This window comes from Marinobacter sediminicola, assembly GCF_031157525.1.
Classification (GTDB): domain Bacteria; phylum Pseudomonadota; class Gammaproteobacteria; order Pseudomonadales; family Oleiphilaceae; genus Marinobacter; species Marinobacter sediminicola.
In genome coordinates this window covers 1-57,671 of record NZ_JAVIXR010000004.1, presented here as the reverse complement: position 1 = coordinate 57,671, position 57,671 = coordinate 1, and the positions used below count along the sequence as shown (strand labels likewise).

The 57,671-nt window shown below is 54.2% G+C and carries 47 protein-coding genes and 4 tRNA genes (1 of these 51 running past the window's edge); 18 read left to right on the top strand and 33 right to left on the bottom strand.

The annotated features are described in order from the left end of the window. Positions 1-624, top strand: the 3' portion of a protein-coding gene (locus tag RG807_RS07085; protein ID WP_309044276.1) for a pyridoxal phosphate-dependent aminotransferase. It extends 561 nt beyond the left edge of the window; 624 of the gene's 1,185 nt are visible here — the last part of the coding sequence; the start codon falls outside the window, past its left edge; it ends in the stop codon at positions 622-624. Between the two features lie 69 nt (positions 625-693). Beyond that, positions 694-769 (top strand) — tRNA-Asn (locus RG807_RS07080). 53 nt (positions 770-822) lie between these two features. On the opposite strand, the gene pyrF is transcribed toward RG807_RS07080, so the two are convergent. The 12 genes from pyrF to purU form a co-directional block, all read right to left on the bottom strand. Continuing rightward, on the bottom strand, positions 823-1,533 hold the full coding sequence (pyrF, locus tag RG807_RS07075; protein ID WP_309044275.1) for an orotidine-5'-phosphate decarboxylase: 711 nt from the start codon (positions 1,531-1,533) through the stop codon (positions 823-825). Between the two features lie 69 nt (positions 1,534-1,602). Beyond that, complete coding sequence (lapB, locus tag RG807_RS07070; protein WP_309044274.1) at positions 1,603-2,772, bottom strand: lipopolysaccharide assembly protein LapB; 1,170 nt, start codon at positions 2,770-2,772, stop codon at positions 1,603-1,605. Further along, positions 2,772-3,074: a LapA family protein gene (locus tag RG807_RS07065; protein WP_309044273.1), complete on the bottom strand. Its 303-nt coding sequence runs from the start codon at positions 3,072-3,074 to the stop codon at positions 2,772-2,774. Before RG807_RS07065 ends, lapB begins: the two co-directional genes overlap by 1 nt. A gap of 67 nt (positions 3,075-3,141) precedes the next feature. Beyond that, entirely contained in the window at positions 3,142-3,438 is a 297-nt protein-coding gene (locus RG807_RS07060; RefSeq protein WP_100640373.1) for an integration host factor subunit beta, read from the bottom strand. A gap of 132 nt (positions 3,439-3,570) precedes the next feature. Beyond that, entirely contained in the window at positions 3,571-5,265 is a 1,695-nt protein-coding gene (gene rpsA, locus RG807_RS07055) for a 30S ribosomal protein S1 (RefSeq protein WP_200204364.1), read from the bottom strand. A gap of 130 nt (positions 5,266-5,395) precedes the next feature. After that, the gene (gene cmk / locus RG807_RS07050; protein WP_298449463.1) at positions 5,396-6,073 is read right to left on the bottom strand and encodes a (d)CMP kinase; all 678 of its coding nucleotides are present in this window, start codon (positions 6,071-6,073) and stop codon (positions 5,396-5,398) included. A gap of 2 nt (positions 6,074-6,075) precedes the next feature. After that, on the bottom strand, positions 6,076-8,334 hold the full coding sequence (locus RG807_RS07045) for a bifunctional prephenate dehydrogenase/3-phosphoshikimate 1-carboxyvinyltransferase (protein WP_309044272.1): 2,259 nt from the start codon (positions 8,332-8,334) through the stop codon (positions 6,076-6,078). Position 8,335: 1 nt separating this feature from the next. After that, the gene (gene hisC, locus RG807_RS07040; protein ID WP_309044271.1) at positions 8,336-9,460 is read right to left on the bottom strand and encodes a histidinol-phosphate transaminase; all 1,125 of its coding nucleotides are present in this window, start codon (positions 9,458-9,460) and stop codon (positions 8,336-8,338) included. A gap of 22 nt (positions 9,461-9,482) precedes the next feature. Further along, a complete protein-coding gene (pheA, locus tag RG807_RS07035) occupies positions 9,483-10,580 on the bottom strand; it encodes a prephenate dehydratase (protein ID WP_309044270.1) in 1,098 nt (365 codons plus the stop codon). A gap of 2 nt (positions 10,581-10,582) precedes the next feature. Then, the gene (gene serC / locus RG807_RS07030) at positions 10,583-11,665 is read right to left on the bottom strand and encodes a 3-phosphoserine/phosphohydroxythreonine transaminase (protein ID WP_309044269.1); all 1,083 of its coding nucleotides are present in this window, start codon (positions 11,663-11,665) and stop codon (positions 10,583-10,585) included. Between the two features lie 50 nt (positions 11,666-11,715). Then, positions 11,716-14,364, bottom strand: coding sequence for a DNA gyrase subunit A (gene gyrA / locus RG807_RS07025; RefSeq protein ID WP_298446829.1), 2,649 nt, complete (start codon positions 14,362-14,364; stop codon positions 11,716-11,718). Positions 14,365-14,493: 129 nt separating this feature from the next. Then, a complete protein-coding gene (purU, locus tag RG807_RS07020) occupies positions 14,494-15,348 on the bottom strand; it encodes a formyltetrahydrofolate deformylase (protein WP_298446828.1) in 855 nt (284 codons plus the stop codon). 169 nt (positions 15,349-15,517) lie between these two features. Between purU and ggt the strand changes: the two genes are divergently transcribed. Beyond that, positions 15,518-17,296: a gamma-glutamyltransferase gene (gene ggt, locus RG807_RS07015; protein ID WP_309044268.1), complete on the top strand. Its 1,779-nt coding sequence runs from the start codon at positions 15,518-15,520 to the stop codon at positions 17,294-17,296. Positions 17,297-17,347: 51 nt separating this feature from the next. Next, positions 17,348-17,596, top strand: coding sequence for a YkoF family thiamine/hydroxymethylpyrimidine-binding protein (locus RG807_RS07010; RefSeq protein WP_298446826.1), 249 nt, complete (start codon positions 17,348-17,350; stop codon positions 17,594-17,596). 1 nt (position 17,597) lies between these two features. On the opposite strand, the gene RG807_RS07005 is transcribed toward RG807_RS07010, so the two are convergent. From RG807_RS07005 to RG807_RS06995, 3 genes are read right to left on the bottom strand one after another with little or no spacing between them, the layout of a single operon-like run. Beyond that, entirely contained in the window at positions 17,598-18,323 is a 726-nt protein-coding gene (locus tag RG807_RS07005) for a ZIP family metal transporter (protein ID WP_309044267.1), read from the bottom strand. A 42-nt stretch (positions 18,324-18,365) separates the two neighbouring features. After that, the gene (gene yghU / locus RG807_RS07000) at positions 18,366-19,253 is read right to left on the bottom strand and encodes a glutathione-dependent disulfide-bond oxidoreductase (protein ID WP_309044266.1); all 888 of its coding nucleotides are present in this window, start codon (positions 19,251-19,253) and stop codon (positions 18,366-18,368) included. Positions 19,254-19,311: 58 nt separating this feature from the next. Continuing rightward, entirely contained in the window at positions 19,312-19,614 is a 303-nt protein-coding gene (locus RG807_RS06995; protein WP_309044265.1) for a monooxygenase, read from the bottom strand. A gap of 139 nt (positions 19,615-19,753) precedes the next feature. On the opposite strand from RG807_RS06995, the gene RG807_RS06990 reads away from it, so the two are divergent. Continuing rightward, a complete protein-coding gene (locus tag RG807_RS06990; RefSeq protein WP_309044264.1) occupies positions 19,754-19,927 on the top strand; it encodes a DUF2897 family protein in 174 nt (57 codons plus the stop codon). On the opposite strand, the gene RG807_RS06985 is transcribed toward RG807_RS06990, so the two are convergent. Further along, the gene (locus tag RG807_RS06985; RefSeq protein WP_309044263.1) at positions 19,918-20,256 is read right to left on the bottom strand and encodes a 4a-hydroxytetrahydrobiopterin dehydratase; all 339 of its coding nucleotides are present in this window, start codon (positions 20,254-20,256) and stop codon (positions 19,918-19,920) included. The two genes, RG807_RS06990 and RG807_RS06985, sit on opposite strands and share 10 nt — an antisense overlap. Positions 20,257-20,400: 144 nt before the next feature. Between RG807_RS06985 and imuA the strand changes: the two genes are divergently transcribed. The 4 genes from imuA (at position 20,401) to RG807_RS06965 (ending at position 27,953) form a co-directional block, all read left to right on the top strand. Further along, positions 20,401-21,090, top strand: coding sequence for a translesion DNA synthesis-associated protein ImuA (imuA, locus tag RG807_RS06980; RefSeq protein WP_309044262.1), 690 nt, complete (start codon positions 20,401-20,403; stop codon positions 21,088-21,090). 5 nt (positions 21,091-21,095) lie between these two features. Next, positions 21,096-22,514, top strand: a complete 1,419-nt coding sequence (locus RG807_RS06975) for a Y-family DNA polymerase (RefSeq protein WP_309044261.1) — start codon at positions 21,096-21,098, stop codon at positions 22,512-22,514. Then, positions 22,514-25,636 carry an error-prone DNA polymerase gene (locus tag RG807_RS06970; RefSeq protein ID WP_309044260.1) on the top strand — a complete coding sequence of 1,041 codons (3,123 nt, stop codon included), beginning with the start codon at positions 22,514-22,516 and terminating at the stop codon, positions 25,634-25,636. The genes RG807_RS06975 and RG807_RS06970 overlap by 1 nt, the downstream gene beginning before the upstream one ends. Before the next feature lie 190 nt (positions 25,637-25,826). Further along, positions 25,827-27,953: a methyl-accepting chemotaxis protein gene (locus tag RG807_RS06965; RefSeq protein ID WP_309044259.1), complete on the top strand. Its 2,127-nt coding sequence runs from the start codon at positions 25,827-25,829 to the stop codon at positions 27,951-27,953. Positions 27,954-28,020: 67 nt separating this feature from the next. Here RG807_RS06965 and RG807_RS06960 read toward each other — a convergent pair whose 3' ends face one another. The 4 genes from RG807_RS06960 to dbpA all read right to left on the bottom strand — a co-directional run bounded on the left by RG807_RS06960 (position 28,021) and on the right by dbpA (position 33,048). Beyond that, on the bottom strand, positions 28,021-29,355 hold the full coding sequence (locus RG807_RS06960; protein WP_309044258.1) for a sodium ion-translocating decarboxylase subunit beta: 1,335 nt from the start codon (positions 29,353-29,355) through the stop codon (positions 28,021-28,023). Positions 29,356-29,369: 14 nt separating this feature from the next. Then, a complete protein-coding gene (gene oadA / locus RG807_RS06955; RefSeq protein ID WP_309044257.1) occupies positions 29,370-31,157 on the bottom strand; it encodes a sodium-extruding oxaloacetate decarboxylase subunit alpha in 1,788 nt (595 codons plus the stop codon). Between the two features lie 49 nt (positions 31,158-31,206). Further along, the gene (locus tag RG807_RS06950; RefSeq protein WP_298446814.1) at positions 31,207-31,455 is read right to left on the bottom strand and encodes an OadG family protein; all 249 of its coding nucleotides are present in this window, start codon (positions 31,453-31,455) and stop codon (positions 31,207-31,209) included. Between the two features lie 219 nt (positions 31,456-31,674). Then, entirely contained in the window at positions 31,675-33,048 is a 1,374-nt protein-coding gene (dbpA, locus tag RG807_RS06945; protein WP_309044256.1) for an ATP-dependent RNA helicase DbpA, read from the bottom strand. A gap of 107 nt (positions 33,049-33,155) precedes the next feature. Between dbpA and RG807_RS06940 the strand changes: the two genes are divergently transcribed. Further along, positions 33,156-33,692: a DUF2058 domain-containing protein gene (locus RG807_RS06940; RefSeq protein ID WP_309044255.1), complete on the top strand. Its 537-nt coding sequence runs from the start codon at positions 33,156-33,158 to the stop codon at positions 33,690-33,692. Here RG807_RS06940 and RG807_RS06935 read toward each other — a convergent pair. Next, a complete protein-coding gene (locus tag RG807_RS06935) occupies positions 33,682-34,413 on the bottom strand; it encodes a 5-oxoprolinase subunit PxpA (protein WP_309044254.1) in 732 nt (243 codons plus the stop codon). The genes RG807_RS06940 and RG807_RS06935 overlap by 11 nt on opposite strands. Before the next feature lie 123 nt (positions 34,414-34,536). Here RG807_RS06935 and RG807_RS06930 point away from each other — a divergent pair, with 123 nt between their 5' ends. Together RG807_RS06930 and dsbG are read left to right on the top strand one after the other, a co-directional pair. Then, positions 34,537-35,349 (top strand): prolipoprotein diacylglyceryl transferase family protein, encoded by an 813-nt coding sequence (locus RG807_RS06930; RefSeq protein WP_309044253.1) that lies wholly within the window; start codon positions 34,537-34,539, stop codon positions 35,347-35,349. A 20-nt stretch (positions 35,350-35,369) separates the two neighbouring features. Continuing rightward, entirely contained in the window at positions 35,370-36,161 is a 792-nt protein-coding gene (dsbG, locus tag RG807_RS06925) for a thiol:disulfide interchange protein DsbG (RefSeq protein WP_309044252.1), read from the top strand. A 51-nt stretch (positions 36,162-36,212) separates the two neighbouring features. Here the strand turns inward: dsbG and RG807_RS06920 are convergent, their stop codons facing one another. The 9 genes from RG807_RS06920 to alaS form a co-directional block, all read right to left on the bottom strand. Beyond that, positions 36,213-39,314 (bottom strand): molybdopterin dinucleotide binding domain-containing protein, encoded by a 3,102-nt coding sequence (locus RG807_RS06920; RefSeq protein ID WP_309044251.1) that lies wholly within the window; start codon positions 39,312-39,314, stop codon positions 36,213-36,215. A 22-nt stretch (positions 39,315-39,336) separates the two neighbouring features. Further along, positions 39,337-40,446: an NrfD/PsrC family molybdoenzyme membrane anchor subunit gene (gene nrfD / locus RG807_RS06915; protein ID WP_309044250.1), complete on the bottom strand. Its 1,110-nt coding sequence runs from the start codon at positions 40,444-40,446 to the stop codon at positions 39,337-39,339. Next, on the bottom strand, positions 40,427-41,206 hold the full coding sequence (gene dsrO, locus RG807_RS06910) for a sulfate reduction electron transfer complex DsrMKJOP subunit DsrO (protein ID WP_309044249.1): 780 nt from the start codon (positions 41,204-41,206) through the stop codon (positions 40,427-40,429). Before dsrO ends, nrfD begins: the two co-directional genes overlap by 20 nt. A 351-nt stretch (positions 41,207-41,557) precedes the next feature. After that, positions 41,558-41,634, bottom strand: a tRNA-Arg gene (locus tag RG807_RS06905). A 210-nt stretch (positions 41,635-41,844) separates the two neighbouring features. Continuing rightward, positions 41,845-41,921: transfer RNA gene (locus tag RG807_RS06900), tRNA-Arg, on the bottom strand. A 65-nt stretch (positions 41,922-41,986) separates the two neighbouring features. Next, a tRNA-Ser gene (locus RG807_RS06895) sits at positions 41,987-42,076 on the bottom strand. A gap of 128 nt (positions 42,077-42,204) precedes the next feature. Continuing rightward, entirely contained in the window at positions 42,205-42,402 is a 198-nt protein-coding gene (gene csrA / locus RG807_RS06890; protein ID WP_100640407.1) for a carbon storage regulator CsrA, read from the bottom strand. A 148-nt stretch (positions 42,403-42,550) separates the two neighbouring features. Continuing rightward, positions 42,551-43,789 carry an aspartate kinase gene (locus RG807_RS06885; RefSeq protein WP_309044248.1) on the bottom strand — a complete coding sequence of 413 codons (1,239 nt, stop codon included), beginning with the start codon at positions 43,787-43,789 and terminating at the stop codon, positions 42,551-42,553. A gap of 108 nt (positions 43,790-43,897) precedes the next feature. Next, complete coding sequence (gene alaS, locus RG807_RS06880) at positions 43,898-46,528, bottom strand: alanine--tRNA ligase (protein WP_309044247.1); 2,631 nt, start codon at positions 46,526-46,528, stop codon at positions 43,898-43,900. Between the two features lie 141 nt (positions 46,529-46,669). Between alaS and RG807_RS06875 the strand changes: the two genes are divergently transcribed. Beyond that, positions 46,670-47,209, top strand: a complete 540-nt coding sequence (locus tag RG807_RS06875; RefSeq protein WP_309044246.1) for an RDD family protein — start codon at positions 46,670-46,672, stop codon at positions 47,207-47,209. Positions 47,210-47,226: 17 nt separating this feature from the next. On the opposite strand, the gene lptG is transcribed toward RG807_RS06875, so the two are convergent. Both lptG and lptF read right to left on the bottom strand, forming a co-directional pair. Continuing rightward, entirely contained in the window at positions 47,227-48,288 is a 1,062-nt protein-coding gene (gene lptG / locus RG807_RS06870) for an LPS export ABC transporter permease LptG (RefSeq protein ID WP_309044245.1), read from the bottom strand. After that, positions 48,281-49,384: an LPS export ABC transporter permease LptF gene (gene lptF, locus RG807_RS06865; protein ID WP_309044244.1), complete on the bottom strand. Its 1,104-nt coding sequence runs from the start codon at positions 49,382-49,384 to the stop codon at positions 48,281-48,283. The genes lptG and lptF overlap by 8 nt, the downstream gene beginning before the upstream one ends. A gap of 200 nt (positions 49,385-49,584) precedes the next feature. Here lptF and RG807_RS06860 point away from each other — a divergent pair, with 200 nt between their 5' ends. Together RG807_RS06860 and RG807_RS06855 are read left to right on the top strand one after the other, a co-directional pair. Further along, complete coding sequence (locus RG807_RS06860) at positions 49,585-51,078, top strand: leucyl aminopeptidase (protein WP_309044243.1); 1,494 nt, start codon at positions 49,585-49,587, stop codon at positions 51,076-51,078. 9 nt (positions 51,079-51,087) lie between these two features. Next, positions 51,088-51,606 carry a DNA polymerase III subunit chi gene (locus tag RG807_RS06855; protein WP_309044242.1) on the top strand — a complete coding sequence of 173 codons (519 nt, stop codon included), beginning with the start codon at positions 51,088-51,090 and terminating at the stop codon, positions 51,604-51,606. Positions 51,607-51,669: 63 nt separating this feature from the next. Here RG807_RS06855 and RG807_RS06850 read toward each other — a convergent pair whose 3' ends face one another. Next, positions 51,670-52,881, bottom strand: coding sequence for a pilin (locus RG807_RS06850; RefSeq protein ID WP_309044241.1), 1,212 nt, complete (start codon positions 52,879-52,881; stop codon positions 51,670-51,672). A 211-nt stretch (positions 52,882-53,092) separates the two neighbouring features. Between RG807_RS06850 and RG807_RS06845 the strand changes: the two genes are divergently transcribed. From RG807_RS06845 to RG807_RS06835, 3 genes are read left to right on the top strand one after another with little or no spacing between them, the layout of a single operon-like run. Then, positions 53,093-55,945 carry a valine--tRNA ligase gene (locus tag RG807_RS06845; RefSeq protein ID WP_309044240.1) on the top strand — a complete coding sequence of 951 codons (2,853 nt, stop codon included), beginning with the start codon at positions 53,093-53,095 and terminating at the stop codon, positions 55,943-55,945. A gap of 2 nt (positions 55,946-55,947) precedes the next feature. Further along, a complete protein-coding gene (locus RG807_RS06840) occupies positions 55,948-56,970 on the top strand; it encodes a ketopantoate reductase family protein (protein WP_309044239.1) in 1,023 nt (340 codons plus the stop codon). Between the two features lie 40 nt (positions 56,971-57,010). Then, positions 57,011-57,568 carry a cob(I)yrinic acid a,c-diamide adenosyltransferase gene (locus RG807_RS06835; RefSeq protein ID WP_309044238.1) on the top strand — a complete coding sequence of 186 codons (558 nt, stop codon included), beginning with the start codon at positions 57,011-57,013 and terminating at the stop codon, positions 57,566-57,568. Positions 57,569-57,671: the final 103 nt, after the last annotated feature.

Below are 57,671 nucleotides of genomic sequence, written 5' to 3'. Positions count from 1 at the left end.
AAGGCGATTGCCAAGGTGCTGAAGAAGCACCCGAACATCATGATTGCCACAGATGATATGTACGAGCCGATCCTCTGGACAGGTCAGCCGTTCTGCAACATTCTCAACGCTTGCCCAGAGCTTTACGAGCGCACCTTTGTACTCAATGGTGTATCCAAAGCTTACTCAATGACGGGCTGGCGTATCGGTTACGCGGCTGGCCCCGCGAAAATCATTGGGGCCATGAAGAAGATTCAGTCTCAAAGCACCTCTAACCCCTGCTCCATCTCCCAGGCCGCTGCTACTGCCGCTCTGGATGGAGATCAGGCCTGCGTAGGTGAAATGGTCAAGGCTTTCAAAGAGCGCCACGACTGGCTGGTAGACGCCTTGAACAAGCTGCCAGGTGTTGAATGCCTGAAAGGCGACGGCACCTTCTACGTGTTCCCGAGCTTCCAGGCAGCAATTGATGCCACCCCGGATGTCAGCAACGATGTGGAGTTCGCAGAGAAGCTATTGAGCGAAGCGGGCGTTGCGCTGGTTCCAGGTTCTGCGTTCGGTTGCCCTGGCCATATGCGCCTGAGTTTTGCGACGAGCATGGATAATCTGGAAAAGGCCATTGAGCGTTTGCAGAAGGCTTTGAGCTAAAAACTTCGGTAAGGGGTTGACGAGGCCGTGGTGTAATCTTAATATACGCGCCTCGTCACATGATGACGTTCCCCGATAGCTCAGTTGGTAGAGCAACGGACTGTTAATCCGTTTGTCGCTGGTTCGAGCCCAGCTCGGGGAGCCACTATTTAAAAACCCGCTAATTCTTTGAGTTAGCGGGTTTTTTCGTTTTACACCCTAAAGACCCATCACTTCAGCATAAATAGCCTCCAACGCTGCCAGAGGATCCATAGCCTGTGTAATCGGACGACCTATAACAAGGTAGTCGGAACCGGCTTTGAGGGCATCACTGGGGGTCATGATGCGCTGCTGGTCGCCTTTATCGGCAGTTAAGGGCCGAATGCCCGGGGTGATCAACTTGAAGTCTATGCCCTGCTCTGTTTTGAGCTTAGGGGCCTCCTGCGCGGAGCAGACTACTCCATCCAGGCCGCAGTTTCGGGTCAGCGTCGCCAACCGGGACACCTGTACTTCGGGGGAGTCAGTTATACCGATTCCGGCGAGGTCTTCCGCACCCATGCTGGTGAGTACCGTAACCGCGATCAACAGTGGTTTATCTTTACCAAAGGTCTCCAGCCGCTCGCGGCAAGCCAGCATCATCTTCTCGCCGCCAGATGCATGCACATTCACCATCCACACACCCAGATCTGCCGCGGCAGCCACAGCCGATGAAGCAGTGTTGGGAATATCGTGGAATTTCAGATCCAGAAACACATCAAAACCGCGCTTCTGCAAGCTTTCAACCAGTTGAGGCCCGGATCGGGTAAAAAGCTCTTTGCCAACCTTCAGGCGGCATTTTTTCGGGTCCAGCTTATCTGCCAGTTCCAGTGCCGGGTTTGCAGAGGGGAAGTCCAGAGCAACGATGATATTGGGGTCGTTCGAAGTTTGCACGTTGGTATGTCCTGCGGGGTTTTGATAAAGAATGTTGGTAAATATTAATAACTGAAAACAAGGACAAAACTATTCAGCCTCAACGCCTTGTATTGGGCGAACCGTTTCCCATTGTTTACAGCTAGGGCACAACCAGTGCAGCTGCTGACCGGAGAAGCCGCAACTTACACAGCGGTAAACCGGCCTGTTGGCAAGAATCATAAGACCGATGCGGCTAACGAGGCGCCCTTCGTCAGTGGTTATACCCTTTTCATAGCCTGCCATTTCAACAAGCCGTAACAGGCCTCTCATACTGGGGCGGGTTTCCAGCTCAAGACGCAACAACTCTATAGCCGCGGGGCGGCCTGAAACTCGCTCAACCGACTCTACCAGAGCCAATAGTAAGCTGGTACTCGGGTAGGTCTCGTATAACTTACGTAGTTTTTTGGCCAGCCTGCCAATATCTCCGTGCTCGTGCTCAAGCTTCATGAGGCGGTCAATGGCTTCCGGCCCAAAATTCGGGTTCTGGTCAAATACTTTCAGTCCCTGGTTACCCGCGTCCCGATAGCTGCCCTGTCTGACCAGTATTTTCATCAGAATCAATGTGGCGCGAACACAAGAGTGGTCGTAATCCAGCGCCTCTTTGGCAAGCTTCTGAGCGTTCCAACGGTCATCCTGCACAAGGGCCTTTTCCGCCAACTCACAAGTAAGATAAGCCAGATCCTTAAACATGGCAGGGTCTGCATCATTTTTGGTCAGGGTTCGGGCGACATCTGCAGCCTTGCCCCATTCCTTCTCTTGTTGATAAAGCTCGATGAGTTGCTGCGCCGCTTTTCGACCGTACTCGCGATCCCCCATCAACTGCTGCAGTAGCGCTTCAGCGCGGTCCAACAAGCCTGCATTGAGGAAGTCCATTGCGAGCTCTAGCGTTACCTGAGGGGAAAACCGAGGAGGCAGCTCAGGCCTTGCAAGCAAATTCTGGTGCACGAGAATGGCCCGGTCCGTTTCGCCTTTGTTGCGAAAGTGTCTGCCAATGGAGAGATGGAGACTTACGGTATCTTTATTAACAGCCAGCGATTGCACAAAATTATCGACGGCCTGGTCCGAATAATTCGTAAAAAGAAACTGCAGTCGATCTTTAACCGAGTCTTCGTCGGCAATCTTTGTTCGAGTTCGGCTACGACCATTACCCAGCCGGCCGACAAACCAGCCCACGGCAACTGCAACGGTCAACAGTAGCCACTGAAAGACTATGTCCATTAAATAGCCTGATCGTTCTGAGCCTTGGATTTCTCCAATGCCTGCTCGGCGCGACCTAGTCGTTTCTGGAGAGTTCGACGGGAAACCGACGTGCGGAAGGTGGCGAGGATGGTTATTAAAATTCCAACCAATGCGCCAATAACAAAAGACATGATAATCCAGACGGCGACGCCATGGGGCTTGGTCTCAAACACCAAAAAGTTGAGAGCCACCGCCATCTGATTATTCAGGGAGAACACAAGGGCCAGCAATACCAGGACCAGTACCAACAGAATCAAAAGGATCTTCTGTAATCCTGCCATAGCTTTAGCTCTCCTAAACGCTGTTAAGTGCCCGAATTATAGGTGTTTCGATTCAGGGATGAAAAGCCTAAAAGCCCTGCTTCAAACTGTCATTCACCTGTTCACGCAGTTCCTTGCCGGGCTTGAAGTGAGGAACATACTTTGCCGGTAGCTGCACAGCCTCTCCGGTTTTCGGGTTCCGGCCTGTGCGGGCGGCTCGATGGTGAAGGGAGAAACTGCCAAATCCCCGGATCTCGATTCTTTGTCCATTAGCAAGCGACTGGGACATATGCTCAATAATTGTTTTCACCGCCAACTCAACGTCTTTAACTGAGAGCTGCGTTTGTTTCGAGGCAATTAATTCGACCAGTTCTGACTTCGTCATGAGGCACTTCCCTCTTTTCTTATTTATTCGGCCGATGATCGCCGAATTCCCACCCCTTCAGTTTAGCTAAATCAGAAAAAAACACAAAAAAAACGGGCTCTTAGAGCCCGTTTTTTTATTACCAACCGGATATTAGTCCTTGTTGGCGTTCTGCTGCTGCATCTGTTCCTTGATGAGATCACCAATGGTGGTCGCACCGGAGGAAGTTTCTGCAGTTTTGCTGCGAACTGTATCAATCGCCTGCTTGTCGTCTTCAACGTCCTTGGACTTGACCGACAGGTTGATGATGCGGTTCTTGCGATCGATGCTGATGATCTTAGCTTCGACTTCTTCGCCTTCTTTCAGAGCGTTACGCGCATCTTCAACGCGATCACGGCTGATTTCAGAGGCTTTCAGAATCGCTTCAACTTCGTCGTTCAGAGCGATAGTAGCTTGCTTGGCGTCAATGGCGGAAACAGTGCCTTTAACGATAGAGCCTTTATCGTTCAACTGAACAAACTCAGCGAATGGATCGCTTTCGAGCTGCTTGATACCCAAGGAGATACGCTCGCGCTCGGGATCTACAGAAAGGATAACGGTGTCAACATCGTCGCCCTTCTTGTATTCACGAACGGCTTCTTCGCCTGTTTCGTTCCAGCTGATGTCTGACAGGTGAACCAGACCATCGATGCCACCGTCCAGACCAATGAAGATACCAAAGTCAGTGATTGACTTGATCTTACCGGAGATGCGGTCGCCCTTGTTGAAGTTGCCGGAGAAATCTTCCCATGGGTTGGATACGCACTGCTTGATACCCAGGGAGATACGACGACGCTCTTCATCGATGTCCAGAATCATCACGCCCACTTCGTCGCCAACATTAACGACTTTGGATGGGTGGATGTTCTTGTTGGTCCAATCCATTTCAGATACGTGAACCAGACCTTCAACACCTTCTTCCAGCTCAGCAAAGCAGCCGTAATCAGTCAGGTTGGTTACACGTGCAGTAACCTTGGTACCTTCAGGGTAACGGCCTTTGATATCAACCCAGGGATCTTCGCCCAGCTGCTTCAGACCCAGAGATACACGGTTACGCTCACGATCGAACTTCAGTACTTTAACGTTGATCTCGTCACCAACGTTTACGATTTCGCTCGGGTGCTTGATGCGCTTCCAAGCCATATCGGTAATGTGCAACAGACCATCAACACCGCCCAGATCTACGAACGCGCCGTAGTCGGTCAGGTTCTTGACGATACCCTGAATTGACAGACCTTCTGTCAGGGTTTCGAGCAGAGCTTCACGCTCGGCACTGTTTTCAGCTTCCAGAACGGCGCGGCGAGAAACAACCACGTTGTTACGCTTCTGGTCCAGCTTGATAACTTTGAATTCGAGTTCTTTGTTCTCCAGGTGCGCGGTATCGCGAACCGGACGAACGTCTACCAGGGAGCCTGGCAGGAACGCACGAATACCAGCCAGATCAACGGTGAAACCACCCTTAACCTTGCCGTTAATAATACCTTTGACCACTTCTTCCGCTTCGAAGGACTTCTCGAGTACCTTCCAGGATTCAGCACGCTTGGCCTTTTCACGGGAAAGACGGGTTTCACCGAAACCATCTTCCACTGCATCCAGTGCTACGTCGACTACGTCGCCAATAGCTACTTCCAACTCGCCTTTTTCATTCAGGAACTGGGAGGCGGGGATAACACCTTCGGACTTCAGCCCGGCGTTAACTGTGACCCAGTCGCTATCAACATCAACTACGGTTCCCTGGACGATGGAACCTGGTTTCATGTCAATTTCTTTTAGGCTTTCTTCAAAAAGATCCGCAAAGCTCTCGCTCATTATGAGTCCTATAGGTTCAATGCAAGTATGCTCCGTGTCACCAGCAACACGGTCTGTTAATAAATTCCGGAATCAGCCAGCGGCTGGCAGATTACGCTGTTCCCGGACTTTCAACGACAAAAAGGTGTAGTCAGGTCTGACCTACTGCGGCCACACACCTGTCTAGCACCTCCTGTATACTCAAACCTGTAGAATCAATGACTTGCGCATCGTCTGCTGGTTTGAGAGGGGCTGCGGAACGGTTCATATCCCGTTCATCACGAACCCGTATCTCCTCTAAAAGGGCGTCAATACTAACATCGACACCCGCTGCCTTCAACTGGCTGAAACGCCGCTGGGCTCGCTCTTCTGCACTGGCTGTCAGGAAAATTTTGACGGGTGCATCCGGGAACACCACGGTACCCATATCACGGCCATCAGCTACCAACCCAGGTTTTTGCTGGAAGTCACGCTGACGCTGCAAAAGCGCATCACGAACCGGCTGCATAACGGCAATCTTTGAAGCGTTGTTGCCACAAGTTTCTGTACGTATATCTGCAGTGACATCTACTCCGGCTAATATCACTTTTACCGGCTCACCTTCGGGCGTGGGTTCGAAAGCCACATCCAGAGACGCTGCCACACTTACCAACGCGGCCTCATCCTCCAGCGATACGTTTTGACGCTCTGCCGCAAGAGCCGTCAGCCGATAGAGCGCGCCGCTGTCGAGTAAGTGCCAGCCCAGCTTTTTGGCCAACATTTGAGTAATTGTGCCCTTGCCTGATCCGCCTGGGCCATCAACGGCAATAACCGGTGCGCTACCTTCCAGCATTAATGGGCTCCCTTTTCAGCGCCCGGCTCGGAAACCTCAGCGACAATATTGATACCTGTCTCCTTCGCAAGCTCTACAAAGCCCGGGAAGGATGTTGCCACAACCGCGCAGCCGTTAATTTCAATCTCTTCGGTGGCGCGCAACGAGGCCACTGCAAAAGACATAGCAATGCGATGGTCGTCATGGCTGTAAACAGAGCCGCCTTTAATGGTCTGCCCGCCCTCGATAATAATGCCATCTTCCGTAACCGTGGTTTCGACACCCAGTGTTGCAAGGCCGTCTGCCATCACCTGAATACGGTCACTTTCTTTTACCCGCAGCTCCTCAGCGCCGGTTAAAACGGTACGCCCCGTAGCGCAAGCGGCAGCAATAAATAGCACCGGGAACTCATCGATAGCCAGCGGCACTTGGTCTTCCGGGATAATAATACCTTTGAGCTCAGCGGAGCGAACGCGAAGATCGGCAACTGGCTCGCCGCCAATTTCACGTTCGGCCATAACCTCAATGTTTCCGCCCATTTGCTGCAGGATGTTAATCACACCTACCCGTGTCGGGTTCATACCCACATGGCGCAGCGTCAGGTCAGACCCCGGAGCAATACTGGCGGCAACCATAAAAAAAGCGGCCGATGATATATCTGCGGGAATATCAATAGCATTAGCCATTAGCTTACCACCACCTGTAAGGCTGGCAGTTGGGCCATCACGCTCTACTTTATAGCCAAACCCAGTCAGCATGCGCTCAGTATGGTCGCGAGTTGGCGCTGGTTCAGTAACAGAGGTGGTGCCGTCGGCGTACAAGCCGGCAAGCAACAGGCAAGACTTCACCTGGGCACTGGCAACCGGCATATCGTAGTGGATACCGGTGAGCTTCTTGTTCTGGCTACCCCGGATTTTCAAAGGCGGACGACCACCCTCTGCTGTGTCGATCACTGCACCCATAGACCTAAGTGGGTCAGCAACTCGATTCATAGGCCTAACGGATAGGCTGGCGTCGCCGGTGAGCTCAGACTCAAAAGGCTGCGCGGCCAGCAGCCCGGTAAACAAGCGCATACCAGTGCCAGAGTTGCCGAGATATATTGGCCCACGCGGCGCCTGCAAACCATGCATTCCAACACCGTGAATGCGCACAAAGCCGTTATCCGGCCCTTCAATGGCAACACCCATATCACGGAAAGCCTGCAGTGTTGCGAGACTGTCTTCTCCTTCGAGGAAACCTTTTACCTCGGTTACCCCCTCTGCCAGCGCCCCAAGCATAATCGAGCGATGAGAAATGGATTTATCGCCGGGCACCCGAATGTCACCATTAACTGAGCCGCCGGGCTGAAGACGAAACGTCACTTGATTTTCACTGTTATTTGTCACGTAAGCCTGTCCTGAAAGCATTTTTGAAAAGTGTTCGCGTGCTGCTTTGGCGCGGCCGAACACACGCAAAAGTGTGGCGCCGTCCTGATCTGCGATTGCTGTGCGCAGCTGGTCCAGATCCTGGGTAAAGTGGTCAATCACCCGGAGAACGGCATCGCGGTTTGAAAGAAAAATGTCGTGCCACATAACCGGGTCACTCGCGGCTATCCGGGTAAAATCACGGAAACCCCCTGCAGCATACCGAAAAATATCCATGTTCTGGTCTTCGCCGGCCAGTGTATCCACCAGGGAGAACGCAATCAGGTGGGGCAAGTGGCTGGTCGCCGCCAACACTTCATCATGATATGCCACCGACATGGTGAGCACTGTGGCACCGCAGGCTTCCCACAAGGCCTGGAGCTTTGCCAGATGAGGGGCGCTAACCTTATCAGGAGGGGTCAGTATCACCTTGTGGTTGCTGAACAGATCGGGGTTGGCCGCACGAATGCCACTTCGCTCCGATCCCGCAATCGGGTGTCCGGGAATAACGCGAGGCGAAAACTCACCAAACACCGCCTCTACGTCCTTTACGAAACCGGATTTCGTACTACCCACATCCGTAAGAATGGCGTCTTCTGCAAGATGCGGGCGTACGTCTTCTAATACCTTACGGGTCGCCTGCACTGGCACAGCCAGCACGACGAGGTCAGCCCCCTGCACTGCTTCTGCAGTGGTTTCCGCAACTGTATCAATCACACCCAGAGACTGGCCAAACAGGAGATCTTCTTTACTCTGATCTGCGCCAACCACTTCCCGTGCAAGGTTGTTGTTGCGGATGGCGCTCGCCAACGAACCACCTATCAGGCCCAACCCAATAATGGCCACACGCTGAAATAGCGGTTCGCGCAATCGCACCTCAGGCTCCCTGCCCTGATGCCGCCAGCGCTTTTGCGAGGGCGTTGATAAATTGTTCGTTTTGTTCAGGTAAACCCACGGACACCCGAAGATGATTGGGCATGCCGTAGCCTGTTACAGGGCGCACAATAACTCCCTGGCTCAACAGGGCCTGGTACACACCCATAGCTTGCGGCCCCACTTCAACGGCCACAAAGTTACCCGATGACGGAATATACCGAAGCCCCATCTGATCGAAGGCTTCTTGCAACTGTTTCAGACCAGCAGTGTTGGCAGCACGGGAGCGCTGCAGATAGTCCTTGTCGTCCAGCACCGCGGTGGCGGCTGCTAGAGCAGTGGAGTTCACATTGAAAGGCTGGCGCACGCGGTTCAGGATATCGGCAATCGCCGGTGAGCTGATACTGTAACCAACACGCAGGGCAGCAAGACCCCAAGCTTTGGAAAAGGTACGGCACACAATCAAATTGGGGAAACGACTTAGCAGCGCAACACCGTCCGGGTCTTTCACTCCAGTCATGTATTCGTAGTAGGCCTCATCGAGGACTACCAGCACATCGCCCGGAATTTTGCCCAAAAATGCTTCAATTGCGTCCGAATCGTGCACGGTGCCCGTTGGGTTGTTCGGGTTAGCCACAAATACCAGCCGGGTGCGTTCTGTGACTGCGGCAGCCATGGCATCCAGGTCGTGACCCCAGTCTTTAGCCGGTACAGCAACCGCTTTAGCGCCAATGGCTTGGGTAACAATCGGGTAAACGGCAAATGCATACTGGGAAAATACAATTTCGGAATCCGCGCCTGCAAAACAACGGGCAATCACTTCAAGCACGTCATTTGAGCCGTTTCCAAGCGTGATCTGATCCGAGCCAACACCAAGATAGGTAGACAGTTTCTGCTTCAGATCAAATCCATTGCCGTCGGGATACAGGCAAAGTTCCTTCAGCGCGCCTTCAGCCGCTGCAATCGCTTTATCGCTGGGGCCCAAAGGGTTTTCATTGCTGGCAAGCTTGATAATGTCAGCTGGGTGCAGCCCAAGCTCACGGGCCAGCTCACTGATCGGCTTGCCCGGCTGGTAAGGAGACAAAGCCTGAACGCCTTTTACAGCAAGGCTCTGATAATCGATGGCCATATACCTTCCTTAAAACTATCTGCTAAAGAACACCGATGGGATAGGAACCCAGGCGCTTGAGCTCGACCGCCTCTTCATCCACCTCAGCAAGCACTTTGCGAGCCTGCTCATCGTTCATATGCCCTTCAAAATCGATATAGAACACATAAGCCCATGTGCCGCTAGGCGACGGCCGGGTTTCAATACGTGTAAGGCTGATACCGTGACTGTGAAACGGCTCAAGCAGCTGATACAAAGCGCCCGGCTTATTTCTCATGGAGACAAGAATGGATGATTTGTCGTGTCCGCTGGCTGGCACTTCTTCACGGCCAATAATCAGGAACCGGGTGGTGTTGTCTGGTCGATCTTCGATGCTGTTCGCCAGCTTTTCCAAGCCATAGAGCTCTGCGGCCATATCGCCAGCAATCGCTGCGGTACCGGGCTCTTTAGCTGCACGGCGTGCCGCCTCGGCGTTACTGGAAACGGTTACTCGCTCAATACCATAGCGGTGGGTATCCAACCACTGGCGGCATTGGGCAAATGATTGCTGGTGGGAATAAATGCGGGTTATTTCCTGATCCCGAAACTCCGGCGACACCAAAAGATGGTGGTGAATTCTAAGCTGCACTTCACCGCAAATTTTGAGCGGAGATGACATGAACATATCAAGGGTGTGGTTGATCATGCCTTCCGTGGAGTTCTCGACCGGCACAACACCATAATGAGCTGCGCCGGATTCGACCTCGCGGAACACCGCATCAATTGCCGGCAGAGGTACACTTACGACCGAATGCCCGAAATGCTTGAGCGCAGCGGCCTGGGTGAAAGTGCCAACAGGGCCCAAAAAGGCAATGTGCATGGGCTTTTCCAGCGCCAGGCAAGCCGACATGATTTCACGAAACAGCCGAGCCATTTCTTCATCAGGCAAAGGACCCGGGTTGGCCTCTTTGATACGGCGTAGTACCTGAGCTTCCCGCTCCGGACGATAGAAAAACACGTCCTGCCCGGGGTTTGCAGCCGTCTTTACGTGGGCGACTTCCTGAGCGCATTTTGCGCGGGCACTGATCAGCTCCATGATCTGTTGATCGAGGCTGTCTATCTCTACCCGTAGTTCTGCTAAGCGAGTCTGCTCATCACTCATGATCAGCCCCGCTCCTTTGCAAATTCAGTCATGTATTGGATCAAGGCATCCACGCCAGCTTCAGGCATAGCGTTATAGATGCTGGCACGCATACCTCCCACTGAGCGGTGTCCTGCCAGGTTCAACAATCCCCGCGCATCGGCCCCTTTAAGGAAAGCACCGTTGAGGGCATCGTCCTGAAGGGTAAAGGGAATGTTCATCCAGGAACGGAAGCGTGGATCAATAGGGTTGGCGTAAAACGTATTGGCATCAATAAAGCCGTACAGCTTTTCTGCTTTTCTGCGGTTTGTCTCGCCCATGGCAGTTACACCACCCTGAGCTTTCAACCACTTGAAAACCAGTCCGGCAAGGTACCAGGAGTATGTTGCGGGCGTGTTGTACATAGAGCCGTTATCCGCAATTACCTGATAGTTCATCATGGTCGGAGTGTCCTTGCGGGCTTTGCCCAGAAGGTCTTTCCGGATGATGACCACAACCAAACCGGAAGGACCAATATTCTTCTGGGCGCCTGCGTAAATCATCCCGAATTTTGAGACATCCACAGGGCGCGAAAGCATGGTAGAAGACATATCTGCCACCAGTGGCACGTCGCCACTTTCGGGAACAAAATCGAATTCCAGACCACCGATGGTTTCATTAGGCGTGTAATGCAGGTAAGCAGCATCGGCACTGGTCTGCCATGACGTTTGATCTGGAATGCTGACGAAGCCGCCCTCTTCCGAGCTCGCAACTACGTTCACATTGGCGTAGCGCCTGGCTTCATCAATGGCCTTTTTCGACCAGATTCCGGTGTTTACATAATCCGCAGACGTTTTGTCGCCAAGCAGGTTCAGAGGAATTGTGGAGAACTGGCTTGAAGCTCCACCTTGCATGAAAAGTACGGCGTAATCATCTGATACACCGGCCAATTCACGCAAGTCTCGCTCAGCAGTTTCGGCGATCTCAACGAACGCATCACTACGGTGGCTCATCTCCATTACGGACATGCCTGTGCCACGCCAGTCCAGCATTTCATCCCGTGCCTGTGCCAGCACACTTTCCGGCAAGGTTGCCGGACCTGCACAAAAGTTATACGCCCTGCTCATGTTCCTGTGGTCTCTCACGTCTTGCGGATTCGGTGTTCGGCAGTGCCGGCTTATTCCTCGCCAGCATCCTGTTCCGGACTGTTAGTATCGCTTTCGTTTGTTGAAGCGTCTTCGCCTTCGATATCTGTACCTTCAACGTCTACATCTGCATCTTCGATGTCTTCATCGTCGGTTTCCGCTATCCGCTCCACACCAACCAGGCGCTCGTCTTCCTGGCTCAATCTGATCAAACGCACACCTTGAGTGTTCCGGCTAAGAACCGATACTTCATCCGTGCGGGTACGAACCAGCGTGCCCTTATCGGAGATCAGCATCATCTCGTCACCCTCGAACAGCTGCAGAGCTGTGACCAGGTTGCCGTTACGATCGGAGCATTGCATGGCGATAACGCCCTGACTACCACGACCGTAGGTCGGGAACTCTTCAAGCGCGGTGCGCTTACCGTAACCATTCTCACTGGCGGTCAGAATGACGCCGCCTTCCTGCGGAATGATCAGGGATACCACCTGGTGGCCTTCCGGCATTCTGATACCGCGCACACCGCGGGCTGTTCTGCTCAACGGTCGAACGGCTTCTTCATTAAAGCGAACCGCTTTGCCTGCTGTAGAGAACAGCATGATTTCCGCATCACCTTCAGTAATCGCAGCACCAATCAATGTATCGCCTTCGTCCAGAGACAAAGCAATCAAACCACTGCTACGCGGGCGTGAGAAGTTCGGCAGAGCCGTTTTCTTGACGACACCGGCAGACGTTGCCATCAGAACGAACTGGTTTTCAGGGTAATCACGCACCGGCAGGAATGTGGTGATACGCTCACCTTCATCCAGCGGCAGGATATTTACCATCGGCCGACCACGGGACGCACGGCTGGCACGGGGAATCTCAAACACACGCAACCAGTAGACCTTGCCCCGGTTAGAGAAGCACAGAATGGTGTCGTGGGAGTTGGCAACCAGCAGCTTCTCAACGAAGTCTTCGTCTTTCATGGAGGTCGCGGCCTTACCACGGCCACCACGGCGCTGGGCCTGATAGTCTTCTACCGCCTGGGTCTTCGCATAACCGCTGTGGGAAATGGTGACAACCAGCTCTTCTTCATCAATCAGGTCGGCAATCGTAAGATCGCGCTGGGAGCTGGTAATTTCCGTACGACGCTCATCACCAAACTCTTCAACTACGGCTTCCAGCTCTTCACGGATAACCTGCATCAAACGATCAGGGTCAGCCAGAATCTCAAGTAAGCCAGCAATTTTTTCCAGGATTTCCTTGTACTCGTTCTGGAGCTTTTCAGTTTCCAGACCGGTCAGACGGTGCAGACGCATATCCAGGATAGCCTGGGTCTGTTCCGGAGACATAAAGTACAGGCCATCGCGCAGGCCATAAATTTCTGGCAGATCGTCCGGGCGGCAGGCATCTTCGCCAGCACGCTCAAGCATTGCCATCACATTACCGGGCGCCCAGCCTTGAGCCATCAGCTTTTCTTTGGCTTCCAAAGAACTTGGGGAAGCTTTGATCAGCTCGATCATCTCATCGATGTTGGCCAGTGCAACGGTCAGGCCTTCAAGAATATGGCCACGCTCGCGGGCTTTACGCAGCTCAAAGATGGTACGACGGGTCACCACTTCACGGCGGTGACGCACGAACGCATCCAGCATCTCTTTAAGATTAAGTATTCTTGGTTCGCCGTTGATCAGCGCAACCATGTTGATACCGAATACAGTTTGTAGCTGGGTGTGCTTGAACAGGTTGTTGACCACAACCTCCGGGTTTTCACCGCGGCGCAGCTCTATAAAGATCCGAATACCTTCCTTGTTGGACTCATCCCGAAGCTCGGTGATGCCTTCCAGACGCTTTTCCTTCACCAGCTCAGCGATCTTTTCGATCAGGCGAGCCTTGTTCAGCTGATACGGCAGCTCGGTGATGATAATGGCGTCGCGATTGGTTTTCTTATCGGTTTCGATTTCGTGGCGGGCGCGAATATAAATGCGGCCACGACCGGTACGATAGGCTTCAACAATGCCGGCACGACCGTTAATGATGCCTTCTGTCGGGAAATCCGGACCTGGTATGAACTCCATCAGTTCATCGCAGGTGAGATCCGGATTATCAATCAACGCCAAACAGCCACTAACCACTTCGGTCAGGTTGTGGGGCGGTATGTTGGTCGCCATACCTACGGCAATACCGGACGAGCCGTTTACCAACAGGTTAGGAACCCGGGTAGGCATAACCTCAGGGATACGCTCTGTGCCATCGTAGTTATCGACAAAATCTACGGTTTCTTTCTCGAGATCCGCCAGCAACGAGTGTGCAATTTTCTTCATGCGGATTTCGGTGTAACGCATGGCTGCCGCGTTGTCACCGTCGATAGAACCAAAGTTGCCCTGACCATCTACCAGCGGGTATCGCAGAGAGAAAGGCTGGGCCATACGAACGATAGTGTCGTAAACAGCAGAGTCACCGTGCGGGTGGTATTTACCAATAACATCACCCACCACACGGGCAGACTTCTTGTAGGCCTTGTTCCAGTCGTTGTTCAGTTCGGACATAGCGAACAGAACACGACGGTGAACCGGCTTGAGGCCATCCCGCACGTCAGGAAGCGCTCGCCCGACGATTACACTCATGGCGTAATCGAGGTAAGACTGCTTCAGTTCGTCTTCAATATTGACCGGCAGGATCTCTTTGGCTAATTCACCCATCGAGAAAGGTTCCTTTGCGTTATCTGGAAGTCGTTTCAGGGCCGCTTCCCGGCCCCATAATTATTCTTCATCAAACCGCCAACTCTACCACAGTCGCACCCTGCTGGGGGCAACTGTGGTGCGTCAGCCTTAATCAAATACCACTGTCTTGTTTTCGTGGGTGATCACGCGATCCTCAATATGAGAGCGCAACCCCCTTGCAAGCACATTTTTCTCGACATCTTTACCCAGGCGCACCATATCTTCGATGGTGTCACTGTGATTAATGCGGATAACGTCCTGCTCAATAATTGGCCCTTCATCAAGATCCTGAGTCACGTAGTGGCAGGTAGCGCCGATCAGCTTCACGCCACGGCTGTACGCCTGGTGGTAGGGCCGCGCCCCGGCAAAGGAGGGCAGAAAGCTGTGATGAATATTGATCACTTTGCCTGAGTACTTGGCACAAAGCTCGGCGGGCAAAATCTGCATATAGCGCGCAAGCACCACCACATCGGCTTCATAGCCCTCGAAAAGCTCGTCGATCTGGGCAAACGCCTCTTCACGGTTGGCCTTGCTCACCGGAATATGGTGGTATGGGATACCGTGCCACTCCACCATGCTGCGCAAGTCATCGTGATTGGAAATAACCGCGACAATATCAGCGTTGATTTCGTTGCTGTGCCAGCGGTACAGGAGATCGGCCACGCAGTGGGACTCCTTGCTGCACATCAGGACCACTTTTTTTGGCTGGGCAGAATCGGCGATATGCCAATTCATATTGAATTCCCGGGCAATCGGCGCAAATGCAGCACGGAATTGCTCAAGACCAAACGGGATAGACTCAGCTTTGATCTCGTGACGCATGAAAAACCAACCACTATGAGTATCGGAGTGGTGGCTTGCTTCGGTTATCCAACCATTATAAGTAGATAGAAAATTACTCACCTTGGCGACAATTCCAACCCCATCCGGGCAGGAAATCACAAGACGGTAGGTATGCTCCATGAAAGCCTTTCCTTAACTGACAAACGGGAAAGCAGATGCGTCGAAAACTCTTGCCGGAAACGGCAGTCCGAACAGGAACCTGAATAGAAACCAAGGTTAGTCGGTACGCACCCTATAAAATGACGGGCTATTATAGCCTATCTGAACATCAGAAACGAGGAATCGAGACATGGACAGAGGCCCGCACCAGCAAATTCGAAAAGCCCAACTCACTGCACCCTCAGGCAGGCTACGCGCACTCGCCCTGATGGCGAGCATCACAGTATACCTTGCAACTCTGGCAACCCCGGTTTTCAGCCAGGCCATTCTGGAGGGTGAACGCTTTTATCCCGCCAGCGCCACTAACGGCATGGTGGCAACCAGTCATACCCTGGCCACAGAGGTAGCTCTGGAAGTGCTGAAAAACGGTGGCAATGCAGTGGATGCCGCTGTAACCGCCGGATTCGCGCTTGCCGTCACCCAACCAAGGTCCGGGAACATCGGCGGCGGCGGCTTTATGCTGATCTCCAAAGGCGACGGCTCTGAACCGGAAGCCATAGATTATCGGGAAAAAGCACCCTCCGGCGCGACTGAAACCATGTATCAGGATGAATCCGGAGAAGTAGTCAAGGATCGCAGCCGGTTTACCCATCTGGCCGCGGGCGTCCCAGGCACCGTTGCTGGCTTTGCTTTGGCACTGGAGCGCCACGGTACTATCTCCTTGAAACAGGCATTGGCCCCGGCCATCAAACTTGCCCGTGATGGTTTTATTATTCCGAAGCGATTCAGCGAAGGCCTTGAGCAAGCGCGCGAGCGACTTCAGCGTTGGCCCGCAACCCAGGCAACCTTTTACAAAGAAGACGGTTCTGCCTGGCAAGCCGGCGAGCGTTTTCGCCAGCCGGAACTGGCAGACACCCTGCAGCGCATTGCAGACGAGGGCGTTAAAGGTTTTTACGAAGGTGAAACTGCAAAGCTGATTGTTGAAGAAATGGAAAGGCACGGCGGCCTCATTACCCGACAGGATCTTGAAAACTATCAGCCAGCTGTACGCACCCCTGTGCATGGGAATTATCGGGGCTACGATATCTTTTCCATGTCACCGCCCTCTTCTGGCGGCGCTCACATCGTACAGATACTGAACATTCTTGAAGGCTTTCCTATCCCGGATCTGGGTCACAACTCAGCAGATACCATTCACTACATGGCCGAAGCCATGAAGCTTGCCTATGCCGACCGCTCAGAGTATTTGGGCGATACGGATTACGTAGACGTACCACTGAAAGGGCTGACCAGCAAAGCTTACGCGGAAGAACTAAGGCAAGGCATCAAACCAGACAAGGCACGCCCTGCCCAAGACGTTCGCTACGGCCAGCCAACCAGCTACGAAAGCCCTGAAACCACGCATTTTTCGGTTGTCGACAAGTGGGGCAATGCGGTTTCGAACACCTACACCATTAACTTCAGCTATGGCTCAGGCATTACCGTGCAAGGTGCCGGCTTTTTGCTTAATAATGAAATGGACGACTTCAGCGCCAAGCCAGGCGTGCCCAATGCCTACGGCCTGATTGGCGGCGCAGCGAACAAAGTGGAGCCTGGTAAGCGCATGCTCAGCTCCATGTCGCCCACCATCGTTCGCAAAGGCGACCGCAACTTTCTGGTCACCGGCAGCCCCGGCGGTTCACGCATTATCACTACAACCCTGCAGGTGCTCATGAACGTGATTGACCACGGCATGAATATACAAACCGCCGTCAACGCGCCACGCATCCATCACCAGTGGTTACCGGATGAAATTCGCATTGAACAAGGTATCAGCAAGGACACGATACGCCTGTTGGAAAGCCGGGGCCACAAGGTGGTCACCAACTCAGCCATGGGGGCCATTCAGAGTATTATGATTGGAGAAGATGGCACACTGTATGGCGGTGCAGACCCGAGGCGCAGCACGTCCTCCGCTATGGGTTACTGACGCTTTGCGCACCGAACAAACGACTAGTGAATATGAACATCGGAGGCTTTTATGTTTCTGTCTGTACAACTTAGCTGCTACCCACTTACCGACGACTACAAGCAGCCTATCTGGGACCTGATTGCCCGGCTGGAAGAAACCGGCCTGCAGGTGGTCGCCGGCCGCATGAGCACAGAAATCTTTGGGGAGTACGATGAAGTGATGAAAGTACTCTCCGATACCATGAAGTGGTCATTTGAGACGTATGGAAAGTCTGTTTTCGTGGCAAAAATTATGGAAGGAGACCGGAGGCCGAAATAATTCAGCCCCCTGCGACCAACATATCGCTGAACAACGCCAGGCAAAATCCGAGTACCGCACCAAGCGGTGGCCCCCAGTGCCTGTCCAATCGGGACTGGGGCGCTATATCCTGGAAGATCAGGTATAGAATCCCACCGGACGCCACCAGCATGATGGCTCCCAGAACCACGGGCTGTTCAGAAAGGAAGAAGTACCCAAGAAGCCCTGCGGCCGGCCCGGCCATTGCCAGGCTGGACATGACAGCCAGAGTTTTCTTCGGTGTGTAGCCCGGCTTATCCAGAAACTCCCGGTAGGCATTAAAGCCTTCAGGCAGGTTTTGCATGGCAATCAGTACAGCCATCAAGGGTGCCAGGCCTGGGTTCACTATAATCAGCCCACCCAGAGCGGCGGCTTCCGGCACAAAGTCCAGCATCACACCCATCAACTGGGGCGATTCCCGGTGATGTACCCCAAGCATCCGTTCGATCCAGAAAAACAGCAGGCCGCCGGCAATGATGGCGGGGATAGCCCAAAAGGAATCGCCAATGCTCGACTGCCCCTCCGGGATTAACACAATGGTTACCGCGCCAAGCAGAATACCCCCGCCCAGCGCGATCAGGAAGTGCCGAAACTCCTGTTCCAGCCACTTGGGACCAATGCGCTCAACGCTTGCCAGTAATCCGCCAAGAGGAATACAGATACCGGCAAGTGCCGTTAAGCCAACAATGTAAGCAATGTCAGAAATCATCAAACTGCCTGGCTTAATTAACGCTTCAGGAATTAAGAGCCCTCAGCCCTCAGAGCCTTCAGAACTCTCACCAATCTTGTCCTGGGTTTTGTGCTCAAAGTCACTGGCGTCATGGCGCTCGTGCAACTGGGTTTCTGGTTCACCCCAGGCGCGGTTGACCATTCGCCCGCGCTGCACGGCCGGCCGTTTTTTAAGCTCCAGAGCCCAGCGCATCACATTGGTGTAGGTGTGTGCCTCAAGAAACTCTGCGGCATCGTACACAGCGTTAGTTACCAGTGCGCCATACCAAGGCCAGATGGCCATATCGGCAATGGTGTATTCGTCACCCGCAACATAGCGATTATTGGCCAACTGGCGATCCAGCACATCCAGCTGCCGCTTCACTTCCATGGTGTAGCGGTTAATAGGGTATTCGTACTTCTCTGGCGCATAAGCATAGAAGTGTCCGAAACCACCACCCACAAACGCGGCACTGCCCATTTGCCAGAACAGCCAGTTAAGTGTCTCGGTACGAGCAGTGATATCCGACGGCAGAAACTTATCAAACTTCTCAGCCAGATAAAGCAGTATGGAACCAGACTCAAACACACGAACAGCAGGGTCCTGCGAGTGATCCATCAACGCGGGAATCTTGGAGTTGGGATTCACATCCACAAACCCGCTACCGAACTGCTCACCTTCATTAATGCGAACCAACCAGGCATCGTATTCCGCCTCGCTGATGCCCAGCTCCAGCAGCTCTTCCAGCATTATTGTGACTTTTACACCGTTTGGTGTCGCCAGTGAATAGAGCTGAAAAGGATGCTTGCCAATCGGCAGATCCTTCTCGTGAGTAGGGCCTGCAATAGGGCGGTTAATATTTGCAAATGCACCACCGCTGGCAGATTCCCACTTCCAGACTTTAGGGGGAACATAACTGGGATCGCTCATTATATCGGACTCCTTAAATGCTGTTTGTTTACTACGGATCTATGGGGATACCAGAGTTTCAAATCGGCCCTGCTGTAATCTTGGATAATGCCTCGTTTACATCAAAGATCTTGGCGTAAACCTTTTCAACACCTAGCTCCTTGAGCCTTGCTGTGTGTTTCTCAAGATAGGCTTGCGCAGTCTCTTCCGTTTTAAAAAGATAAATACCGCCCGCATCTTTTTCAGACTCATTTTCCGTCCAGATTTTCCAGATAAAACCGGGCTCTTCCGTGATGGAAACGGCGAGATCTCTTAGCGCCTCAGCCATTTCTGAACCAAACGGACCCGTGAAAGGAAAATCGATCTGTAATAGTTTTGCCACCTGGTAGCACTCCTGTTTTCGGCAGATACTGCCATAATGCTTGATAGGGGGTGGAATGTGCCGCCAACCCGGCCGGGACATGCCACTATGGAGAAAGCCACTCCAACAACACTACTCCAACTAAAAAGGAGCCTGACGTATGCCAATGATAGGCTGGATTTTTATACTCGCCGCCTTGGGTCTGATTCTGGGCAGTTTATTCATGCTTCGGGACTCAGCCAGCAAGATGAACATCCCCAAAGACAAGCTGGAAAACGTCCGCAAACGCAAGGCAGAACTTGAAGCCGAGGAAAAAAAAGACGATCAGTGGTAAGCCGAGTCTGTTCTCGCTGCCATGATAAAATCATTCTTGTGCAACCCACCGATTGAGTGGGTCCACCAGCTTATGGTCGCCTTCCCATATTCCAGCAAAATGGCCGGATGATGATTTTCTTCCTCAGCCCGCTCCCCTACCGTGTTGGTAAACGCCAGGGCCTGAGCAAAATTCCTGAATTTAAATACCCGGCGTAATTGTTCTTCGCCATCAACACTGAGAATGTCCCACTCCTGAACGTCTTTGTGAAATGCGCGCTTCTCTTCATCGGTTACCTTGGGGGCGTTCGCATTACACGCCTCACAAAGCTGTTCAGCCAGTCCACTCATGCACAACCTCCGAGCTGATATCCGAATTTTCTACCGCTATAGATAGTACAAGATGGGCCCGGTCACTCATTTTATCAACCGGTGTCTTGAAATCGGGCTCTCTTCGGAATACTGTATATTTAAACAGTGTCCCGAGAATACATTATGAGCGAGCTTCTTCACACGCTAATACAGGATGCCCGTGTCTGGCAGGGGCACAAGCACAATAAAACCACTCAACCGGCAGAACCGACCGGTTATCAGGCCTTGGACAATCAACTTGGTGGACTTGGTTGGCCCCGAGGCGCCTTGAGCGAGTGCCTTATGGATGCGCCTGGTATCGGTGAGCTGACCCTGTTAGTGCCACTAATGCAGAGACTCTCGCAAGATGGCAAAACGGTGTTCTGGCTGAATCCGCCATACACACCCTATGCTCCGGCACTGGCGCGAGAATGCATCAACCTGGATCAGGTCATCATGATTCACACCGATGATAAAGACGATTTTCTCTGGACTCTGGAAAACTGTCTACGTTCCCCGGTTACCGGCCTGGTTATCGCTTGGCCCGGCAAACTGGCTGCTCGGGAAGTCCGGCGTTTGCAGTTGGCGGCTGAAGCTGGAAGCAATGTTTGCGTGCTTTTTCGTGAGCGCCACTACGTGAAACAAAACTCCCCGGCTGCCTTGCGCCTTGAGCTGGAGCCTGACCATCAGCAGGGCCTGAAAGTGAATATGGTAAAACGCCGCGGCAGCTGGCCGGGCCAACGCTGCTCGCTTGCCATAGCTCATCGGGCAAGCCTGTCTCACCATGAAGCGCCCCGCGTGGTTCAAGGCCCATGGCCTGAGGCAGCACGGTAACTTCTATGCTTTGGCTGCATTTGCACTTCCCTCACCTGCTGCTGGATCACATTCGCCGCTCCGGTGAAAACGTCGCGGCGCTGGTGATTGTGGAGGGTTCCGGACAGAAGGTAATACAGGCCTGCCCTGCCGCCCGGGATCTGGGCGTGAAAGCTGGCATGCGGCTAAAAACGGCCGTCAGCCTTGTGCCGGATCTGGGGATAGTAAGAGCAGACCAACCACAAGAAGCCCGCATTCTGGAAGACCAGGCTCTCTGGATGTATCGCTATGCAGCTCATATTGTGCTGGTTCCGCCTAACGGTTTGTTGGCTGAAATCGGTAGTCTGCAGCGATTGTACGGTGGCCTTCCGGCAGCTTGGAGAACAATAGAAGAAGTACTGCACGAACGTCAGCTTACAGCCTGGATGGGCATAGGCCACACACCCTTGGCAGCAGGGCTTATTGCACGCAATAGCATGGGTGAATGCACATCTGACACAGCCCAGATACTCCAGACTCTAGGCAGACTGCCACTGCAAGCTGCGGAGTTTGATGCGCGCACCAGCACACGCTTAAAACGGCTCGGCTTGAGCACTCTTGGTGAAGTCTTCGGTTTACCCCCGGCAGAAATGGCACGGCGACTATCCCCGGAAACTTTGGCGACTATCCAGAAAATCCAGGGCTCCAGAGCGGATCCTCAGGCCCCTTGGCAACCGCCACATCATTTCCGGCAACAAGCAGACTTTGTACAGGATATAGAGCACTCACAAGGGCTGTTTTTTCCATTGCACCGCATGCTCTCTGAACTGGAAAATGATCTGTGTTGGCGCCAGCAGGATACTGATTGTTTATTGTTAGTGCTCCAGCATCGGCACGGGGAACCCACGTGCCTTCGCATTCGCACTTCCGGCCCGGAACACCGCGCGGAGGCATTTTTGAGCCTCATCAGCCTGCGATTTGAACAGCAGCCGCTTAAAGCTCCGGTCGCGTCATTGCGCCTGACGGTTAAGCGGTTTCTTGGGCGGGAGGTGCCCGGAGGACAGGATTTGCTAGGCGAAAACCAGGATTTGAACGAAGCCTGGCACACCCTGATGAGCCGCCTGCAGGCAAGGCTTGGGGATAACGCACTGAAACAGCTAGCGCCCAAGGATGACCACCGGCCCGAGCGGGCTTGGAGTACCTCAGATGTGCGCCGATCAAACCGTGCAACGATAACAACAGCATGCCAACTGCCCCGCCGCCCTCTGTGGCTCCTGCAAGGCCCTCAGCCGCTCACAGAAAGTCCCAAAGCCTGGTTTACCGGCCCGGAACGGATCAGCGGGGGTTGGTGGGACGGCCAGCGAGTACACCGGGATTATTACATAGCCCAACTGAACAGCGGACAACTGGCCTGGGTATTCCGGGATATGCGGGAAGGCTGGTTTATACACGGGTGGTTTGGCTGATGGGCGAATCTTCCTACGCTGAACTCTTCTGCTTCAGTAACTTCACTTTTTTGACTGGAGCCTCTCACCCCCATGAACTTGCAGAGCGCGCCGCAGAGCTTGGGTATACAGCACTGGCCATCACCGATGCCTGCTCGGTTGCGGGCATCCCCCGCGCCTGGGCAGCACTGAAAGAAAGCCCGGTAAAATTGATTACCGGGAGCTGGTTTGAGCTGGCTGACAGCCCACCCGGTGCCAGCACGTCTCGGTTTATTCTTTTGGCGCGCACTCGCAAAGGCTATGGGCAGCTCTGCCAGTTTATAACCATCGGTCGGCGCCGGGCTGAAAAAGGGCAATACCGGATTTTCCATAGCGACGTGGAAACACATGCTCTGGATGACTGCCTGTGCCTGTGGTTGCCGCCCTCAACTATCGAAGCTAATGCGGATCAAGCTCTGGCCTGCGGCGAATGGTTAACCCGGTTATTCGAACACCGCCTCTGGATTGCCGCCGCCCGCACCCTGGAATCCGGTGAAGAGCAGCAACTGGCCAGAGCCCGCTGGCTTAGTAACCACTTGCGCTGCCCGATTACGGCCATTGGCGAAGTTCACATGCACAACCGGCAACGCCAACCTTTGCAAGATGTCCTCACTGCCCTGCGCAACCACACCAGCCTGGAAAGCGCCGGTCACAGTCTATTCCAGAACGGTGAACGCTACCTCCGCCCGTTACCGGTCCTGCAACGGTTGTTTCCGGAAGCCTGGCTGAAAGAATCTGTACGCATTGCTCAACAGTGCACCTTTGAGCCCGGCAGCTTGCGTTACGAATATCCCCCAGACCTGGTGCCAAAGGGAGAAACCCCGGCTGTTTATCTGAAACGCCTAACTCAGGAAGGTGAGCGACGACGCTACCCGGCAGGCACGCCACTGTCTGTTCAGGCCCTGATCCGCAAAGAACTGGGGCTGATTTCAGAGATGAAGTATGAACACTACTTCCTCACCATTCACGACATAGTAGCCTTCGCCCGCAGCCGCGACATTCTATGCCAGGGCCGTGGCTCCGCCGCAAACTCCGCCGTGTGCTATTGCCTGGGCATTACCGAAGTAAACCCGGCACAGGTGGATTTGCTGTTTGAACGCTTCATCTCCAAAGACAGAAACGAGCCGCCGGATATCGACGTGGACTTTGAACACGAACGCCGGGAAGAAGTGATTCAGTACATCTACCGACGCTATAGCCGAGAGCGGGCGGCATTGGCAGCTACAGTTATCCGCTATCGTCCAAAGAGCGCTATTCGCGACGTTGGCAAAGCTCTGGGGTTTGATCCGGCACTGGTGGAACAACTACTGGAAGGCATCGACTGGCGCGACAAAGCCACCAACTGGCGCCAACAGATTCTCGACAAGCGCCTGACCCGCAACCCGAAAGTGGCAGACCAGTTCTTTGCTCTGGTGAACACCCTGCTCGGCTTCCCCCGCCACCTGTCCCAGCACGTGGGTGGCTTTGTAATCAGCTCCGGCCCCCTGTCCGAACTGGTGCCAGTGGAAAATGCCGCCATGGCAGACCGAACCGTTATCCAGTGGGACAAAGACGACCTGGAAAGCCTGGGCCTGATGAAAGTTGACGTGCTCGCACTGGGCATGCTCACAGCCATCCGCAAAGCACTGGAATTGATCAGCCAACAGAAAGGCCGGCCCTTTTACATGCAGGACATTCCCCAGGAAGACCGGGCCACCTACAACATGCTGCAAAAAGGCGACAGCATTGGCGTATTCCAGGTGGAATCCCGCGCCCAGATCAACATGCTGCCCAGACTGAAGCCTGAAACCTATTACGATCTGGTGATTGAAGTTGCCATCGTCCGCCCTGGTCCCATTCAAGGCGACATGGTGCACCCATACCTGCGCCGCAAGCATGGGCTGGAGCCGGTGGACTACCCCAACGACGCCATCCGTGGCGTGCTGGAGCGCACTTTAGGCGTGCCCATTTTTCAGGAACAAGTCATCAAACTGGCTATGGTGGCCGCCGGATTCACAGCCGGCGAAGCCGACCAACTCCGCCGCGCCATGGCTGCCTGGAAATCCCATGGCGACATGACGCCGTTCCGGGAAAAGCTCATCAACGGTATGCTTTCACGGGGCCACGATGCCGACTTTGCCGAACGCCTCTACCTGCAAATCTGCGGGTTCGGTGGTTATGGCTTCCCGGAATCCCATTCAGCCAGTTTCGCCTTGCTCGTTTACGTTTCTGCATGGATAAAATGCCACTACCCTGCTGCATTCTACTGCGCCTTGCTCAACAGTCAGCCCATGGGATTCTATTCCCCATCGCAACTGTTGCAGGACGCCAAACGCCACAACGTAGTGGCACTACCTCTCGACATCAACAACAGCCAGTGGAATCACTCTCTGGAAGGCCCAGACCTGCAACTACGCCTGGGCCTGAGAATCATCCAGGGATTCTCAAGCAGTGCCGCCGAGCGCCTATATCAAAATCGCCCCGAAACTGGCTACCGGTCTTCCACAGAGCTACGCCGCTTGGCAAGCCTCAACCAACGAGACATGGAACTCCTTGCCGGCGCCAACGCCATGCCCGCGTTCGCTGCTAACCGACATCAAGCCTACTGGCAACTGCTGGGCCACGAAAAACCCTCTGAGCTCTTCGCTGCCGCCGAAGACGACGAACACTACGAGCTGGAAACCTGCAACCAATTGCCGGAACCCACCGAAGGCCAGAACGTCCTCGCCGACTACGCCAGTCAGGGCCTAACCCTCCAACGCCACCCACTGGCCTTGCTCCGGGAACAAGGCCACCTACAGTTCTGCCTCAGCGCTGAACAACTAAAAACCACCAAAGCCGGCATCCCCGTACAGGTAGCCGGCCTGGTAACCGGCCGCCAGCGCCCCGGCTCCGCCTCCGGCGTTACCTTCGTAACCCTGGAAGACGAAACCGGCAACGTTAACGTAGTCGTCTGGCTGGAAACCGCCCGCCGCCAACGCAAGCCGTTACTCACTGCCCGGTTGTTGCACGTAAAAGGCATTCTGGAAAGAGAGGGAGAGATTGTTCACGTTATGGCGGGGAAGCTCTCAGACCTGAGTCATCTGATTCAGTCACTTCCGATTAGCTCGCGAGATTTTCATTAAGTATTCTCCCGAACTCCCTGGGCGACACCTCCTAAGCTCATAGAGCCAAAGCGGCTTTTGCTAACGTTCCGTTACGTTTATCACGTCAAGTGATCAACTTGCCCGCCGATAACACCATATATACTGCAACCAAATGTAACACCCCGCACAACACCGATTGATGATTAAAGCCAAGAAGGTTATTTGAGGTATGAAAAAGCTACCGCTTAAGATCAAGCTATACGCACTGGTTATCAGCTTGTTGCTCGTAATGGGCGTCAGCATGATGGTGACAGCGCAATTGTCGCTTAGCCAGATGGAAGATCGCCTGGCTGAGGACACCGGCACACTGGTGCAGGGTATTGTCATGGATCGTTTGCTTGCAACGGCAGGCGAGTATGGCGAGCAAGTAAGCGGTGAGTTCAACGCTGCATTCAAAGTTCCGGGTATCGTACGCAACATTATTCAAGAAAACATAGCGGCCGATAATTCTGCGCGGATCAGCCGTAGCGCCCTATCAGACGCTGTCCGTGCAGTGCTGATCCCAGAGCAAAACCTCAGTACTATTTACGCCCAATTTGAACCCAATGCTTACGATGGCCAGGACCGATACTTCACCGGGAACGTTGAAGAACACAGCACTCCCACCGGCACACTGGAGATTTATTATTTCCGTGACCGTAATGGTGATGTCCAGTTTGAGCAAGTGGATGATCCCGAAGAAAAATACGATGACACACTGAACGAATTTGGTGCCCGCGAGGCCGAGTGGTATTTCTGCCCGATGGAAACCAAAGGTTCCTGCATCATGGAACCGTACAACTATGAGATTGAAGACGGCTACAGCAAGCTGGTGACTACGCTCGTAGTGCCGATCATGGCCGACCGTAACTTTGCGGGCGTTGTCGGTGTCGATATCAACCTTGATACCCTGCAAGACACTGTTAAATCAGTCAGCGGGCAGCTCTATAACGGGCAATCACGTGTCACTTTACTGAGCGAGAAAGGCTTGATCGTAGCGAGCAGCCACTACGGTGACGCCTTGGCGCGGCCGCTGGCAGAGGCCATGCCCGAGCGGGCCAGCGAAATGGCAGCACTGCATCGCGATGGTGGCCGCTATGATGACGGTGAGACGCTCGCGGTATCCTACCCGGTTCGGATAGCAGACGCCGGCCGGGAATGGTCGCTGCTGATTGAACTTCCCCGTGCTGCGGCACTTGCGCAGCTTGATGAAATAACCACGCTGCTTTCAAATGAGGTTTCAGCAACGGCACAACGTCAGTTGCTGGTGGGCATTGTTGTATCCGTTTTTTCGGTATTAATGCTGATCGTGATGGTTCGTTCTGTCATTCGGCCGCTGGATGAAATTCGCGACCGAATGAACAGCCTCAGCAACGCTGAAGGCGATCTGACCCGAGAGCTGGATATTGATACCCATTCCGAACTGATTGAACTTGCCGGTGGTTTCAATACGTTCCTGGCACGCCTGCGCGAGATGATTGACGACCTGAAAGCGGTGAACGTTCGCGTACATGAGCAAGCCACGGATGTCGGCACCATTGCCCGGGATACTGAGGAAAACACAACACGGCAGCACCATGAGGTAGACAGCGTAGTCACGGCAATGAATGAAATGTCAGCGGCCGCTGGTGAAGTGGCTGGCTTTGCCAGTGAGTCTGCCGAGAATGCTCGCCAGGCACAGAATGGTATTCGTTTTACACAGGAAACCCTGGGTTCTGCTGTTGAGGGTGTAAGTGCTTTAGCCGATGATATGGGCGAGGCTAGCAAAGCGATTGGCCATGTCGCCAGTCGCAGTGAAGAGATCAACCGCATTCTGGAGGTCATTCGAGGCATTGCCGAGCAAACCAACCTGCTGGCACTGAACGCCGCTATTGAAGCCGCCCGAGCAGGAGAGCAGGGCCGCGGGTTTGCGGTGGTAGCCGATGAGGTGCGCACACTGGCATCGCGTACGCGGCAATCAACCGATGAAATCAGTCAAATGATCGATGGCCTGCAGCAAGAAGTGCACCAAACCGTAGCGGTCATCAATACCGGTGTTGAGCGGGCAACCATGGCCGTTGAAGGCACCCGTGAAGCCGATCACTCGCTAGCATCTGTGGTAACGCGCATAGGCACCATTGTTGAACACGTCACTCAGGTAGCCACAGCTGCAGAAGAGCAAAGCTCTGTTAGTGAAGAAATAAACCGAAATCTGACCGCTATTGGTGATGCCGCAAGTGATCTGCGCGAGCTTGCCCAGCGGGTGCGTGGTAGCGGTGAATCACTCGATAAAGAGGTTGAAATACTGGATACCGAGCTAGGCCGATTGAAAACCTGAGCCTGAAAAGCAGAAAACCCCACCGAGCTAACGCAAGGCGGGGTTTTCAGAACTACAAGGGCAACAATCAGCTAAGTAGCTTGATCATCACACCCGCAGCAACAGCCGAGCCGATAACACCAGCAACGTTCGGCCCCATAGCGTGCATCAGCAGGAAGTTCTGCGGATTCGCCTCAAGACCAACCTTGTTAGAAACCCGCGCTGCCATCGGCACCGCAGATACACCGGCAGAACCAATCAACGGGTTGATCGGATCCTTACTGAACTTGTTCATCAGCTTGGCCATGAGAACACCACACGCTGTGCCCACGCCAAACGCTACGATACCCAGCCCCAGAATACCCAGAGTCTGGCCATCCAGGAACTTGTCCGCCATCAGCTTGGAACCAACAGACAAACCCAGGAAAATCGTAGTGATGTTGATCAGAGCATTCTGGGCAGTGTCGCTCAAACGCTCCACCACACCACACTCACGCATCAGGTTACCAAAGCAGAACATACCCAGCAGGGGCGCAGCATCTGGCAGGAATAGAACCACAGCGATCAGAACAACCAGCGGGAAAACGATCTTTTCACGCTTGCTGACAGGGCGTAGCTGGGACATCTTGATAGCCCGCTCTTTCTCTGTAGTCAGCGCTTTCATGATCGGCGGCTGAATCATCGGCACCATAGCCATGTAGGCGTATGCGGATACCGCAATTGCACCCAACAGATGCGGAGCCAGAACACTGGAAACGTAGATGGACGTCGGGCCATCAGCACCACCAATGATACCGATAGCAGCGGCTTCCAGAATCGTGAACTCCAGAATGCCAAGCCAATCCAGCAGTGCTGCACCCAAAACTGTTCCGAAGATACCGAACTGGGCAGCAGCACCCAGCAGCATGGTTTTCGGGTTGGCCAGCAACGGACCGAAATCCGTCATTGCACCAACACCCATGAAAATCACCAGGGGCCCGATGGTGCTGCCGATAACCACAGAATAGAAGTTATACAGCATGCCATTACCATAACCGGCATCCTGAGCGACCGTGTTAGCTGCTGCCATTTCGGAATAGCTAGCTTCTTTTACGGCCACCTTGAAGGCTTCTTTCAGCTCGGGCGTAATTGCTTGCCCAGCCTGATAAGCCACATCCAGAGGCGCAGCAAGCGCAGCCAGCAACTCCCCTTTCCCGCCACTCATGGCAAGATGGATAGCATTTTCTGCCGCAGTCAGGGCAAGCCCTGCCTCCGGAATATTCGCCAGAATGCCACCAAAGCCGATAGGCACCAGCAGCAATGGCTCAAACCCTTTGCGAATCGCAAGGAACAGAAGAAGCAGACCAACGGCAATCATGATCACCTGGCCAAGCTCTATATTGAACAGGCCACTACCTGTCCATAACGTCATTAACTTATCCATGGAATGCTGGCCCTTTATGCGATTGTCAGCATTTCATCATCAGGGGAGACGGCATCACCGACCTTGATGAAGACTTCGCCGACAGTGCCGGCCTTTGGTGCACGAATCTCGGTTTCCATTTTCATGGCCTCGAGAATAATCAGCACATCGCCTTCTTCAACGGCTTCGCCTGGTGACACCAGTACCTTGAAGATGTTGCCACCCAGAGGTGCGATAACAGGCTCGCCTTCACCGGCAGCCGGGGCTGGCGCGGCAGACGCAGCTGGCGCAGATGCAGCACCACCCTCGCCCTGAATCTGGGAGATTTCGCCGCCTTCAGACACTGCAACCACGAACTTCTTACCGTTAACATCAACAGTATAAGTTTCAGGGCCGCTGGCCTTCTTGGCCGGAAGCGCGTCTTCAGCCGTAGGCACTGGCTCAAAGGCATCCGGATTGTTGCGGTTTTCAAGGAACTTGAGACCAATCTGCGGGAACAGAGCATAGGTCAGAACATCATCAACGGTGTTGTCCGCCAGCTTGATGCCTTTCTCGTCTGCCAGCTTTTTCAGCTCGTCGGTCAGCTTGTCCATTTCCGGCTCAATATTGTCAGCCGGGCGACAGGTAATAGCTTCTTTACCTTCCAGAACCCTTTCCTGCAGTTCTTTGTTGAAAGGCGCAGGCGCGGAGCCGTACTCGCCCTTCAGGATGGCCGCGGTTTCCTTGGAGATAGACTTATAACGCTCGCCCGTCAGAACGTTAAGTACAGCCTGAGTACCAACAATCTGAGATGTCGGAGTTACCAGCGGGATGAAGCCCAAGTCTTCACGAACCTTGGGGATTTCAGCCAGTACTTCGTCAAATCGATGCGCAGCATTCTGCTCTTTGAGCTGGCCTTCCATGTTGGTCAACATACCACCCGGTACCTGAGCAATCAGGATGCGCGAATCGGTACCACGGAGGCTGCCTTCAAACTTTGAGTACTTCTTGCGAACTTCGCGGAAGTAACTGGCAATTTCTTCCAGCAACACAAGGTCCAGACCAGTGTCACGCTCGGTGCCTTCAAGAATGGCGACAACCGCCTCAGTGGGCGAGTGGCCGTAGGTCATACTCATTGACGAGATGGCCGTATCCACGTTATCGATTCCGGCTTCCGCTGCCTTGATGGCTGTGGCGGTAGACATGCCAGTGGTCGCGTGGCACTGCATGTGAATTGGGATATCGAGTTCTTTCTTCAGGCGGCTGACCAGATCAAAAGCCACGTAGGGCTTGAGAATACCGGCCATGTCCTTGATCGCAATGGAATCTGCGCCCATGTCGGCAACTTCTTTCGCCAACTCTACCCACATCTCGATGGTGTGCACCGGGCTGGTGGTATAAGAGATGGTGCCTTGTGCGTGCTTGCCGGTTTTCTTCACGGCCTTGATGGCGGTCGCCAGGTTACGGGGATCGTTCATCGCATCGAAAATACGGAACACATCAATGCCGTTTTCTGCGGCACGATCAACAAACCGCTCTACCACGTCATCCGCATAATGCCGATAACCCAGAAGGTTCTGGCCACGAAGCAGCATCTGCTGAGGCGTGTTGGGCATTACTTTTTTCAGTTCGCGAATGCGCTCCCAAGGATCTTCGCCCAGGTAACGGATGCAGGAGTCGAAGGTAGCTCCACCCCAGGATTCCAAAGACCAGAAACCGACTTTGTCGAGTTTCTCGGCAATGGGCAGCATGTCGTCAAGCCGCATACGGGTGGCAAGCAGGGACTGGTGGGCGTCGCGGAGTATAACGTCCGTAATCCCCAGCGGTTTCTTTGTATCAGTCATCGTGTCAGCCTTCTGTTTAAAGGTTCTATCTAATCGGTTACCGGCTCACTTACTTGTGGCGCGACCGGAATTTGGCAATCGCCTGTTTAATCGCCTCTGCTGTATCAGGATCAACTGAAACAGGTGCCTTGGGCTTGGCACGGGGCTTTTTGGCCGGGGTTACCGGCTCGGGCGGTGCAAACCGGATAAGCAGTTTGGACATAAGCAGGGTCGCGAACACCAGAATAATCAGGAACACGAACACAAAGCCCATACCCGCAACCATCAGATCGACGGCTTGTGACATCAGGTCATCCATATTGAATAGCTACCTGTGATTCATTTGTGTGTTTTCCCAGGGAACCGGAGCACCGATGGCCGGAGCCTTTAGGTGCGCCGGAATAAACCCGGAGGCAAAATCCTGCGTAATTTACCGGTTTCGGGCGCAGTGAGCAACCAAATCAAAAAAGGCTATACGAACTTTCCGAGCGCTTCGCCACGACCTCAAAGCGCAAGAAAAGCCCGCGACGACACACTCTCAGACCAGCCTGACCCTTAGCTTGCGACCCTTTATTTTTCCATCTTCAAGGCGTTTCAGGGCACGTTTGGCCTGCCCTGCCTCGACAGCGACGAAGCACTGAAACTCAAACAGATCGATTTTGCCCACGGATTTACCATCCAGGCCGGCTTCTCCGGTGAGTGCACCAAGCACATCCCCCGGGCGGAGCTTCTCCTTACGCCCGGCTGCGATACAAAGCGTTTTCATGGCAGGGGTGACTGGCTCTGCGGGTACTGAAAGCAGTATTTCGGTGTCTCCCCAGGTAACCGGGCGGCCCCGCTCACTCTCAAGACGATTGATCTTGTGCCCCTGTGCGGGGCTACACAGCGTAACCGCCAACCCTGCTTCACCTGCGCGCCCCGTGCGCCCTACCCGATGGGTGTGCACTTCCGGATCCCGTGCGGGTTCGGCGTTGATCACCAATGGCAACGCCTTGATGTCCAGACCGCGTGCTGCAACGTCGGTTGCCACCAAAACCTGACAACTCTGGTTAGCAAAACGTACCAAGACGCTATCGCGCTCGCGCTGCTCGAGATCGCCGTGCAACGCCAAAGCCGAGAACCCTTGTGCCCCCAATTCTGCTGCCAGTTCATCGCACTGTTGCTTCATGGAGCAGAACACCAGGCAAGAAGCCGGCTGATGCTCAGACAACAAGCTCACGATGGCTCGTGTGCGCTCGGGGGCGGGAATTTCATAAAACAGCTCACGAATATCGGTATTGACGCTTTGCGACTTCGCCCGCACATCAACTGGCTCACGCTGAAACCCTGCACTGAGCTTACGGATCGAATCCGGCCAGGTCGCTGAAAACATCAGCGTTTGACGTTGCTTGGGCGTGTAACTCAGTATTTCTTCCATGGCAGGTTGGAAACCCATATCGAGCATCCGGTCGGCCTCGTCCAGAACCAGGGTCGTGAGTCGCTTCAGATCCAGAGTTCCTTTGCGCAGATGGTCGGCAATTCGCCCAGGTGTACCAACAACGATATGCGCACCATGAGCCAGAGAGCCAATTTGCGGTCCAATAGACACGCCGCCACAGAGGGTCAGAATCTTTACGTTTTCCTGCGCCCGTGCCAATTCCCGCAGGGCCTTCGCTACCTGATCTGCCAGCTCACGGGTGGGACACAGCACCAACCCCTGCACCGCAAACAGTTTAGGCTTGAGACCTTCAATCAGTCCGATGCCGAAAGCCGCCGTTTTACCACTGCCGGTCTGCGCCATGGCGATCACGTCACGACCCGCCAGGCAATGAGGCAAGGCTCGCTCCTGAATGTCCGTAGGTTGTGAAAAGCCCAACTGGGCGAGATTGGCCTGCATGGCTGCAGACAGATCAAGATCTTTAAAGGAAGGCATACAAGAAAATCCCGGAATCAGCGGTTGCTGGTTAAGAAGGTAAGCACGAGGGCGTATACTAGCGCCATAGAATACCAGAATTCATGACCAATTAACGGAGTTATCCCATGGCGTCCCTGCAGGATCAGCTATTGAAAGCGGGCTTGGCCGATCAAAAAAAGGCCAAAGCTATTCGCAATGAAAAACACAAGCAGCGCAAACAGCAACCCAAAGGCGCCGTGCAGGTTAATGAGACCGAGGTTCGTGCTCGCCAGGCACGGGAGGAAAAAGCCGAGCGTGACCGTCAGCTGAATCTTAAACGTCAACAGGAAGCAGAAAAGAAGGCCGTTCAGGCCCAGATTCGCCAGTTGGTGGAGACCAATCGGCTGGACCGCAGCCGGGGTGAAACCTCATATCAATTCGTTCACGACAAAAAGATCAAAAAAATGTATGTCGACGACACCATGGCCGACCAGCTATCCCGTGGCCGCCTGGCTATCGTGTCGGTAAGTGATCAGTATGAGATTGTGGCCGAAGGTGTGGCGCGCAAGATTATCGAACGTGATGCGCAGGCAGTGGTTGTGCTCCACGACCGCAAGACAGACGATGTGGGTGACGATGATCCATACGCAGGGTATGAAATTCCCGACGACCTTATGTGGTAAGCGCCTGACGAATAGCTCGCACGGCGGCAACCGACTCGGGGTTGTCGCCGTGAACACACAGAGTATCTGCTTCCAGAGTGAGCAATTTTCCGTTAATCGTCGAGATGGTGTCCCCTTCAGCAATCGCTTTTGCCTGGCGCAGAATAATGTCCGTATCGTGATGTACGGCCCCCGCGATGCGGCGAGGAACAATGTACCCTTTTTCGTCGTATGCACGATCCGCGAAGGCTTCCAGTAATAACTCAACGCCATACTCCGCACACAACGCCTTTAATGGCTGATTATCAGCCGTTGTCATCGCCATGAGTGCAAGCTTGCCAGAGGTCTGACCAAGCGCTCCAAGAATCGCCGTGAGCACCGCTTCATCCCGCATCATGTCGTTATAGAGTGCACCGTGGGGTTTGACGTAACTGAGCTTGCCGCCCTGCGCTGTAGCCATCTGGCTCAAGGCACCTACCTGGTAAAGCACCATGGCGTGAATTTCTTCCGGGCTGCACTTCATGGAGCGGCGACCAAAGCCCTGAAGATCCGGGTAGGCAGGATGGGCACCCAGAGCCACGTTATGCTGCAGCGCCAAGCGAACGGTGTTTTGCATAACTAAAGGGTCACCGGCATGAAAGCCGCAGGCAATGTTTGCCTGGTCAATATAAGGCATAACCTGCTCATCCAGCCCCATCGTCCAGGCACCAAAACTCTCACCAATATCGCAATTCAACAACATGCTTGTATCCAGTCATCCTTAAAAAACAAACTATTGAGCCTAACAATAGCCTGAAAAAGGAACTCATGGGAGATCTTCGGGTCGTATGCCCGCCAGTTATAAAGTTATAAACAAGGAGCGATGATGCTATCGGTTAGTTTAGGCCCGCTAAGCCTGTCTTTGGGGCATGTTCTGTTGCTTGGCGCTTTCGTGCTTGCGCTGGTTGTTGGTGCGATCAGCGGGCGAAAACACGGCGTGCCTATTGCCGGAACCCTATCTGATATTTTTCTGGCCTCCATGGTTGCGGCGCGAGTCGGCTTTGTAATCCAGTACTTCGAGTACTATCAGGATAACCTGTGGGGCATCGTCGATATTCGGGATGGCGGCTTTCATATTGTCGCCGGTGTGCTCGGCGCCATTGCGCTGACTGCCTGGAAACTCTGGCGACACGCCAGTATCCGCAAACCACTATCGGTTGCTGTAGCAACCGGGATGCTAACCTGGGGTTCCATATCGCTGCTGGTCACATTGGTCGAAAGCAGCTCCAGAAGCATGCCTCAAAGTAGTTTCAGCCTGATGGACGGCACGCCGGTAACGCTTCAGGAAGCGGCAAAAGGCAAGCCCATTGTGGTCAACCTGTGGGCAACCTGGTGCCCACCCTGCATCCGGGAGATGCCTGTACTGGAACAGGCCCAACTGGAAAACCCGGACATTACCTTTGTGTTTGTAAATCAGGGTGAATACCCTGAAACCATTGCTCAGTTCATAAACCAGCACAAGCTCTCGCTGAACAATGTCCTTACTGACACCGGCGCCAGCCTTGGCCGCACAACAGGCAGCCAAGCCTTGCCAACAACCCTCTTCTACGATGCTGACGGCAAGCAGGTAAATGCCCACTTGGGCGAACTGTCGAAAGCATCCCTTGCTCACAATCTCCGAAGCTTTAGCGCGGACTGAACCTGACCTGGAGCCCCAATATGCGTTTGTTAAACTATTCTCAGAAGCGATCTCTGCTTGCAGCAGCGCTGGTCACTAGCAGCCTGCTAAGCCTTCCCGCGCTGGCACAAGAGAGACTTCCTGGCCCGGTTCAGCTTCTGGTTGACCGTGGCGTTACTATCGAGGCGACCTTTGAGGGCCCTGGAGGCATGACCGGCTATGTTGGCAGCATGCAGGGTGGCCCGGTTGCGTTTTATTTAACGCCAGACAAAGAACACGTGATCGTAGGCAACATGCTGAATAGTAGCGGCGAGAACCTGACAACTCCGAAAATACAGGAATTGGTAGTGGGACCTCAGAACGAAAAAGCCTGGGGTGAGATTGAAAAAGCCAACTGGGTGCGTGATGGCAATGCCGATGCGCCGATTATTGTCTACACCTTTACCGACCCTAACTGCCCGTTCTGTCACAGATTCCGCCAAGCCGCGGAGCCCTGGATTGATGCAGGCAAGGTGCAACTCCGGCACGTAATGGTGGGCATACTGGCACAGGACAGTCTGCCCAAGGCCGCGACAATCCTGGGCTCAAACAACCCCAGTGAAGCTCTGAAAGAAAACCAGCAAAATCATGCTCAGGGTGGCGTTACCGTGGATCGCAACATCGTCAGTGCGCATGCGAAAAAAATCAGACAGAACAACCGACTGATGTCTGACTTGGGGCTGAGTGCTACACCAAGCACCTACTACAAAGGAGCTGATGGCTCCATCCAGATGAAACAGGGTGCGCCGCGTTCCGATGAAATGGAAGCCATTATGGGTAGCCCAAAACCCTGAACAATTCAGAGATTCTGGCCCAGCATCGCTGGGCCGTTATCCTCTCAAATATCAGACCATACCCTCTACCACACGCACCCGCACCGGCAATCCCTGTCGAACAGATGCACCGCTGACGTTTTCCAGCCAGGTCGCTGTGCCGTCTTTGCGGGTGGGATCCGAGAAACCCAGATCGTTGATGTTCACACCTGCCGCGAGATAGGGATTGCCGGCACGCTCTTCACCATCAATGATGTGGCTTGCAGCACCCAGTTCGCGGTGGCCGTAGCCATGCTCAATACCGAGTGCGCCTTCGTGCACGTTATCCCCTACCAACGCCAGCGCCAGAACCTTGCCGCCGGGGCTTTCAATACTGATGGTGTCCCCGTGACGCACACCGAACTTCTCAGCATCGTTGCGATGCAAAAGCACCGGGTTGTAAGGCTTGATCATGCGCAGACGCTCAAGGCCAATGGCGTAGGAGTTCATCAGGTTCGATTTGAACGAGAAAGCCAGCAATGGCCATTCGCTCTCCGGGTAGTGGTCTCTTAACAGAGAGCCATCCCAGAACCTCGGCGCATGGTGCGTGGGTGTCCCCACCAGTCGCTTTCCACTGTAGCTGTCGATTGCCGTACCCACTGCCTCATTGTAAACGCACAAAGGGCGCTTCCAGGCATGGCCGAGCTTATCCTTGTCATAGGCCTTCTCCATGGTTTCAAAACGGCCACCACGGGAGTACAAGTGAGCCACAGGGCCAACTTCATCTCCGGCTACCGTGCTTTTGATTCGATCCAGCAATGCTTCAATACCACTGGCATGGATGTCTTCGTCATTGGCCACCGGCAAAGGCGTTCCAGCCATGGCGATATTGGCCGCCGCGCGCAGATAAAAATCCTCGGCGCGATTCAGGCCGTGCATCTGGCCACCTGCCCCCTCAATGGAATTATCACCAAAACCCGGCAACTCAAGGCGCTTACCCAGCTCAATAAAGAAATTGTCCATGCATACCGGCTCACCCGCAGCGGTTTTGGCCTGACGAGGCTCAACAACCGGCCAACAAGCAGTGGTCATTTTGGTCAGAGTGCCACTCCAGGCGCCGGTGAAGCCCCAAACCTCATACATAACCGAATCCGGCACTACGTAGTCTGCAAAACGGTTGGTTTCGTTAATGAAACCGTCTACAGCCACATACAAACCAATATTCCAGGGATCTTTCAGTTTTTCTTCCAGCAAAGAGGTCAGGCCTGCCTGGCCATACATGGGGTTAGCCATAACCCCTATCATCGCTTTGATCTTGTAGGGGTACCCTTCAAGGCCAGAAAGCAGGTGTTCAGTGAGAATGGGTGGAGCCAGCGAACGCCAGGGTGCAGCAGCCGGATAAGGAGACTCGCCCGCGGCCACACGGCGTTTGTATTCATTGGTTTTCTCATAGGGGAAACGCGAGCGCGAAAGGAACACGCCCTTGGGCCCAACTTTCCCGGGGAAGTCCTCAAGGTTATAGCGGGGGCCAGCACCAACACCGTTGAAGCTTCCGCCACCTTTGGCCACCCCACCCTTCTGGTTAAAACTACCGGCCAGCAGGTTCAGCATGTTGATGCTGTATGAGGCATAGAAGCCAGAGCCCGACATCATTCCGCCATGGGTGTCTGCTGCCGCCATACGCCCAAAGCTTGTGAAGCGCTTGGCCAGATTGCGTATAACATCAGGCTCAATGCCACAGAACTCTGCGTATTCTTCGATACTGTATCGCATGGCCTCCTGGCGCAGTTTGAACAGTGAACTACGCACCCGTACCGGGCCAGCACCGGTTTCCACAGTGCGTTCAACGAATAATTGGCCGCGCGTGGCTACTTCAGAGCTTTCAAGATCGCCCGCCATGTTCACCACGACCGGGTAATCATCATCGGCGCCGGCCTGTGCCTGGGCTATGTCACTCAGGCGCAGAAAGTAACCTGCACGGGGGTGGTTATCGTCGTCAATCACCAAGTGCGTTGCGTTGGTGTGGCCAGACTCGCCTGCTTTACTGGCGGCCATATTGCCAGGGAGTTCCAGATAATCTTTGGCATAGGCTTCGTTCACCAGCATCCAGCGAATCAATGCCATGGCAAAGGCAGTATCGGTACCCGGCAGGATAGACACCCAACGGTTACGGTCACTGGCGGAATGGGATGCAGCGGCAGTCAGTGCGGGGTCAACCAGCACATATTCCATATTGCCTGTCGTACGGGCTTGCGCCAGCAAGCGGCCCTGACGCTTGAACGGGTTACCCGCCTGGCTGGGCGCGGTTCCGATAAACAAGGCAAACTTTACGTTGGCATAATCCGGCTTCACGTGGGCATTCTTCGCCAGATCATTCATCAGCGCGCCAGAGCCCATACGGAACGCCAGACCACAATAGGCGCCATGATGCCCGTAGTTTCGGGTTCCAAAAGCATTGAATGCAAAGCGCTTAAGCAACGCCGACCGTCCGTAATCCGTTGCCTCCATCACCAGCAACTGGTTTGACTTGGGGCCGTACTCGGGATTCTCCGGATCCAGTGGTGTTTTCACATCACGGATAGAGCGCAGGCCTTCAACCTCACCTTCTCCAAACAGGTTACCGCCAGCCACAATTTCGTCCAGCAACTGCTCAAAGGGAATGCTTTCCCACTGATTGCTTCCACGAGGGCCGGTTCGTTTGAGGCACTTCAGTACTCGCTGGTCGCTGGTCAGCTGTGACATTGCCGCGTTACCACGGGCACATGCAGTCGACCGGTTAAGCTGGCCTTGATCCTGAAAGCTGCTCATACGCTGAAAGGCTTCCAGCACCGGAGTGCTTTCATCCAGATGCTCGTCAGAGGACAACGGGTGGTATGGGTTACCCGATACCCGCAGAACCTTTTCCTCGTTGTTATCGATACGAACCCGCACGCCACATTTGGTGGTACAGCCATAACAGACGGTAAAAGCGATGCGCTGATCCGGATTAAGCACTACTTCTCCGGTTTTGGGATCAACCGAGTATTCAGGTGCCAAGCTGTTGCCGTGCAGCCGATCCGCCGTAGCTACACCAGAAGTACCGTTCACCAGGCCCTTGCCCATTTTTTCCAGCGGGCCATAGTAGCCCGCCGCGAAAGTTGCGACACCGCCGGCAGCGGCTGCCCCCTTCAGGAAATTACGACGATTCTTGTCCATAATCTCGCTCCGAAAATATCTGTCAGTGGGTGCTTGCCTGGAGACTCTTCTTCCAGGGCACCAGAATATCGATAATCAGCAGTGCGGCTAGCCAGAGCCCGAAGGTTCCGATAATGCCCATCAACCCGCTGGAACCAGCCTCAATGGCGTAGTGGTAGTAGCCCGCCGTGTTTTTGGCCACGGTTTGCACTTCCATCAGTACCATCCAGCGAAACGTCCAGCCGATGTGCACCGCCAACAGGCCTGCTAGCCAGGAACGCCCTATCCAGCCGGGACGCCGCAGCATAGCGATGGCACTGAGTGTGAGCGCCACCCCTACCAACAAGCCGTAGATCGCGACGGCACGCCACTCGGGGTTTCTCTGCAGCGACGCAAAGGCCTGCTCAACCGAGGGGCTGAAGCCGGTAATACCTTCAGAAACCCAGAGCGCAGCGACCAGGGCAGAGAGAACCATGGTCACGAAGATGACTTTCAGACTCTGCTCGTTAACCTCCTGATCGTTACCTGTCATCAGGCGGTTAATCAGAATCACCAATCCCGCCGCTGCGACCAAGCCGGTCAGCACGAACATGACGGGGAGCCAGTAGGTATTCCAGAGAGGACGGGCTTTAACGATCGCCACTTCCGCACCGGTATAGACCATGATGCCAACAGACAGAACGAGCGCACCAAGCCCCGCAACTACCAGCATCCAGCGAGGCGCACACCATTGCCCCAAGCTGACCCAGCCCGAGAGCTTAGCTATCCACCCTTCACCTTGGGCCTGCACCTGCATGGCCGGCCGCCATGCGAGCCATGCATAGACCACAACCAGTATGAGATACACGGGTAGCAACAAGCTGCCTATGGACATCCACGACCAGGGTGTGAGGTTCGCGTAGAAATGCCAAAACCGCAGCGGCTGATGCAGGTCCGCCAGCAAAGCTACCGGCCCTACGAGAGTGCAACTCACGGTGACCAACAGGGCCACTTTCGCCAGCGACTCATAATTCTTCTTGCCGAACAGCAAACCCGGCACCGTCAACAGCAGCGACGAGTATGAGATCGCAATCAGGAAAAAGTACTGGACTGCCCATGGGTACCAGGCAATGCCATAACGAGGTGCCAGAACCTCAATGACCGCTGAATTCATAGCCAATCTCCTCACCTTGTTGGTCTCGAACATCCCAGATTGCGGGCTTGGCGTCTGGGCGGGATACGAACCGCTCGTCCATACCCAAATAGAACACATGCGGAGCTGTGCCCATTTCCGGCTTGAGTACCATTAGCTCGCCGTAGTGCTCTTTCATCATGCGGCTGATCTGGCTGTCCGGGTCGCGTATGTCGCCAATAATACGGGCACCACCCACACAGGATTCCACACAGGCCGGCAGCAGGCCGACATCCAAGCGATGCGCGCAGAAAGTGCACTTGTCAGCGGTTTGGGTGTACTCATTGATAAACCGGGCGTCGTATGGGCAAGCCTGCACGCAGTAGGCACAGCCCACACATGCCTCGTTGTCGACGACAACAATGCCGTCCTCACGCTGAAAGGTTGCCTGTACAGGGCACACAGGAACACACGGCGGATTCTCGCAGTGATTGCACAAGCGCGGCAGCATGAAGGTGGCAGTGTTGCCCGTTTCTTCGTGCTCCACTTCATATTGCGAGACAATGGTGCGGAAGTTGCCGAGCGGTGCTTCGTTTTCGATATGACAGGAAGCAGTACAAGCCTGGCATCCGATACACGCCCTTAGATCAATCAGCATCGCATAGCGCCTCTCCGGATCCCCTTCTCGGCGCGGAGGCTGGTCGTTAATGTCCGCAGAAGTAATGCTGCTTAAAGGAACGAGCGCTGCTCCGGCGGTCAGTTTGGCAATCTGCCCTAGCAGAGCGCGGCGAATTTTATCCATGGGTTCTCCATCCATTAGCGCTGGACGTGGATTAATAAGGTAACTAACGAAAGTCTAGCAAGGGTGGAATGGAGGAACTTGATGGCGGTCAATTGGAAGCTGTTGAGCTGTAGGGGTATTCCCATAGGCGGGAATGATTGCGGGGGCGTTTTGACTTGAATATGGCGCGGCTGGGAGGATTAGGCGGGCCTTCGGCCCTTCCCTTGCGGGCCGCCGTCGCTTTGCTCTGGCGTTCCTCAACCTGCTTTGCAGGTTTCGGTCGAACCTCGTTCGGTTCAAATTCTCCCAGCTGTAGATGGCAAAACGCCCCAGACTGTGGGGTGCACTGACTGAGGCGCTTTGATTTTAATATGGCGCGGCTGGGAGGATTCGAACCTCCGACCGCTCGGTTCGTAGCCGAGTACTCTATCCAGCTGAGCTACAGCCGCCAATAACTTTCTATCCTGCCCGGATGGCTATGAGCCAATGGGAGGATTATTCGGGCCTTTGGCCCTCACCCCTTCGGGGCCGCCGTCGCTTCGCTCTGGCGTTCCTCAGCACACTGCGTGTGCTTCGGTCGAACCTCTTTTCGGTTCAAATCCTGTCTGACTTATGAGCCTGACTCTAAAGCCGGGTTCATTCATCATCATTCTATTAAATGGCGCGGCTGGGAGGATTCGAACCTCCGACCGCTCGGTTCGTAGCCGAGTACTCTATCCAGCTGAGCTACAGCCGCGCATTGATCACTTTAATTGGTTGAATGCAACTTCAACCTGTTCCGCTTTTCTTATAAAAAGAAAATGGCGGAGAGGGAGGGATTCGAACCCTCGGTACGATTGCTCGTACGGTTCCTTAGCAGGGAACTGGTTTCAGCCACTCACCCACCTCTCCTTCAGAACGGGGCGTATACTACCATAATTTTTCTGTTTTCATAGGCTTGACAAGATTTTTTTAACCTTCATTTTCCCTGAAAACAAAAAAGCCGCCTAAGTTTTGCTTGGGCGGCCTCTTTTCTCTTCTCAGCTGTTGCCCGGCTCCGGCTCATCGCCGTCTTTTTCAGACTGGATGCGCTGATAGATCTCTTCCCGGTGCACAGCTACTTCTTTCGGCGCATTAACACCGATACGCACCTGGTTACCTTTCACCCCAAGCACAGTAACAGTGACATCATCACCGACCATTAACGTTTCGCCAACACGGCGAGTCAAAATCAACATATCCCTTTCTCCCTATCCTGAGCTACCTGTTCCGACAAGTAATGTTTTATTTAGTTCGACTTTTATACTGAGAACACGGGCTAACCAAAAGACGCACATCCCCTTATACGAACACATGCGAGCACTAGGCCAGAAAGTGGGTCTCTTTTTATAAGGTTTCTTCTACTCCAGGCTTGTCCAACTCAAACGCACTGTGAAGTGCGCGAACCGCAAGCTCAAGGTATTTCTCATCAATCACGACAGAAATCTTGATTTCCGATGTGGAGATCATCTGAATATTGATCCCTTCATTCGACAGCGCCTCAAACATTTGAGTTGCCACACCCGCGTGAGAGCGCATACCAACGCCGACAATACTGACTTTCGCGATTTTGGTATCGCCACTGACGCCCCGAGCACCCAGCTCATCCGACACACGCTGAAGCACGTCTTTAGCGCGCTTGAAATCATTGCGATGAACGGTAAAAGTGAAGGCTGTGCGGTTATCCTCGCCAACGTTCTGGACAATCATGTCCACACCAATGTTAGCTTCACTTACCGGCTTCAGAATGCGCAACGCACTACCCGGGGTGTCAGGCACTCCAGAGATGGTGACTTTGGCTTCATCACGATTAAAAGCGATGCCGGAGACGACCGGTTGTTCCATGGCGTTGTTATCCTCAAATGTAATCAGGGTGCCTTCACCTTCCTCGAAGCTGGAAAGAACCCTTAACGGAACGTTGTATTTTCCTGCAAATTCTACAGCGCGAATCTGGAGAACCTTGGATCCCAGGCTCGCCATTTCCATCATTTCTTCAAATGTAATCTGTTTCAGCCGACGGGCGCTGTCTACCACTCGTGGGTCCGTTGTATAGACGCCATCTACATCGGTATAGATCTGACATTCATCGGCCTTGAGCGTGGCCGCCAAGGCCACCGCGGTGGTATCCGAACCACCTCTGCCCAAAGTCGTGATATTGCCTTCTTCATCAACGCCCTGAAATCCGGCAACAACCACAACACGGCCCGCGTCCAGATCTGCACGTATACGCTGCTCATCGATCTGCTTGATACGCGCCTTGGTGTGCATACTGTCCGTTAGTATGCGGACCTGCGAACCGGTATAGGAGCGAGCATCAAAGCCACGCTTTTGTAGTGCCATGGAGAGAAGCGACATGGTTACCTGCTCCCCCGTAGAAATCAGAACATCCATTTCACGAGGCGCAGGCTCTTCCATAATATCGCTGGCCAACCCGATTAGCCGGTTGGTTTCACCACTCATGGCAGACACTACAACAACCACATCATGGCCCGCATTGCGGAAGCCAATCACCTTTTCAGCCACTGCCTCTATGCGCTCGGTTGTACCCACCGAGGTGCCACCAAATTTCTGAACAAACAGAGCCATTGTCTTTCCAATATCCGAATCGAGGCCTACGGCAGAGCAGAGTACCCTGCCCGTCAATATACAAGCGACCGGAATTATAAACCCCGATCGCTTCTGAAAAACAGTTGCTCAGGCGATATTTTTACCAACCCACTCAGGCACCCCGGCAAGGGCACCCGCAAGCTTCGAGGCATCGTTACCACCACCCTGGGCCATATCCGGGCGACCGCCGCCTTTACCGTCAACCAACCCTGCCAGGTGCTTCATCAAGTCACCCGCTTTGATGCGGCCAGTTGCAGACTTTGTTACACCCGCAACCAAGGTTACCTTTCCACCCTCTACGCTCGCGAGAACAACCACACCCTCTCCCAGCTTGTTTTTAAGCTGGTCTGCAGTTTCCATAAGCGTTTGACGGTCTGCGCCTTCAAGCTCGGCAGCAACAACCTTCAGGCCAGCAACATCTACAGCAGAATCAGCCAAATCACTGCCAGCGGAACTGGCCAGCTTGGCCTTCAGGGCATCAACATCTTTCTCAAGCTGCCGATTCCGGTCAATGGTCTGTTGCACCTTGTCGATAACCGTTTCCCGGCTGCCTTTTACCAGTCGGGCTGCTTCACGCAGCGTACGCTCGGTATCGTCAACCCACTCAAGGGCACCAAAACCGGTCACCGCTTCAATTCGACGAACACCCGAAGAAATGCCGCTTTCGGATGTAATACGGAACAGGCCAATGTCGCCAGTGCGGGTTACGTGGGTGCCACCGCAAAGCTCTACAGAGTAGCTGTCGGTACCCATGCTCAGCACCCGAACCACATCACCGTACTTTTCACCAAACAAAGCCATGGCGCCTTTTGCTTGCGCCTGCTCCATATCTGTAATGTCGGTCTGTACTGCGGTGTTGCTGAGAATCTGCTCGTTTACCTGGCGCTCAATTTCTTTCAACTGTTCAGGCGTAACCGCTTCGAAATGCGAGAAGTCAAAGCGCAGCTTGTCCGGATCCACAAGAGAACCCTTCTGGCCTACATGCTCTCCCAACACTTTGCGCAATGCCGCATGCAGCAAGTGCGTGGCAGAGTGATTCCGGCGAACCCGCTCACGGCGTGCGTGGTCAATGCGGGCGTCCACTTCCAGGCCTTCGAACAGCTCACCCTCTATAAGGGTGCCCACATGCAGATGGTTATCACCGTCTTTTCGCGTATCGGTTACCTTGAAGCGGCCACCGCTCCAGGTCAGCAGCCCGGTATCACCTACTTGGCCACCGGATTCAGCGTAAAACGGTGTGCGCTCCAGCACCACAATTGCTTCATCGCCGGCTTCTGCTGTTTTCTGCTCGCCGTTGACGATGACGGCACGGATACGCTCGTGGCCATCAATGTGCTCGTGGCCAGTGAACTCGGTTTTACCTTCAATGCCCAAGCCAGCTGCGTTGTAATCCATGCCAAACTTGCTGGCAGCTCTGGCCCGCTCACGCTGGCTTTCCATAGCTTTTTCGTAGCCCTCATAGTCCAACGTCAGGCCACGCTCACGGGCGATATCGTTGGTGAGATCCACAGGAAAGCCATAGGTGTCATACAGGGTAAAAACCGTCTGCCCGGGAATCACGTCGCCTTTCAAGTCGGCGATATCCTGCTCCAGCAGGCGCAGGCCTTTATCCAGAGTTTTGACAAACTGTTCTTCTTCCTGCAGCAGCACTCTCTCTATCTGCTTCCGACTGCTGACCAGTTGTGGGAAAGCCTCGCCCATCAACTCAACCAATGCACCGGTTAACTTGTAAAAGAACGGACCGGTAGCGCCAAGTTTGTTGCCGTGGCGAGCTGCGCGACGAATGATGCGGCGCAGCACAAAACCACGACCTTCATTTGAAGGCATAACCCCGTCGGAAATCAGGAATGCACAAGAGCGGATATGATCGGCCACGACGCGCAGACTGGCTTCCGTTGTTGCAGCACCGCCCAGTATGGCCGACGCTGCATTCAGCAGATCATCAAACAGGTCAATTTCGTAGTTGCTGTGTACGCCCTGCATCACAGCTGTAACCCGCTCCAGGCCCATGCCGGTATCTACTGAAGGCTTCGGCAGCTTAAGCATCTCGCCATCTGCAGTGCGGTTGTACTGCATGAAGACAACGTTCCAGATTTCGATGTAGCGGTCGCCATCTTCCTCAGGGCTGCCGGGAGGGCCACCCGCCACGTCCGGGCCGTGGTCATAGAAAATTTCGGTACAAGGGCCGCAAGGGCCGGTATCGCCCATCTGCCAGAAGTTATCTGAAGCATAGGGTGCGCCGCCATTGTCGCCAATGCGAACAATACGGTCTGCCGGCACGCCCACTTCTTTATTCCAGATATCGTAGGCCTCGTCATCATCGGCGTAGACGGTTACCCAGAGTTTCTCAGCGGGCAGCTTCAGCCACTGTTCGCCGGTAAGAAAGGTCCACGCATAGTTGATGGCTTCGCGCTTGAAATAATCACCGAAGCTGAAGTTGCCCAGCATTTCGAAGAACGTATGGTGGCGCGCTGTGTAACCCACGTTCTCCAGGTCATTATGCTTGCCGCCGGCACGAACGCATTTCTGGGAGCTGGTTGCGCGAGTGTAGTCACGCTCCTCGCGGCCAAGAAATACGTCCTTGAACTGGTTCATTCCCGCATTGGTAAACAGCAGTGTCGGATCGTCCGCCGGCACCAGCGAGCTGCTTGAAACAATGGAATGACCTTGCTGTTTAAAATAATCGAGAAATGCCTGTCGCAACTCTGCGGTTTTCATAGCCCGTTGATACCTTTCCAGAAATCCCACCGGGAAGCGGCGGGATCCGCGATTGAATACGAATACTTACATGCGTGTGCAAATCGGCTACTCTAGCACACGCTGAGTACAGGAAAAACGTGAAAAATCACAGGAGAGCCCATGCCCCGCCGCTTCCACGCCGCTGATGAACTGCTACCCCCAGCGACGTTTCTCAAACGATCACTCGCCATTATTTACGACGGCCTGATCAGTATTGCCGTACTTCTGGTTACCACATGGATATACACCATGATAACTGGCTGGATTACCGGCTGGGACAGCATGGAGCAGAAAGCCGAAGCGGGTCAGTTATCCGGCGACCCCGGCCTGACGTTCGTATTGTTTCTGGTGATGTACCTGTTCTTTGCGTACTTCTGGACGCGGATAGGGCAAACACTGGGCATGCAAGTTTGGCGAATCCGCATTGAGAATCTGGATGGCTCCTCGGTGAGTTGGGGCCAGGCTCTTCGTAGGTATGTGAGCGCAGCGGCGGTATTTTTTTTGGCTCTTCTGGCCGGCTACTACCTCGGTTCGGCAACTCTATTTCTGTCCGTTCCAGCGATGATCGCGCTGTTCTACCCTATAAACGGTCTGTCCATAACTGACAGGTTTTCAGACAGCATGGTTGTCGGCATCCCCCATAAAGCCAAGGCAGGCTGAACCAGAATGCCGGGCGGCTATCCTGCCCGGCGCATCAATACGCCACCAAACACCGCACTGATTGCAATCGGCACGACCACCGCCAGAACCGGGTTAAACCCATAAACCAGGCTCATGGGGCCCAGCAGGTCCTGCATATACTTGAATAACAATCCCACGAGTAGCCCGGTAAACACCCGGAACCCCATAGTCACTGAGCGCAGCGGCCCAAAGATAAAGGAAATCGCCACCAATACCATCACCCCTGTGCCCAGCGGCATCAGGGCCTTTTTCCAGAAGGCCAGCCAGTAGGGAGAGCCATTTAGCTCCTGATCACCAAGGTAGTTGGCGTAAGTATACAAGCCAGTCATAGAAAGGTTTTCCGGCTTAACGATCAGCACGCTCAACACGCTTGGGGACAGCCCCGTGTCCCAGCGCAGACTCTTGTGATCTACCCGCTTGGTGGATTCACCCTCAAGGCGAGTGGTCGTGGAGTTCTCCAGCAGCCAGTGGTCGCCCTGATAAATTGCCCGCTCCGAGAAACTGGCCGCTATCAGTTGCCGTTGATCATCAAAACGAAACAACGAAACACCGTGCAACACACCGTTTGGCTGCACCGCATTAAGGTGCATGAACACATTACCCTCCCGGTGCCATACCCCGTGGGCTGCGGCCACACTCTGGCCCGCACCGAGAGCAACCGCTTTATGGCTTTGAGCAGCGCGCTCCGCCGGAGGCGCCAGGTACTCACCAATAAGGACACCCGCCAGAACGATCACCAATGCAGGCTTCATTGCAGACCAGACAACCCGTTTGATAGAAACCCCGGCCGCACGAATCACCGTGAGCTCGGAAGAACTGGCCATGCTACCCAGCCCGATCAAACAGCCCATAAAGGCTCCAAGAGGCAGGTAGTCGTATACCCGGCGCGGCACGGTAAGGACTACAAACCAGAGGGCATCCAGAATCTGATAGTTATTACGAGTGTCGTCCAGCTCGGCAACGAAGGCGAAGATCAGGTCGAGGGACAGAACTACGAGCATCACCAGGAGCATGGCTCCGCCGACATTGCGCATCACATAATGATCGATCTTACGCATTGACCACTCCTTCCCGCTTCACCTTTTTTCTGTGAAGCCAGGCTGGGCCAAAATGCAGCCAGAGACCAAGCGCAAGGAAGATGGCGTGCACCCAGAGCATGCCCAACCACTCAGGCACCTTGCCGTCCGCCATGGCATCTCGGGCAACAATTAACAAGCCAAGATAGGCAACGTATACAAGCATGGCGGGCAGAAGATGGAAAAAGCGCCCTTGTCGAGGATTAACCCGGCTTAGCCGAACCGCCAGCAGGGTTACTATCGGAACAATCAGCGGCAACGAAAAGCGCCAGTGCAACAAGGCCCGGTCGCGGGGGTCGTTCGACTTCATCAACTGACCGGTAGTGACGCCCTCATCCAAATCCACATCACCGCTGCTGCCGCTGCGAATCTTCAGGCCGTAGGCTTCAAAGCTTGTAATCTGGTAATCCAGTTTCCCGGGCGTCCCATCAAAACGCGCACCGTTCTCGAGAATGAGGAAACGACTGCCGGTTTCCTCATCAATCAATTGGGATCCGGAATCGGCGGTGATGACGTTCACACCAGTTCCGCCTTTACCGTACTCAGCAATAAACACGCCTTGCAGCTGGCGCTTATCATCGCTAAGGGCCTCGGTGTAGGTCACTCGCCCACCCGACGAAAGCTTCTGGAACCGCCCCGGCGCCAGCAGATCGAATTCTGTTGCCTTCGCCTGCTCCGCAAAAATTTCTTCAACCTGCTGCATACCCCAAGGCGAAACCACCAGGCTCATACTTCCGACAATCAGCATAACAACAAGGCTGCCCACCAGGGTTTTTGACAGCAACTGACCGTCGCTTACACCGCAAGCGGACAGCACGGTCATTTCACTTTCGAGATACATACGGCCATAGGCCAGCAGTATGCCGATGAACAGACCTAACGGAAGGATAAGCTCAAGAAACCCGGGGAAGCGATACGCCATAATTTCAAACAACACGCCAGGGGCAATCTTGCCTTCAGCGGCACCGGCCAAATATTTGAGAAAGCGGCCGCTCATGAACACCAGCAGAAGAATGCCCGAGACGGCAACCATGCTGACCATAACCTGACGTATGAGATAGCGGAAAATAATGCTCAAAACGGTTTCTCTGCCCGTATAAACCGGAACATGGAGGAATGGGAAAACTGCGGGTATTCTATGTAACCTTGGGGCTGAATAACAGTGTAGCCCTCCTAACTTGATAATCCGCCTACAAACCCCAATGCTTGGTGGAACAGGATTAAATCATTCTCGCCGCTCATCATTGCGGCGTTCCCCGGATAACTATAGGAGTTTCCATGAACTTCAGCCTTAACAGTACTGCCCTTGCGAGCACAAAAGCCGATTGCCTGGTCGTCGCCCTTCCAGAACAAGGGGATTGGCCAGCCTCTACTACCGAGGCCGACAGCGCACTTGGCGGGCTGATTACCAAACTCCAGAAAGCCGGCGACATCAAAGGTAAGAATACGGACACAAGCCTGATTCCACTTAGCGACCAACCATGGGATCGACTGCTTGTTGTTGGCACAGGTAAAGACACTGAACGCACTGGTGCAAATTTTCGAAAGACATTGACTGCCATGATGGGCGCGCTGAAAGATGGGCCATCAAAGAGCGTGCTGATCAGCTTGACCGACACCGCCCTGACTGGCGATGACAGCCTTAGCTCCGAACTGGCAAAACTGAGCCTGATCGGCCGTACTCTGGAAGATCAGCTCTACAGCTTCAGCGAGTTCAAGAGCGAAAAGCCTTCAGCGCGCAAGCTCAACAAAGTTCTGGTCGCCACTTCTGATGCTGGAAAAGCACAAAAAGAAGCCTTTAATCTGGGTTTGGCAACCGGTCGCGGCATGAACCTGGCCCGCGATCTGGGCAATATGCCACCGAACATCTGCCACCCTTCATGGCTGGCAGAGCGAGCCAACAAACTGGCCACTGAACACGACTGCATCAAGACCGAAGTGCTTGATGAAAAGCAGATGAAAAAGCTCGGCATGAATTCCCTTCTGGCCGTGGGTCAGGGCAGCGCCCAACCACCACGCCTGATCATCATGGAATACCGTGGAGGCAATGCGAAAGACAAGCCTCATGTCCTGGTAGGCAAAGGCATTACCTTCGACACCGGCGGCATAAGCCTTAAGCCGGGCGCTGGCATGGATGAAATGAAATACGATATGGGCGGTTCTGCTGCCGTATTCGGAGCCATGCAGGTACTCGCGGAAACCAAACCAAAAATCAACGTGGTTGCCGTTATCGCGGCTGCTGAGAACATGCCTGATGGTAACGCGACTCGCCCTGGCGATATCGTCACCACCATGTCTGGCCAGACGGTTGAAATCCTCAATACAGATGCTGAAGGCCGCCTGGTTTTGTGCGACGCCCTCACCTATGTGAAGAAATTTGATCCGGAAGTGGTTATCGACCTGGCAACGCTTACCGGCGCCTGCATCATTGCCCTTGGCCACGAGACAACAGGCCTGATGGCCAACAATGACGAGCTGGCAAACGAACTGCTGGCTGCGGGTGAACGTGCCAACGACAAGGCTTGGCGCCTGCCCATTTGGGAGGAGTACCAGACCCTGCTGGACAGTAACTTTGCAGACATGGCCAACATCGGCGGCCGCACCGCAGGCACCATTACCGCGGCCTGCTTCCTCGCGCGCTTCACCAAGGAGTATCGCTGGGCTCATCTGGACATCGCGGGAACTGCATGGCATTCCGGTAAAGCCAAGGGATCCTCCGGCCGACCGGTTCCCCTGCTGGTCGACTACCTGATGTCCCACGCTGGAAAATAATGGCAAGTAATGGAAAGTAATTCAGCCTCACAAGCCGGCAGCCCTGCTGCCGGCAACTCTCGGCCCGGGTCTGCACAGGAAGATAAAAACCAGCGTTACTGGTTTCACATTCTCCTGCAAGACACTCCCGCCGCCCGCAACCTGCACGCCACCAAGCTTGTAAGCAAGGCCTGGCAGCAGGGTGACAGGGTGTGCATTGTGTGTGACACCCAGCAACAAGCTGAGGAGCTGGACGAACTAATCTGGAGCTTCAGCCCGGACGCGTTCATCCCGCACAGCGTCATACCGGATGCCGCAACACCCTGCGCAGAGCCTGTTGGCATACTGTTGTGCCCGCCGATTGCGGAGGACTGGGATACCGTAATCATTCTCTCCCAAACCCTTCCCGCGAACGCAGACAAATTCAAACGCCTCGCTTTAGTGGCCCATAACGACCCCGCCGTTCTCAACCAGGCTCGTTCACATTTCAAGCAGTTGCGCGCCTTGGGTATCGAGGCCCAGGTGTATGATCAACGACCGCGATCCTGATCGTTGATCATACATTGCTGGACAGCTCTGGATTAAAGCTTCCAGCTTGCGAATACGACGAAATTAACGACAATTCGCTGGCAAGTGTTTTTCATTCACATTCTGGCCGTAACACATCCAACTGATCTCGCCGTCATCGACGGCAGGTTCAAGTACGATATATTTGGACTCTCCCGAACGGTCCACGCCCATTTCGACCCCGATCATGCCGTCTTCATATACATCGATCGTATAGTTCTGAACGTCATTCTCCAATGTCAGCTCCGGGTAACCCAGCTCTTGCATAGTTACCGGCCAAGCCTGGTTCTCAGTGGCGTAGGAAGTGACTCGAGCCTGGACCTCCTGAGCCATGGAGTATGCAGCCGAATAACGTGCACTTTCTACATACTGCTGGTAAGCAGGAATTGCCACCGCAGCCAGCACACCGATGATCGCGACAGTTACCAACAGGGATGCCGCTCCGCCAGCACCACCACCCAACCGGGGCACAAACATCGATAGCACCCAGGCCCCGATACTGCGGCGAGGATGCTTCACCTCCCTGCCTTGCGCCAGTGCCAAAGCGGTCGCCATGCGTTTTGTCAGCCACGGATAGTCGCCGGTTAGTTCGTTAAACGACATCCAGAACCCACTGGTTGCCTTAATCTGACTGAGGTAAGCATCCACATTGATGGTCTTCCAGCGGGTATCGCCTGCAGCGATTGCTGCTATGGCGGCCTTGATATCCTCTGAAGACTGACAACAGGCAACGCCGTAGCGATCACAGGTGTACTCCTCTGCGCGGCGCAAAGCCGGCCCAACCACAGGCAACAGCGAGCCGGGCATGACAAACGCGCGCCAGGAAAGATGTTTGCGGTGTATGTGGCCAAGTTCATGGCCAATGTAGAAGTCGACCGCACCCGGCTGATCTTCCAGAGCATCAATCACATCGGTAAACAACACCACAAAGTGACGGCCGAGAAACTTGGTGGCCAGTGCGTTAAAGAAATCGGTGCGAAGCAGATATGCCTCAGGTAACTCTGTGACGCCGACTTTTTCGGAACAACGAACAAGCCGTTCATAGAGATCTGGATACTGATCCTGGCTGATGCGCACACCCGAGCCTTTCAGGTGGGAGATAAATGCAGAATGCGCAAACAGGAAAAACACATAGCCCAAAAGCAAGTACAACAACAAAATCCCGAACGTCCCGACAAACAAAGCAAGCCAGATAATCGCTGAAAACACGACCGCTATCCTGAGCAACGGTTTCTCGTTCTTGTAAACCAAATCCATGGTATTCCCTCGTTAAGATGTGTTCAAAGTGACCGGCGATTATAGAGAAAAACAACGAACATCTTCCACGACTACATGTCGATTTCACATACCCGAAGGTGGGACACGGCCTGCCGAAGCCGACCTCCATGGCTCGAAGGCAAGCGACCATGTATAATCCAGCGTTTCAATTTCCCCTTGTGAATCAATCAAACGGTCGCCAGAAAAACCCATGGAAAAAACCTACCAGCCAGAAAACATTGAGCGCCAGTGGTACGAAAACTGGGAATCCAAAGGCTACTTCCGCCCCAGCGGCGAGGGCGAGTCCTACAGCATTGCCATCCCGCCACCCAATGTGACCGGCAGCCTGCACATGGGCCATGCCTTCCAGCACACCATCATGGACACCCTCACCCGCTACAAACGTATGCAGGGCCATAACACCCTGTGGCAGGTGGGCAGTGACCACGCAGGTATCGCCACCCAAATGGTGGTTGAACGCAAACTGGCGGCAGAAGAAGGCAAAACCCGCCACGACCTGGGCCGCGACGAGTTCATCAAGCGTATCTGGGAATGGAAGGAAGAGTCTGGCGGTACCATTACCGGCCAGATGCGCCGGTTAGGTAACTCCGTCGATTGGGACTCCGAACGCTTCACCATGGACGACGGCTTCTACAAAGCCGTGCAGGAAGTGTTTATCCGCCTTTACGAGGACGGACTGGTATACCGTGGTAAACGGTTGGTGAACTGGGACCCGAAGCTACACACCGCCATTTCCGACCTGGAAGTTGAGAACAAGGAAGAGAAAGGCTTTTTCTGGCACCTGCGTTACCCATTGGCTGACGGCGCTACCACACAAGATGGTAAAGACTATCTGGTTGTGGCCACTACCCGTCCGGAAACCATGCTGGGCGATACCGCTGTCGCCGTTCACCCGGATGACGAGCGTTACCAGCACCTGATTGGCAAGTTCGTGATGCTACCGCTGGTGAACCGTCGCATCCCGGTGATTGCCGACCACCACGCCGATCCCGAGAAAGGTTCCGGCTGCGTGAAGATTACGCCAGCACACGACTTTAACGACTATGCCGTAGGCAAACGCAACAACCTGCCGATGATGAACGTGCTGACCCAGGATGCGAACATCCGTGAGCAGGCCGAAGTCTTCAATAGTGATGGCACAGAGAACACCGAGCTGGATGCCTGCCTGCCTGCAGCCTATGCCGGCCTGACCCGTGAAGACGGCCGCAAGCAGATTGTTGCCGACATGGAAGCCGGCGGCCTGGTTCAGCAAGTGGAAGATCACGTACTGAGCGTGCCCCGTGGGGACCGCTCGGGCCTGATCATCGAGCCGATGCTGACCGATCAGTGGTTTGCCGATGCGAAAAAACTGGCCGAGCCCGCCATTGAAGCAGTAGAAGACGGTCGCATCCAGTTTGTGCCCAAGCAATACGAGAACATGTACTTCTCCTGGATGCGTGACATTCAGGACTGGTGTATTTCCCGGCAACTCTGGTGGGGCCACCGCATTCCTGCCTGGTACGACGCCGACGGCAATATTTATGTGGGTCGCAGTGAAGAGGAAGTCCGCGAGAAGCACAATCTGGCAGCCGACTTCGCCCTGAAGCAAGACGACGATGTACTGGATACCTGGTTCAGCTCTGCCCTGTGGACCTTCGGCACTCTGGGCTGGCCGGAAATCACCGAGCGCCTGAAAACTTTCCACCCGACGGATGTTCTGGTGACTGGTTTTGACATCATTTTCTTCTGGGTTGCCCGGATGATCATGATGACCATGCACTTCATGAAAAATGAAGACGGCACGCCTCAGGTTCCGTTCAAAACGGTGTATGTGACCGGCCTCATCCGCGACGAGCACGGCGACAAGATGTCCAAATCCAAGGGCAACGTGATTGATCCGCTGGATATGATTGACGGTATCGATCTGGCCCCGTTGCTTGAAAAGCGCACCGGCAACATGATGCAGCCGAAGCTGGCGAAGAAAATTGCCAAGCAGACTGAAAAGGAATTCCCGGAAGGTATTTCTGCCCACGGCACCGATGCCCTGCGCTTTACTCTCGCAGCCATGGCCACCACCGGGCGCGATATCAACTGGGACATGAAGCGTCTGGAAGGTTACCGCAACTTCTGCAACAAGCTGTGGAACGCTGCCCGTTACGTACTGATGAACGTGGAAGGCGAAGACTGCGGCGTAAATGGTGAGCCGGTAGAGCTGTCTCTGGCTGATCGCTGGATTATCAGTGCCCTGCAGCAGTGCGAGCAGGATGTAACCCGCCACTTGGACCAGTACCGTTTCGATCTGGCCTCTCACGCACTGTATGAGTTCATCTGGAATGAGTACTGCGACTGGTATCTGGAGCTTTCCAAACCCTGCCTGAGCGACGACAGCGGCAGTGTTGAGGCGAAGCGCGGAACCCGCCGCACTCTGGTTCGCGTATTGGAAACGGTTCTGCGCCTGGCGCATCCGATCATGCCGTTTATCACCGAAGAAATCTGGCAGCGGATTGCACCGCTGGCTGGAAAATCCGGTGACAGCATCATGTTGCAGCCCTTCCCGCAGGTGGATGCCAGCAAGCACGATGCCAAGGCGGTTGAAGATATTGAATGGCTGAAGGGTGTGATTGTGGCCGTGCGCAATATTCGCGGCGAGATGAACATTTCCCCGGCCAAGAAGATTCCGGTTCTGTTCCGTGGCAACAGCGCGGAAGGTCAGCGCCGGATGAATGAAAACCGTCAGTTCCTAAGCTCTCTGGCCAAACTGGAAAGCCTGGAATGGTTTGAGGGTGACAATGCGCCCATGAGTGCCACTCAGTTGGTTGGCGATATGGAAGTCTTGGTGCCTATGGCCGGGCTGATCGATAAGGATGCGGAGCTGAAGCGCCTGGATAAGGAGCTTGAGCGTCTGCAGAAGGAGATCGGTCGTCTTGAGGGCAAGCTGAACAATGAGAAGTTTACTGCTAAGGCGCCTGCTGAAGTGGTTGCCAAGGAGCAGGAAAAGCTGGATGAGGTTCAGGGTAATCTGAGCCGGTTGCAGCAGCAGCGCGCAGATATTGAGGCCATGTAGGTATGGTGTCTGCGGGTGAGCGTTCCGGGGGTGGCGGGGTGATCGCCATTCTTGGAGCGGGTTCTTTGGGGCGGCTTTGGGCCGCCCTTTTGCCTTCTGCTCTTTGTGGTTTCTTGCCTCGGCCTGAGCACGCTTATCGGCTTGGGAGAAGCGTCAGCCGTCAGGACATCCCTCCCGAAACACGCTGTGAATACGTCCTTGTACGCTCTGTTCCGCCATCCATGGCTCCACAAGGTTTCGGGAGGGATGTCCTGACGGCTTCGCCGAGCTCTGGTGAAGCCCGCACTAACATTAACCCTCCGTGGCTTCAGTCAGTTGAGAGAGTGGGTCTTCTGCTCGTAACAACGAAGGCTGGAGATACCCTCGCTGCCTTGGACGCTTGGCTGCCTCGGATTCCGGTTGGCACACCAGTTGTTTTGTTTCAGAACGGATTAGGCAGCCAACAAGCAGTTGCCGAGCGCTGGCCGAAGCGGTCGATTTTGGCAGCCAGCACTACCGAAGGAGCGAATCGCCCTTCCCCGGATGTTCTGGTCCATGCCGGAACTGGTGATACCTGGGTGGGCGCGCTTACGGCTAGTGCCGTTGACCACACCGCGAGTGTTGTTCAGCAACTAGCTGAAACCGGCTTGCGGGTTCATGCAGAGGAGAACATTCTGCAGCGGCTTTGGCAGAAGCTGGTAGTGAATGCCGGGATAAATCCGTTTACGGCCCTGCTCGACTGCCCTAATGGAGACATTCTGAGCTCACCTCTTTATCAGCAGAACATTGATGGGCTTTGCTCGGAGATATCTGTTTTGTTGGCAGCTGAGACCTCAGAAGCCGTTGCACCAGAGGTTCTTCGGGAGCGTATAGAAACTGTGGCGAGAAACACCGCCAGCAATACGTCTTCCATGCGCGCGGATATTTTAGCGGGTCGTAAAACAGAGATTGACTATATCAACGGCTATCTAGTGCAATGCGGAAGGCGCCATAGCATTGCCACGCCGGTAAACCAAATGCTGACCGAACGAGTACAAGGTCTATAAGGCTTTTAGCCAATCAGCTTAAACTACCAGGAGCAACATCATGGGCAACCGCCTTTCCAAGATCTACACCCGCACAGGTGACGACGGCACTACCGGCCTGGCCGATGGTAATCGTATTGCCAAAAACGCTCAGCGTGTTGAGGCAATGGGCATGGCCGATGAGTTGAATTGCCATATCGGCCTGCTGATCGAAACTCTGGATAGTGACGATGACATGCTGGAATCCATGCGCCGCATTCAACATCACCTTTTTGACCTGGGTGGCGAGTTTGCGATTCCCGGAAGCAAAGCAATCACTGAAGATCACATTAGCTGGCTGGAAACTCTGCTGGATGAACTGAACGAGCCCTTGCCGCCTCTGAAGAACTTCATCCTGCCAGGCGGAAGCCCAGCTGCAGCTCAATGCCACCTGGCCCGCGCCGTTTGCCGCAGAGCAGAGCGTGTAGTGGTAGCCCTCAGTCACGAGGATTCCATCAATCCACTGGGGCGCCAGTACTTGAACCGTTTGTCCGATCTGTTGTTTGTAGCTTCAAGGGTGTTAGCGCGCAGGGAAGGCGCTGAAGAGATTCTGTGGGACCAGAAAAAATCTGGCATGTAGCGTTCACCAAGGCTTAAAAATGCGAGACGGCTTGCTCCAAAACCAGGCCAAGTGGGGCGCTGAGACTCCGGAAACTGTGCGTAGCCATGGATGGCGAAGCCAA

What these genes read in the sequence shown, in the direction of transcription:
- lapB (WP_309044274.1), bottom strand. Translation starts at nt 2,772, where the DNA reads ATGGACATAGTCTTTCAGTGGCTACTGTTGACCGTTGCAGTTGCCGTG.
- RG807_RS07065 (WP_309044273.1), bottom strand. Translation starts at nt 3,074, where the DNA reads ATGGCAGGATTACAGAAGATCCTTTTGATTCTGTTGGTACTGGTCCTG.
- RG807_RS07060 (WP_100640373.1), bottom strand. Translation starts at nt 3,438, where the DNA reads ATGACGAAGTCAGAACTGGTCGAATTAATTGCCTCGAAACAAACGCAG.
- rpsA (WP_200204364.1), bottom strand. Translation starts at nt 5,265, where the DNA reads ATGAGCGAGAGCTTTGCGGATCTTTTTGAAGAAAGCCTAAAAGAAATT.
- hisC (WP_309044271.1), bottom strand. Translation starts at nt 9,460, where the DNA reads ATGGCCATCGATTATCAGAGCCTTGCTGTAAAAGGCGTTCAGGCTTTG.
- pheA (WP_309044270.1), bottom strand. Translation starts at nt 10,580, where the DNA reads ATGAGTGATGAGCAGACTCGCTTAGCAGAACTACGGGTAGAGATAGAC.
- serC (WP_309044269.1), bottom strand. Translation starts at nt 11,665, where the DNA reads ATGAGCAGGGCGTATAACTTTTGTGCAGGTCCGGCAACCTTGCCGGAA.
- gyrA (WP_298446829.1), bottom strand. Translation starts at nt 14,364, where the DNA reads ATGGGTGAATTAGCCAAAGAGATCCTGCCGGTCAATATTGAAGACGAA.
- purU (WP_298446828.1), bottom strand. Translation starts at nt 15,348, where the DNA reads ATGGAGCATACCTACCGTCTTGTGATTTCCTGCCCGGATGGGGTTGGA.
- ggt (WP_309044268.1), top strand. Translation starts at nt 15,518, where the DNA reads ATGGACAGAGGCCCGCACCAGCAAATTCGAAAAGCCCAACTCACTGCA.
- RG807_RS07010 (WP_298446826.1), top strand. Translation starts at nt 17,348, where the DNA reads ATGTTTCTGTCTGTACAACTTAGCTGCTACCCACTTACCGACGACTAC.
- RG807_RS07005 (WP_309044267.1), bottom strand. Translation starts at nt 18,323, where the DNA reads ATGATTTCTGACATTGCTTACATTGTTGGCTTAACGGCACTTGCCGGT.
- yghU (WP_309044266.1), bottom strand. Translation starts at nt 19,253, where the DNA reads ATGAGCGATCCCAGTTATGTTCCCCCTAAAGTCTGGAAGTGGGAATCT.
- RG807_RS06990 (WP_309044264.1), top strand. Translation starts at nt 19,754, where the DNA reads ATGCCAATGATAGGCTGGATTTTTATACTCGCCGCCTTGGGTCTGATT.
- RG807_RS06985 (WP_309044263.1), bottom strand. Translation starts at nt 20,256, where the DNA reads ATGAGTGGACTGGCTGAACAGCTTTGTGAGGCGTGTAATGCGAACGCC.
- imuA (WP_309044262.1), top strand. Translation starts at nt 20,401, where the DNA reads ATGAGCGAGCTTCTTCACACGCTAATACAGGATGCCCGTGTCTGGCAG.
- RG807_RS06975 (WP_309044261.1), top strand. Translation starts at nt 21,096, where the DNA reads ATGCTTTGGCTGCATTTGCACTTCCCTCACCTGCTGCTGGATCACATT.
- RG807_RS06970 (WP_309044260.1), top strand. Translation starts at nt 22,514, where the DNA reads ATGGGCGAATCTTCCTACGCTGAACTCTTCTGCTTCAGTAACTTCACT.
- RG807_RS06965 (WP_309044259.1), top strand. Translation starts at nt 25,827, where the DNA reads ATGAAAAAGCTACCGCTTAAGATCAAGCTATACGCACTGGTTATCAGC.
- RG807_RS06960 (WP_309044258.1), bottom strand. Translation starts at nt 29,355, where the DNA reads ATGGATAAGTTAATGACGTTATGGACAGGTAGTGGCCTGTTCAATATA.
- oadA (WP_309044257.1), bottom strand. Translation starts at nt 31,157, where the DNA reads ATGACTGATACAAAGAAACCGCTGGGGATTACGGACGTTATACTCCGC.
- RG807_RS06950 (WP_298446814.1), bottom strand. Translation starts at nt 31,455, where the DNA reads ATGGATGACCTGATGTCACAAGCCGTCGATCTGATGGTTGCGGGTATG.
- dbpA (WP_309044256.1), bottom strand. Translation starts at nt 33,048, where the DNA reads ATGCCTTCCTTTAAAGATCTTGATCTGTCTGCAGCCATGCAGGCCAAT.
- RG807_RS06940 (WP_309044255.1), top strand. Translation starts at nt 33,156, where the DNA reads ATGGCGTCCCTGCAGGATCAGCTATTGAAAGCGGGCTTGGCCGATCAA.
- RG807_RS06935 (WP_309044254.1), bottom strand. Translation starts at nt 34,413, where the DNA reads ATGTTGTTGAATTGCGATATTGGTGAGAGTTTTGGTGCCTGGACGATG.
- RG807_RS06930 (WP_309044253.1), top strand. Translation starts at nt 34,537, where the DNA reads ATGCTATCGGTTAGTTTAGGCCCGCTAAGCCTGTCTTTGGGGCATGTT.
- dsbG (WP_309044252.1), top strand. Translation starts at nt 35,370, where the DNA reads ATGCGTTTGTTAAACTATTCTCAGAAGCGATCTCTGCTTGCAGCAGCG.
- RG807_RS06920 (WP_309044251.1), bottom strand. Translation starts at nt 39,314, where the DNA reads ATGGACAAGAATCGTCGTAATTTCCTGAAGGGGGCAGCCGCTGCCGGC.
- nrfD (WP_309044250.1), bottom strand. Translation starts at nt 40,446, where the DNA reads ATGAATTCAGCGGTCATTGAGGTTCTGGCACCTCGTTATGGCATTGCC.
- dsrO (WP_309044249.1), bottom strand. Translation starts at nt 41,206, where the DNA reads ATGGATAAAATTCGCCGCGCTCTGCTAGGGCAGATTGCCAAACTGACC.
- csrA (WP_100640407.1), bottom strand. Translation starts at nt 42,402, where the DNA reads ATGTTGATTTTGACTCGCCGTGTTGGCGAAACGTTAATGGTCGGTGAT.
- RG807_RS06885 (WP_309044248.1), bottom strand. Translation starts at nt 43,789, where the DNA reads ATGGCTCTGTTTGTTCAGAAATTTGGTGGCACCTCGGTGGGTACAACC.
- alaS (WP_309044247.1), bottom strand. Translation starts at nt 46,528, where the DNA reads ATGAAAACCGCAGAGTTGCGACAGGCATTTCTCGATTATTTTAAACAG.
- RG807_RS06875 (WP_309044246.1), top strand. Translation starts at nt 46,670, where the DNA reads ATGCCCCGCCGCTTCCACGCCGCTGATGAACTGCTACCCCCAGCGACG.
- lptG (WP_309044245.1), bottom strand. Translation starts at nt 48,288, where the DNA reads ATGCGTAAGATCGATCATTATGTGATGCGCAATGTCGGCGGAGCCATG.
- RG807_RS06860 (WP_309044243.1), top strand. Translation starts at nt 49,585, where the DNA reads ATGAACTTCAGCCTTAACAGTACTGCCCTTGCGAGCACAAAAGCCGAT.
- RG807_RS06855 (WP_309044242.1), top strand. Translation starts at nt 51,088, where the DNA reads ATGGAAAGTAATTCAGCCTCACAAGCCGGCAGCCCTGCTGCCGGCAAC.
- RG807_RS06850 (WP_309044241.1), bottom strand. Translation starts at nt 52,881, where the DNA reads ATGGATTTGGTTTACAAGAACGAGAAACCGTTGCTCAGGATAGCGGTC.
- RG807_RS06845 (WP_309044240.1), top strand. Translation starts at nt 53,093, where the DNA reads ATGGAAAAAACCTACCAGCCAGAAAACATTGAGCGCCAGTGGTACGAA.
- RG807_RS06840 (WP_309044239.1), top strand. Translation starts at nt 55,948, where the DNA reads ATGGTGTCTGCGGGTGAGCGTTCCGGGGGTGGCGGGGTGATCGCCATT.
- RG807_RS06835 (WP_309044238.1), top strand. Translation starts at nt 57,011, where the DNA reads ATGGGCAACCGCCTTTCCAAGATCTACACCCGCACAGGTGACGACGGC.